General features: G+C 67.6%; 51 protein-coding genes, 1 tRNA gene and 1 pseudogene (1 of these 53 only partly in view). 30 read left to right on the top strand and 23 right to left on the bottom strand.

What is annotated here, in order from left to right; translation table 11 throughout:
- From TSH20_RS26530 to TSH20_RS26490, 9 genes are all read left to right on the top strand, one after another.
- Positions 1-199 carry the end of a DUF29 domain-containing protein gene (locus tag TSH20_RS26530; RefSeq protein WP_109155510.1) on the top strand. 275 nt of this gene lie to the left of the window's left edge, so only the last 199 of its 474 coding nucleotides appear in the window; its start codon lies off the left edge, out of view; its stop codon occupies positions 197-199.
- A 4-nt stretch (positions 200-203) separates the two neighbouring features.
- Positions 204-677 (top strand): DUF29 domain-containing protein, encoded by a 474-nt coding sequence (locus TSH20_RS26525; protein ID WP_247871098.1) that lies wholly within the window; start codon positions 204-206, stop codon positions 675-677.
- A 51-nt stretch (positions 678-728) separates the two neighbouring features.
- Positions 729-4220 carry a methionine synthase gene (gene metH, locus TSH20_RS26520; protein ID WP_109155508.1) on the top strand — a complete coding sequence of 1164 codons (3492 nt, stop codon included), beginning with the start codon at positions 729-731 and terminating at the stop codon, positions 4218-4220.
- 67 nt (positions 4221-4287) lie between these two features.
- The gene (locus TSH20_RS26515) at positions 4288-4620 is read left to right on the top strand and encodes a nucleotidyltransferase domain-containing protein (RefSeq protein WP_085088676.1); all 333 of its coding nucleotides are present in this window, start codon (positions 4288-4290) and stop codon (positions 4618-4620) included.
- Between the two features lie 207 nt (positions 4621-4827).
- A complete protein-coding gene (locus tag TSH20_RS35375; protein ID WP_199232445.1) occupies positions 4828-5010 on the top strand; it encodes a hypothetical protein in 183 nt (60 codons plus the stop codon).
- A 3-nt stretch (positions 5011-5013) separates the two neighbouring features.
- The gene (locus TSH20_RS26505; protein ID WP_109155506.1) at positions 5014-5346 is read left to right on the top strand and encodes a nucleotidyltransferase domain-containing protein; all 333 of its coding nucleotides are present in this window, start codon (positions 5014-5016) and stop codon (positions 5344-5346) included.
- A gap of 107 nt (positions 5347-5453) precedes the next feature.
- A complete protein-coding gene (locus tag TSH20_RS26500; RefSeq protein ID WP_109155505.1) occupies positions 5454-5951 on the top strand; it encodes a thioesterase family protein in 498 nt (165 codons plus the stop codon).
- Positions 5952-5997: 46 nt separating this feature from the next.
- Complete coding sequence (locus TSH20_RS26495; RefSeq protein WP_109155504.1) at positions 5998-6534, top strand: pentapeptide repeat-containing protein; 537 nt, start codon at positions 5998-6000, stop codon at positions 6532-6534.
- Between the two features lie 120 nt (positions 6535-6654).
- Positions 6655-7683 (top strand): GGDEF domain-containing protein, encoded by a 1029-nt coding sequence (locus TSH20_RS26490; RefSeq protein WP_109155525.1) that lies wholly within the window; start codon positions 6655-6657, stop codon positions 7681-7683.
- 53 nt (positions 7684-7736) lie between these two features.
- Here TSH20_RS26490 and TSH20_RS26485 read toward each other — a convergent pair whose 3' ends face one another.
- Together TSH20_RS26485 and gcvA are read right to left on the bottom strand one after the other, a co-directional pair.
- Complete coding sequence (locus tag TSH20_RS26485; RefSeq protein WP_109155503.1) at positions 7737-8828, bottom strand: nitronate monooxygenase; 1092 nt, start codon at positions 8826-8828, stop codon at positions 7737-7739.
- Between the two features lie 116 nt (positions 8829-8944).
- Complete coding sequence (gene gcvA, locus TSH20_RS26480) at positions 8945-9853, bottom strand: transcriptional regulator GcvA (RefSeq protein WP_109155502.1); 909 nt, start codon at positions 9851-9853, stop codon at positions 8945-8947.
- A 119-nt stretch (positions 9854-9972) separates the two neighbouring features.
- Here gcvA and TSH20_RS26475 point away from each other — a divergent pair, with 119 nt between their 5' ends.
- Complete coding sequence (locus tag TSH20_RS26475; protein ID WP_199231851.1) at positions 9973-10917, top strand: DMT family transporter; 945 nt, start codon at positions 9973-9975, stop codon at positions 10915-10917.
- A gap of 76 nt (positions 10918-10993) precedes the next feature.
- Here the strand turns inward: TSH20_RS26475 and TSH20_RS26470 are convergent, their stop codons facing one another.
- Entirely contained in the window at positions 10994-12616 is a 1623-nt protein-coding gene (locus tag TSH20_RS26470) for an ABC-F family ATP-binding cassette domain-containing protein (RefSeq protein ID WP_109155501.1), read from the bottom strand.
- A 321-nt stretch (positions 12617-12937) separates the two neighbouring features.
- Here TSH20_RS26470 and TSH20_RS26465 point away from each other — a divergent pair, with 321 nt between their 5' ends.
- Entirely contained in the window at positions 12938-14167 is a 1230-nt protein-coding gene (locus TSH20_RS26465) for an MFS transporter (RefSeq protein WP_109155500.1), read from the top strand.
- 61 nt (positions 14168-14228) lie between these two features.
- Here TSH20_RS26465 and cysC read toward each other — a convergent pair whose 3' ends face one another.
- From cysC to TSH20_RS26450, 3 genes are read right to left on the bottom strand one after another with little or no spacing between them, the layout of a single operon-like run.
- Complete coding sequence (gene cysC / locus TSH20_RS26460; protein WP_109155499.1) at positions 14229-16097, bottom strand: adenylyl-sulfate kinase; 1869 nt, start codon at positions 16095-16097, stop codon at positions 14229-14231.
- Between the two features lies 1 nt (position 16098).
- Positions 16099-16896, bottom strand: a complete 798-nt coding sequence (cysD, locus tag TSH20_RS26455) for a sulfate adenylyltransferase subunit CysD (RefSeq protein ID WP_085088709.1) — start codon at positions 16894-16896, stop codon at positions 16099-16101.
- Positions 16893-17600, bottom strand: a complete 708-nt coding sequence (locus TSH20_RS26450) for a phosphoadenylyl-sulfate reductase (RefSeq protein ID WP_109155523.1) — start codon at positions 17598-17600, stop codon at positions 16893-16895. The genes cysD and TSH20_RS26450 overlap by 4 nt, the downstream gene beginning before the upstream one ends.
- Positions 17601-17863: 263 nt before the next feature.
- Here TSH20_RS26450 and TSH20_RS26445 point away from each other — a divergent pair, with 263 nt between their 5' ends.
- From TSH20_RS26445 to TSH20_RS26425, 5 genes are all read left to right on the top strand, one after another.
- Entirely contained in the window at positions 17864-18421 is a 558-nt protein-coding gene (locus TSH20_RS26445) for an NAD(P)-dependent oxidoreductase (protein ID WP_109155498.1), read from the top strand.
- 129 nt (positions 18422-18550) lie between these two features.
- Positions 18551-18853 (top strand): DUF2849 domain-containing protein, encoded by a 303-nt coding sequence (locus TSH20_RS35865; protein WP_109155522.1) that lies wholly within the window; start codon positions 18551-18553, stop codon positions 18851-18853.
- A gap of 57 nt (positions 18854-18910) precedes the next feature.
- The gene (locus TSH20_RS26435; RefSeq protein WP_109155497.1) at positions 18911-20602 is read left to right on the top strand and encodes a nitrite/sulfite reductase; all 1692 of its coding nucleotides are present in this window, start codon (positions 18911-18913) and stop codon (positions 20600-20602) included.
- Positions 20589-21089, top strand: a complete 501-nt coding sequence (locus TSH20_RS26430) for a DUF934 domain-containing protein (RefSeq protein ID WP_109155496.1) — start codon at positions 20589-20591, stop codon at positions 21087-21089. Before TSH20_RS26435 ends, TSH20_RS26430 begins: the two co-directional genes overlap by 14 nt.
- Positions 21090-21340: 251 nt before the next feature.
- Complete coding sequence (locus tag TSH20_RS26425; protein WP_109155495.1) at positions 21341-22042, top strand: endonuclease/exonuclease/phosphatase family protein; 702 nt, start codon at positions 21341-21343, stop codon at positions 22040-22042.
- Between the two features lie 96 nt (positions 22043-22138).
- Here TSH20_RS26425 and TSH20_RS26420 read toward each other — a convergent pair whose 3' ends face one another.
- Entirely contained in the window at positions 22139-22789 is a 651-nt protein-coding gene (locus tag TSH20_RS26420) for a DUF882 domain-containing protein (RefSeq protein WP_247871097.1), read from the bottom strand.
- 559 nt (positions 22790-23348) lie between these two features.
- Between TSH20_RS26420 and TSH20_RS26415 the strand changes: the two genes are divergently transcribed.
- Positions 23349-24653 (top strand): pentapeptide repeat-containing protein, encoded by a 1305-nt coding sequence (locus tag TSH20_RS26415; protein WP_109153254.1) that lies wholly within the window; start codon positions 23349-23351, stop codon positions 24651-24653.
- Positions 24654-24679: 26 nt separating this feature from the next.
- Here TSH20_RS26415 and TSH20_RS26410 read toward each other — a convergent pair whose 3' ends face one another.
- The 3 genes from TSH20_RS26410 to TSH20_RS26400 form a co-directional block, all read right to left on the bottom strand.
- Positions 24680-26398, bottom strand: a complete 1719-nt coding sequence (locus tag TSH20_RS26410; protein WP_109155494.1) for a sensor histidine kinase — start codon at positions 26396-26398, stop codon at positions 24680-24682.
- A gap of 136 nt (positions 26399-26534) precedes the next feature.
- On the bottom strand, positions 26535-27131 hold the full coding sequence (locus tag TSH20_RS26405) for a response regulator (protein WP_109153252.1): 597 nt from the start codon (positions 27129-27131) through the stop codon (positions 26535-26537).
- Positions 27128-29320, bottom strand: a complete 2193-nt coding sequence (locus TSH20_RS26400; RefSeq protein WP_109155493.1) for a PAS domain S-box protein — start codon at positions 29318-29320, stop codon at positions 27128-27130. The genes TSH20_RS26405 and TSH20_RS26400 overlap by 4 nt, the downstream gene beginning before the upstream one ends.
- Before the next feature lie 177 nt (positions 29321-29497).
- Here TSH20_RS26400 and TSH20_RS26395 point away from each other — a divergent pair, with 177 nt between their 5' ends.
- The 10 genes from TSH20_RS26395 to TSH20_RS26350 all read left to right on the top strand — a co-directional run bounded on the left by TSH20_RS26395 (position 29498) and on the right by TSH20_RS26350 (position 41965).
- Entirely contained in the window at positions 29498-30520 is a 1023-nt protein-coding gene (locus TSH20_RS26395) for a TRAP transporter substrate-binding protein (RefSeq protein WP_109155492.1), read from the top strand.
- A 297-nt stretch (positions 30521-30817) separates the two neighbouring features.
- Positions 30818-31387 carry a TRAP transporter small permease gene (locus TSH20_RS26390; protein WP_199231850.1) on the top strand — a complete coding sequence of 190 codons (570 nt, stop codon included), beginning with the start codon at positions 30818-30820 and terminating at the stop codon, positions 31385-31387.
- Positions 31384-32682 (top strand): TRAP transporter large permease subunit, encoded by a 1299-nt coding sequence (locus TSH20_RS26385; protein ID WP_109155491.1) that lies wholly within the window; start codon positions 31384-31386, stop codon positions 32680-32682. The genes TSH20_RS26390 and TSH20_RS26385 overlap by 4 nt, the downstream gene beginning before the upstream one ends.
- Positions 32683-32870: 188 nt before the next feature.
- Positions 32871-34922 (top strand): molybdopterin oxidoreductase family protein, encoded by a 2052-nt coding sequence (locus tag TSH20_RS26380; RefSeq protein ID WP_109155490.1) that lies wholly within the window; start codon positions 32871-32873, stop codon positions 34920-34922.
- A 296-nt stretch (positions 34923-35218) separates the two neighbouring features.
- Positions 35219-37015 (top strand): single-stranded-DNA-specific exonuclease RecJ, encoded by a 1797-nt coding sequence (gene recJ / locus TSH20_RS26375; RefSeq protein WP_109155489.1) that lies wholly within the window; start codon positions 35219-35221, stop codon positions 37013-37015.
- A gap of 109 nt (positions 37016-37124) precedes the next feature.
- Positions 37125-37200 (top strand) — tRNA-Glu (locus tag TSH20_RS26370).
- A 143-nt stretch (positions 37201-37343) separates the two neighbouring features.
- A complete protein-coding gene (dusA, locus tag TSH20_RS26365; protein WP_109155488.1) occupies positions 37344-38360 on the top strand; it encodes a tRNA dihydrouridine(20/20a) synthase DusA in 1017 nt (338 codons plus the stop codon).
- Between the two features lie 185 nt (positions 38361-38545).
- Positions 38546-39967: a threonine synthase gene (gene thrC, locus TSH20_RS26360; RefSeq protein WP_109155487.1), complete on the top strand. Its 1422-nt coding sequence runs from the start codon at positions 38546-38548 to the stop codon at positions 39965-39967.
- The gene (locus tag TSH20_RS26355; protein ID WP_109155486.1) at positions 39964-41223 is read left to right on the top strand and encodes a pitrilysin family protein; all 1260 of its coding nucleotides are present in this window, start codon (positions 39964-39966) and stop codon (positions 41221-41223) included. Before thrC ends, TSH20_RS26355 begins: the two co-directional genes overlap by 4 nt.
- A 151-nt stretch (positions 41224-41374) precedes the next feature.
- On the top strand, positions 41375-41965 hold the full coding sequence (locus TSH20_RS26350) for a GNAT family protein (protein ID WP_109155485.1): 591 nt from the start codon (positions 41375-41377) through the stop codon (positions 41963-41965).
- Between the two features lie 37 nt (positions 41966-42002).
- Here TSH20_RS26350 and TSH20_RS26345 read toward each other — a convergent pair whose 3' ends face one another.
- The 6 genes from TSH20_RS26345 to efp all read right to left on the bottom strand — a co-directional run bounded on the left by TSH20_RS26345 (position 42003) and on the right by efp (position 47405).
- A complete protein-coding gene (locus TSH20_RS26345) occupies positions 42003-42269 on the bottom strand; it encodes a hypothetical protein (RefSeq protein ID WP_199231849.1) in 267 nt (88 codons plus the stop codon).
- Positions 42270-42337: 68 nt separating this feature from the next.
- Complete coding sequence (locus TSH20_RS26340) at positions 42338-43732, bottom strand: peptidoglycan -binding protein (RefSeq protein ID WP_109155484.1); 1395 nt, start codon at positions 43730-43732, stop codon at positions 42338-42340.
- Between the two features lie 35 nt (positions 43733-43767).
- Complete coding sequence (locus TSH20_RS26335; RefSeq protein WP_109154969.1) at positions 43768-44961, bottom strand: flagellar motor protein MotA; 1194 nt, start codon at positions 44959-44961, stop codon at positions 43768-43770.
- A 48-nt stretch (positions 44962-45009) separates the two neighbouring features.
- Entirely contained in the window at positions 45010-45828 is an 819-nt protein-coding gene (locus TSH20_RS26330; RefSeq protein WP_109155483.1) for an OmpA family protein, read from the bottom strand.
- Between the two features lie 115 nt (positions 45829-45943).
- Positions 45944-46741 (bottom strand): inositol monophosphatase family protein, encoded by a 798-nt coding sequence (locus TSH20_RS26325; RefSeq protein ID WP_109155482.1) that lies wholly within the window; start codon positions 46739-46741, stop codon positions 45944-45946.
- 97 nt (positions 46742-46838) lie between these two features.
- Positions 46839-47405, bottom strand: a complete 567-nt coding sequence (gene efp, locus TSH20_RS26320) for an elongation factor P (RefSeq protein ID WP_063634101.1) — start codon at positions 47403-47405, stop codon at positions 46839-46841.
- 347 nt (positions 47406-47752) lie between these two features.
- On the opposite strand from efp, the gene epmA reads away from it, so the two are divergent.
- On the top strand, positions 47753-48835 hold the full coding sequence (gene epmA, locus TSH20_RS26315) for an EF-P lysine aminoacylase EpmA (protein WP_109155481.1): 1083 nt from the start codon (positions 47753-47755) through the stop codon (positions 48833-48835).
- Positions 48836-49001: 166 nt separating this feature from the next.
- On the opposite strand, the gene TSH20_RS26310 is transcribed toward epmA, so the two are convergent.
- From TSH20_RS26310 to TSH20_RS26285, 6 genes are all read right to left on the bottom strand, one after another.
- Positions 49002-50336 carry an outer membrane protein transport protein gene (locus TSH20_RS26310; protein ID WP_109155480.1) on the bottom strand — a complete coding sequence of 445 codons (1335 nt, stop codon included), beginning with the start codon at positions 50334-50336 and terminating at the stop codon, positions 49002-49004.
- A gap of 246 nt (positions 50337-50582) precedes the next feature.
- Positions 50583-51389: a TSUP family transporter gene (locus tag TSH20_RS26305; RefSeq protein ID WP_109155479.1), complete on the bottom strand. Its 807-nt coding sequence runs from the start codon at positions 51387-51389 to the stop codon at positions 50583-50585.
- 31 nt (positions 51390-51420) lie between these two features.
- Complete coding sequence (gene thiE, locus TSH20_RS26300; RefSeq protein ID WP_109155478.1) at positions 51421-52086, bottom strand: thiamine phosphate synthase; 666 nt, start codon at positions 52084-52086, stop codon at positions 51421-51423.
- A 3-nt stretch (positions 52087-52089) separates the two neighbouring features.
- Positions 52090-53019 carry a class I fructose-bisphosphate aldolase gene (locus TSH20_RS26295; protein WP_109155477.1) on the bottom strand — a complete coding sequence of 310 codons (930 nt, stop codon included), beginning with the start codon at positions 53017-53019 and terminating at the stop codon, positions 52090-52092.
- Between the two features lie 166 nt (positions 53020-53185).
- Positions 53186-53422, bottom strand: coding sequence for a hypothetical protein (locus TSH20_RS26290; protein ID WP_247871096.1), 237 nt, complete (start codon positions 53420-53422; stop codon positions 53186-53188).
- 110 nt (positions 53423-53532) lie between these two features.
- Positions 53533-54006 (bottom strand): hypothetical protein, encoded by a 474-nt coding sequence (locus TSH20_RS26285; protein WP_146205323.1) that lies wholly within the window; start codon positions 54004-54006, stop codon positions 53533-53535.
- A gap of 201 nt (positions 54007-54207) precedes the next feature.
- Here TSH20_RS26285 and TSH20_RS26280 point away from each other — a divergent pair, with 201 nt between their 5' ends.
- Both TSH20_RS26280 and TSH20_RS26275 read left to right on the top strand, forming a co-directional pair.
- On the top strand, positions 54208-54552 hold the full coding sequence (locus tag TSH20_RS26280; RefSeq protein ID WP_085088791.1) for a type II toxin-antitoxin system HicB family antitoxin: 345 nt from the start codon (positions 54208-54210) through the stop codon (positions 54550-54552).
- A 162-nt stretch (positions 54553-54714) separates the two neighbouring features.
- The gene (locus TSH20_RS26275) at positions 54715-56403 is read left to right on the top strand and encodes a cache domain-containing protein (protein WP_109156759.1); all 1689 of its coding nucleotides are present in this window, start codon (positions 54715-54717) and stop codon (positions 56401-56403) included.
- A 208-nt stretch (positions 56404-56611) separates the two neighbouring features.
- On the opposite strand, the pseudogene TSH20_RS26270 reads toward TSH20_RS26275, so the two are convergent.
- Positions 56612-57105: pseudogene (locus tag TSH20_RS26270) on the bottom strand (glyceraldehyde-3-phosphate dehydrogenase); the annotation flags it as partial.

Below are 57105 nucleotides of genomic sequence, written 5' to 3'. Positions count from 1 at the left end.
GGACAAGTTGGAGGAGCATCCAAGCCTGCAGCGCTGGCCCGCCGAAATCCTGGAGAAGGCGTGGCTCGACGGCCGCGACGACGCCTGCCAGGACGACAGCATCGCCATCGACGCGCTGCCGAAGGAGTGCCCCTACGCTCTGGAGGATCTGCGCAATCCCGACTGGTGGCCGGTGAACCGGCATGGGCTGGAGGGCTGACGACATGGACAGCCGGATCGGATACGACACCGACTTCCTCGCCTGGACCGAGGAGCAGGCGCGCCTGCTTCGTGAGGCGTCGCGCGAGCGCATCAACACGCCCATCGACTGGGAGAATGTCGCGGAGGAGATCGAGAGCATGGGCCGATCGGAATTGCGCGCGGTCGAAAGCGCGCTGGTCCGTGTGATCGAACATCTGCTGAAACTGGAATACTCGCCCGCAGGCGAACCGCGTGGCAACTGGCGCCGTACCGTCCGCGAGCAGCGCGACCAGGCAATCGACGGCCTGGAGGACAGCCCCAGCCTGCGCGGCAAGATCGACCTCACCAAGGCTTATCGGCGCGGTCGCGACTATGCGGCCGAAGGGCTGGAGCAGGACAGGCTGTCTGCCGATCTGATGCCTGCCGACTGCCCCTATTCGCTGGAACAGCTTCTCGACACCGGCTGGTGGCCCACCAACCGCCACGGCCTCACCTGACCACACTGCTTCTGCTCTGAACCCGCCAAATAACGGACAAGACGCATTCCCATGGCCCACATCCTCGACACCCTGCGTGACCGCGTTCTGCTTTGTGACGGCGGGTTCGGCAGCCGCATCCAGGCGCTCGACCTCGACGTCGAGAAGGATTACTGGGGGCACGAGAACTGCACCGACATCCTGCCCCTGTCGCGCCCGGACATCGTCCGCGACATCCATCGCGGCTATTTCGAAGCCGGCGCCGACATGGTGGAGACCGACACCTTCGGCGCCTCGCCGGTGACGCTGGGTGAGTTCGGCATCTCCGAGAAGGCTTTCGAGATCAACCAGCGCGCCGTCGAACTGGCGCGCGAGGCGGCAGAAAGCTTCAAGGACGGCCAGCCGCGCTTCGTCATCGGCTCGATCGGGCCGGGCACCAAGCTGCCCAGCCTGGGGCACATCGCCTATCAGCCGGCTGAGGACAGCTTCTATGTCCAGGCCGCCGGCCTGATCGCCGGCGGGGCCGACGCCATTCTGGTGGAGACCTGCCAGGATCCCCTGCAGATCAAGGCCGCCGTCAACGGCATCAAGCGCGCGCGGGCCGAGGCCAAGTCCGACACCCCCGTCTTCGTTCAGGTCACCGTCGAGACCACCGGCACGCTGCTGGTCGGCACCGACATCGCCGCGGCGGCCACCGTCATCCAGGCGCTGGACGTGCCGCTGATGGGCCTGAACTGCGCGACCGGCCCGCTGGAGATGAGCGAGCATGTGCGCTGGCTGTCGCAGAACTGGCCGGGCCTGATCTCGGTCCAGCCGAATGCCGGCCTGCCCGAACTGGTGGACGGCAAGACGCACTACCCGCTGCGTGCCGACGACTTCGCCCACTGGCTGGAGCGCTTCGTGTCGGAGGACGGGGTCAACCTCGTCGGCGGCTGCTGCGGCACCAACGTCCCGCACATCGCCGCGGCGAACCAGATGCTGCGCAAGCTGGCCCCGGCCGGCTCGCACCGCCCGGCGCCGAAAGGCCGCACCGTCCATTGGGTGCCGGCGGTGGCCTCGCTCTACAGTCAGGTCACGCTGCGCCAGGAGAACGCGTTTTTCGCCATCGGCGAACGCTGCAATGCCAACGGCTCCAAGAAGTGGCGCGAGCTGCAGGAGAAGAACGACTGGGACGGCTGCGTCGAGATGGCGCGCGAGCAGGTGAAGGAAGGCAGCCACGCGCTCGACGTCTGCACCGCCTTCGTCGGCCGTGACGAGGTGGCGGAGATGAACGCGGTGATGTCGCGCTTCGTCGGCTCGGTCACGGCGCCGTTGGTGGTCGATTCCACCGAATACGGCGTGCTGGAGCAGGCGCTGGCGCTGTATGGCGGCAAGGCGATCCTCAACTCCATCAACTTCGAGGATGGCGAGGAGCCGGCGCGCAAGCGTCTGGCGCTGGCCAAGAAGTTCGGCGCCGCCGTCATCGCGCTGACCATCGACGAAGAGGGCATGGCGAAGACGCCGGACCGCAAGCTCGCCATCGCCAAGCGGCTCTACGATCTGGCGGTGAACGAGTATGGCCTCGCCCCGTCCGACCTGCTGTTCGACCCGCTGACCTTTACCATCGCCACCGGCAACGAGGACGACCGCAAGCTCGCCATCTGGACGCTGGAAGGCATCGAGGCGATCGCCCGCGAGATGCCCGGCTGCCAGATCATCCTGGGCCTGTCCAACGTCTCGTTCGGCCTGAACGCGGCGGCGCGCCATGTGCTGAACTCGGTCTTCCTCGACCATGCGGTCAAGAAGGGCATGACGGGCGCCATCGTCCACGTCTCCAAGATCCTGCCGCTGCACCAGATCCCGGAAAACGAGGTCAAGACCGCCGAGGACCTGATCTTCGACCGGCGGGCGGAAGGGTACGATCCGCTGCACGCCTTCATCGCCCTGTTCGAGGGCCGGAAGGCCGCCGACGCCAAGAAGAAGGCGCGGGCTGAGAATGTCGAGGACCGGCTGAAGGAGCGCATCGTCGACGGCGACCGCACCGGCCTGGAGGATGATTTGGCGGAGGCGATGAAGACCCACCCGCCGCTGGAGATCATCAACACCTACCTGCTCGACGGCATGAAGGTGGTCGGCGAACTGTTCGGCGCCGGCAAGATGCAGCTTCCCTTCGTTCTCCAGTCGGCGGAGACGATGAAGGCCGCCGTGGCGTGGCTGGAGCCGCACATGGAGAAGGTGGAGGGCCAGCAGAAGGGCACGCTGGTTCTCGCCACCGTGAAGGGCGACGTCCACGACATCGGCAAGAACCTCGTCGACATCATCCTGACCAACAACGGCTACAAGGTCGTCAACCTCGGCATCAAGCAGCCGGTCACCGCCATCATCCAGGCCGCCAAGGAGCACAAGGCGACCGCCATCGGCATGTCCGGCCTGCTGGTGAAGTCCACCGTGGTGATGCGCGAGAACCTGGAGGAGATGACCCGCGAGGGGCTGGAGGTGCCGGTCCTGCTCGGCGGTGCGGCGCTGACCCGCGCCTATGTCGAGGGCGACTGCGTGGCGTCCTACGGCTCCGGCCGCGTCGCTTACGCCGGTGACGCCTTCGACGGTCTGACCCTGATGGACAAGGTGGTGGAGGGCAGCTTCGACCAGCAGCTCGCCATCCAGCAGGCCAAGCGCGCCGGCAAGGCGACCAACCGCCGCCGCGTGCTGGGGCAGGCCACCAGCGCCGCCACCGGCCCGGTGGACAAGGACGCCGTCCGTGCCCGCCGCCATCGGCTCGCCGAGGGCGTGCCGGTGCCGACCCCGCCCTTCTGGGGGCCGAAACTGATCGACCATGTGCCGCTGAAGACGCTGGTCACCTACCTGAACGAGCGGATGCTCTATCAGCTGCAATGGGGCTACCGGAAGGACGGCAAATCCTTCGAGGAGTTCAAGGAGTGGTCGAAGAAGGAGCTGCGGCCGGTGCTCGACCGCATCCTCCAGATCGCGGCGAAGGAGGAAATCCTGCGCCCGACCGCCGTCTACGGCTATTGGAAGGCGGCGGCCGACGGCAACGACGTCATCCTGTTCGAAGAGGACGGCACGACCGAGGCCGCGCGCTTCTCGCTGCCGCGCCAGGCCAAGGAGGATGGCGAGTGCATCGCCGACTTCCTGCGCGACGTGACCGATCCGGAGCGTGACGTCATCGGCCTGCAGGTCGTCACCATGGGCCAGCATTGCGCCGAGGTGGCGCGCGAGTGGTTCGCCGAGAACCGCTATCAGGACTATCTCTACCTGCACGGCCTGTCGGTGGAGATGACCGAGGCGATGGCGGAATATGTCCACGCCCGCATCCGTGCGGAGCTGGGCTATGGCGCCGAGGACAGCCGCGACAAGGAGAAGCTGCTGCAGCAATCCTATCGCGGCAGCCGCTACAGCTTCGGATATCCGGCCTGCCCGAACCTGAAGGACCAGGAGCAGCTTCTGAAGCTGCTGGACGCCTGCCGCATCGGCATCGAGATGTCGGACGAGGACCAGCTGCATCCGGAACAGAGCACCTCCGCCATCGTCCTGCACCACCCGCGGGCCAAGTACTTCTCTGTCTGATGCCCGCTGCCTGAGGGATGATCCTCCGCCGCCCGTTCCGTGTTAGGATGGGCGGCGGAGGATTTCCATGGGCACGGTCGACGCACGGAACGACGAAAAGCTGCAACGCCTGCTGGACCGGATCGTCCCGGCCCTGGAGCCGGAAGCCGTCTACCTGTTCGGCAGCCGGGCGCGCGGCGATTTCGATGAGGACAGCGATTACGATCTGCTGGTGATCGTTCCGGACGATGCGCCGAAGGAACGGCGGTCGATGGCCACCGCTTTCGAGGCCAGCCGGCAATCCCGGGTTCCGGCTGACATCATTCCCTGCTCCCGCACCGGATTCGAACGCTACAAGGACTCGGTGGGAACGCTCTATTACGAGGCGAACCACCACGGGGTGCAGGTCTATGGTCGATAGGGTGGTCGCCGCCTGGCTGGCGGTGGTGGACGAGGACATCCGCGCGATCCGCGCCTGCCTCGTCGGCTCGGCGGTCAAATCGGCGGCCTACCATTGCCAACAGGCGGCGGAGAAGCTGGTCAAGGCGGTTCTGGTCTCGCTCGGCCGCCATCCGCGCAAGCAACACACATCGTCGCGTTGTTGGACGATGTGCCGCCGGACCACCCATTGCGTGCGACCTTGCTGCCGTTGGAGCGTTTCACCATCTTCGCCGCGGCCTTCCGTTATCCGAGCATGGATGTTTTCGACAGCCCGCCGGATGAGCCCGATCCCGCCGATGTGTCCCGTTGGCTGGCTGAAATCGAACAGGTCCGGGCAACGGTTTCCGCTTTTCTGGAAGCAAGGGCATAGACGATGGCCGCCATCGACGCAGAACATGACGAAAAGCTGCAAATCCTGTTGGACCGGATCGTGCCGGCCCTGGAGCCGGAAGCCGTCTACCTGTTCGGCAGCCGTGCCCGCGGCGATTTCGATGAGGACAGCGACTACGACCTGCTGGTGATCGTGCCGGACGACGCGCCGAAGGAGCGGCGGTCGATTCACTACGCGTATGCGTCGAAGATTGGTACTGGCATTCCGGCCGACATCATTCCCTGCACGCGCACCAATTACGAGGCGTCCAAGGACGTCGTCGGCACGTTGAGCTACAAGGCCAAGCATGAAGGAGTACGGGTCTATGGGGTCTAGAGTTGGACCGGACGCATGACTGGAAACGGTCTGTGTCTGCCTGTGCACCAGCCTGACATCTCGGTTCGTTCCCGATCCCATCCTCACGTCCGTAACGGATCTCGTCCATGACCCCCACCACCCCCCTGCCCCTGCACCGCGAGACCGTCCGCCCGGAGTGGATCGACTACAACGGGCACATGAACGTTGCCTATTACCTGCTGGCCTTCGACCATGCGACGGACGCCGTGCTCGACCGGTTCGGGATCGGCAAGGCCTATGTGGCGGCGGAGAACCGGTCGGTCTTCGTCGTCGATGCCCACCTGACCTACGCCCGCGAGGTGACGGAGGGAACGCCGCTGCGCTTCGAGTCGCTCCTGCTCGGCACCGATCCCAAGCGCCTGCACCTGTTCCACGAGATGCGGCATGCGGAGGAAGGCTGGCTGGCGGCGACGGCGGAGTTCATGCTGCTGCATGTCGACCTCGGCACCCGCAAGACCAGCCCATTCCCGCCGGCCGTCGCCGCGGCACTGACTGAACAGGCGACGGCCCACGCCGCACATCCCCGGCCACCGCAGGCCGGACGGGCGGTGGCCCGGCTGGATGGGGCTTTGACCGACCGGTAGCGTCCGGGTGGTTGAGTTGACGGTTGCTGCCCCCATCTATCGAAGAATGAAGACCGCATCCGTCCAGCCGATCCGCTCGCCTATCCGTTCCGGCATTCTCTTCGCCGCAGCCGCCGTCCTGGCCGTGCTTTCCGCCGCGCCGGCGCTGGCCGATTGCACGGAGGCGGCGCAGCCGAAGGTCAACTGGCGCCGCTGCTCGCTGGAGGGGCAGACGCTGACCGGTGTCGACCTCAGCGGCGCCATGCTGCGCGATGCGACCTTTCAGCGCGCCACGTTGGGGGAGGCGAAGCTGACCGATGCCGACGGTTATCGCGCCAAATTCATCAGCGCCACCGCCCCCGGCGCGGTATTCGACAAGGCGCGGCTGATCGAGGCGGACTTCACCCGCGCCGACCTGACCGGCGCCAGTTTCCGCGAGGCCGACCTGCGCAACGCAAAGATGGTGGGCGCATCGCTGGCGCGGGCCGATCTGACCGGAGCCAGATTGTCCGGCACCGACCTGCGCCATGCCGACCTGTCGGGCGCCCGCTGGACCGACGGCACGCACATCTGCGCGGAAAGTTCGGTCGGTCAGTGCAACTAATCGGATGAGGCGCAACCAAACCGTTCGCAGCATCTCGTCGCGCTTCCAAGAACCTTCTTGCCGTAAGGGCTTGCGCCGCGTACCGTTCGAAACCGAATGATTTTTGAACGGACGGCAGTCGTGGCAACCGCGGAGGATTTCGAGCGTTCCAGCGGCCTCGCCGCAAAGGCCATGGAGCGGATGCTGTCCGACGGGCTGGCGCCGATCCCGGAGAATTTCACGCTCTGGTACGTCTATTTCAGCGGCAACAACCCCGATCTGACCCGCGCCGTCGATCTGGCGCGGCGGGACGGGCTGGCCGTTTCGCAGACCCTGTGCGACGAGCTGTACAAGCGCTTCTTCACCACGGATGCGGAAGCGCAGGCGATCCGCGAGACCTCCGACAAGGCGCGTTTCGCGCTGGGCCGCATCCTGGAACAGCTGGGCAATGTCGGGTCGGAGACGGAGCGCTACGGCAACGCCCTGTCCGGTTTCCGGGAAGAGCTGGACCAGCCGATCAGCCTGCCGGAACTGCGCGCCATGATCGCCGCCATCGCCGCGGAAACCAGGGAGATCGTCGACCGCCAGGCCGCCCTGCAATCCCAGCTTCAGGAATCGAGCCAGCAGCTGGCGGAGATGCGGGTCAGCCTGGACAGCGCCCGGCGCGAGGCGCTGACCGACGGGCTGACCGGCATCGGCAACCGCAAGGCCTTCGACCAGATGCTGCAGGAGGCGATGGAGTCCTCGGTGCGCGACGAACAGCCGCTGTCGCTGCTGATGGTCGACATCGACCATTTCAAGGCCTTCAACGACACCCACGGCCATCTGGTCGGCGACCATGTGCTGAAGCTGGTCGCCCGCATGCTGACCGAATGCATCAAGGGCCGCGACACCGCCGCCCGCTATGGCGGCGAGGAGTTCGCGATCATCCTGCCGCGCACCAGCCTGGAAAACGCCATCAAGCTGGCGGATCAGGTGCGGACCTTCGTCGGCGGCCGCCAGATCGTGAACAAGGCGCGCAACGCCAATTACGGCACCGTCGCCCTGTCGGTCGGCGTCGCCCAGTTCCGCCCCGGCGAACAGGCCATGTCTCTGGTCCGCCGTGCCGATCAGGCGCTCTATTCCGCCAAGCGCGGCGGCCGCAACCGCGTGTCGGTCGAGGCGGGCTGAGCCGCCCCGCCCGACAGCCGCCCCACCCGACAGCCGCCCCGCCCGACAGCCGGTCAGCCGGCCAGCCTCCGCCGCACCTCCTCGGTCCCGCGCAGCAGTTCCGCCACCAACTCCCCCGCCGCGCGCCGCCGCGCCAGCCCCAGCCCCTGGCCGGCCCACAGCGACAGGAACTCCGGCCGGCCGGCCTTGCCGGCGGCGGTGCGCAGCGGCCTGGTCAGCGTGTTCTGCAAGGGGAAGGGCAGCACCGCGTCGGGCGCGTCCGGGTCCTCCACCGCCTCCATGAAGCGGTTGACGATGCCGCGCGCCGGCCGGCCGGAGAAGGCGCGGGTGATGCGGGTCTGGTCCTCCCGCGCGGCCAGGATGGCGGCCTTGTGCGCCTCCGGAATGCCGGCCTCCTCGGTGGGCAGGAAGACGGTGCCCATCTGCACCGCCGTCGCGCCCAACGCCAGCGCCGCGGCGATGCCGCGCCCGTCCATGATTCCGCCCGACGCGATCACCGGCACGCTCACCGCGTCCGCCACCTGCGGTACCAGCGCCATCGTGCCGACCAGATTGGCCCCGCGATCTTTCCAGGCATCGCCGAGGAAGCTGCCGCGATGGCCGCCGGCCTCGCCGCCCTGGGCGATCACCGCATCGACGCCGGCCTGCTCCAGAGCCACCGCTTCCGCCACCGTGGTCGCGGTGCCCAGCACCCGGATGCCGCGCGCCTTGGCCGCGGCGACGCTGTCGGCCGGCGGCAGCCCGAAGGTGACGCTGTAGAAGGCCGCTCCGCTGTCCAGCACCGCCGCCATCTGCCGGTCGAACGCATCGCCGGCGTAAGCGGGTTCCTCCGCCTCCGGCAACCCAAGCTCGGCGTGGAAACCTGCCACGCGGGCCATCGCCTCGGCCATCATCGGCGCCGGTCCGGGCGCGGGCGTCGGCGCGAACAGGTTGATGCCGAAGGGCAGGGCGGTGCGGTCGCGGATGTCGCGCGCCCGTTCGGTGATCTGCGCCGGGGTGAGGTAGGCGGCGCCGACGAAGCCCAGCCCGCCGGCTTCATTGACCGCCGCCACCAGCGCGGCGGTATCGCCGCCCCCGGCCATCGGCGCCTGGATCACCGGCGACCGCAGCCCCAGCCGTTCAAGGGATTCCGTGTGAGAGGGCATCTCCGCCTCCGTCGCTTCGACAAGTGAGGCGATGCTACGCCCTGGCGTCCTTCACGACCAATGACTTGTTCTGAAGGGGTCGTTCACTTGGAGTGAAGGGAGAGGGCGACGGTGCTTCATGCTTCGACAGCGATTTTGAACTGCTCCACTTCGTCTTTGATCCAGGCTCTGACCGCGCAGACCTTCGGGTGGTCGCGCTGCCCCATCGGGTAGACGAGGTCGTATCCGTGCTCGACGTCCAGTCGGGCTTCCGGGAAAAGGGCGACAAGGCGGCCCGCGGCAATGTCCTCCGAGACGAGAACACTTCGGCCGAGCGCCACACCTTCCCCTCGGATCGCCGCCTCGATCGACATGCTTCCATGACTGTAGCCTGGGCCCCGTGCGGCAGGGGTCGGAATCCCCATCATTCCGAACCATTGATGCCAATCGGCCCTCATCCCGTTCTCATGGATGAGGCGAGCTGACGCGATGTCTTTGGCGGTTCGAAGACCGCCCATCCGCTCACGGTACCCGGGCGAGCAGACGGGGCTGACGGTCTCGTTCATGATCCGCTCCGACTCCGCATTGGGATAGCGCCCATTCCCATACCGCATTGCCACGTCGGTCTGCGACTTCGCGAAATCAATCTCGACATCGGTCACTTCAAGCTGAACGTCATAAGTGGGGTAACGGTCCATCAACCGATGCAGACGCGGGGTTAGCCACTTGCTCGCAAACGAGACGCCGGAACTCACAACGAGCCGCGCGGTCTCGTTTCTGCGACGGATGCTTTCCGTCTCTCGGGAGAGTTCCGACAGAAGGCGTGTGACGACGGCGAAGAACGCCGCACCTTCCGCGCTGAATTCAATTCTGCGGGTCATCCGTCGGAAGAGTTGGACACCGAGATGCTCCTCCAACGCCTTGATCTGCCGGCTGACCGCACCGTGCGTAACATGCAGTTCTTCAGCCGCCAGCGTCATGCTCAATCTCCGCCCGGTCGCCTCGAAGGCACGCAGCGTTTGCAGCGGTGGAAGTCGATTCGTCATGGCGGGCCTATGTGTGCGATTTCCTCACGCATGCTGTGACGACAAATGGTTTGTCTGCAAGGCCGACAGAACTTTAGATGTGCTCAAAACAAGAGCATACCGATGGACTGCGACACGCCATGAGCCAGATCGCCAACGAAACCGCATCTCTTTCGCCGGTCGCCGTCTCACGTCCCGTCTCGCTTGGGAATTTCGGGGCGATGCTGCTCCTTGCCCTGGTGTGGGGTTTGTCGATCCCGGTCACGAAGCTCGGTCTGATTACGATGCCGCCCCTGACCCTGACGGCGATCCGGTTTGCTGTCGCGATTCCTTTCATGATGCTCCTGCTCATCGGGAAAGAGCCTCTGCCGTGGAAGGCTCTCCCAGCGGTCGCCAGTCTTGGCGTGCTTGGCATCGGTGTGGGGCAGGTGGCGCAGACATTCGGGGTGGCCGGAACTTCGGCCTCTATCGGCACGATACTGTCTGCGACCATTCCGCTGTTCATCGTGTTGTTTGCGATGATCCGGCTCAAGCAGGCGGTCTCAATTTCACAGATTGTTGGTGTGGTGGCCGCCTTCGCAGGAATCGTCGTCGTGGCTTCGGAAAACGCAGGCGATGCGGGAGTTGCCGGAACAACCGCTCTCGGGCCGATCTGGATGCTGGTATCGGCGCTGGCGGTCGCCTTCTACTATGTTTGGAGCGTCGAGCTTACGAACAGATATGGCACCGTGGTGGTGGCGACTTGGAGCACGGTTTTCGGATTCTTGGCGCTGGTGCCATGGGCGGGCTGGGAGGCCGGTCACACGTCCTTCGAACTGACAGGCCAGGCATTGGGAGCGGCTGCATACCTTGGCCTCGCTGTGACGGCGGCCGGTCTTTTCCTGTGGCTGCGTATCCTGCGTGACGTGCCCGCCTCCATTGCGGCTAGTGTGCAGTACCTCCAGCCCGTGTTCGGTATTGCCGCCTCTGCGATCATGTTCGGAGACAGGATCGGACCCCGGTTCCTGGCGGGTGTTGCTCTTATCCTGGCAGGGCTTGCGATGGCGCTTCGGGTGCGCAGCCCGAAGCAGGGCGATGCTTCGTAATGGGTCAAAAGCGGCGGGCCGGCGCGATGACCGGCCCACAGCGGGAGTGCGGCAGGGGGCGTGATGCCGCCCGCTGTCAGCTGCGCAGCCCCGGCGCCTCCTGCCCGGTGCGCTCCACATATTCGGTGTAGCCGCCGCCATACTGGTGGATCCCCTCCGGCGTCAGTTCCAGCACGCGGTTGGACAATGCTGCCAGGAAATGGCGGTCGTGCGACACGAACAGCATCGTGCCCTCATAGGCCGCCAGCGCCTGGATCAGCATCTGCTTGGTATCGAGGTCCAGGTGGTTGGTCGGCTCGTCCAGCACCAGGAAGTTGGGCGGGTTGAACAGCATGATCGCCATCACCAGACGGGCCTTCTCGCCGCCCGACAGCACGCGGCACTTCTTCTCCACATCGTCGCCGGAAAAGCCGAAACAGCCGGCCAGCGCCCGCAGCGATCCCTGGCTGGCCTGCGGGAAATGCGCCTCCAGCGCTTCGAAGATGGTCTGGTCGCCGTCCAGCAGTTCCATCGCGTGCTGCGAGAAATAGCCCATCTTGACGCTGCCGCCGACGGTGACGGTGCCGCTGTCGGGTTCGGCCGCGCCGGCGATCAGCTTCAACAGGGTCGATTTGCCGGCGCCGTTGACGCCCATCACGCACCAGCGCTCCTTGCGACGGATGGTCAGGTCCAGCCCCTCATAGATGGCGCGGCTGCCATAGCCCTTGTGGACGTTCTTCAGGACCGCCACGTCGTCGCCGGAGCGCGGGGCAGGCGGGAAGTCGAAGGTCACCACCTGGCGGCGCTTGGGCGGCTCGAAGCGTTCGATCTTGTCCAGCTTCTTCACCCGGCTCTGCACCTGTGAGGCGTGCGAGGCGCGGGCCTTGAAGCGTTCGATGAACTTCAGTTCCTTGGCCAGCATCGCCTGCTGGCGCTCGAACTGCGCCTCCTGCTGCTTTTCCTTCAGTGCCCGCTGCTTCTCATAGAAGCTGTAGTCGCCGGAATAGCTGGTCAGCGTTCCGCCATCGATCTCGATGATCTTGGTGACGATGCGGTTCATGAACTCGCGGTCGTGCGAGGTCATCAGCAGCGCGCCCTCATAGCCCTTCAGGAAGCCTTCCAGCCAGATCAGGCTTTCGATGTCCAGATGGTTGCTCGGCTCGTCGAGCAGCATGGCGTCGGGGCGCATCAGCAGGATGCGGGCCAGCGCCACGCGCATCTTCCAGCCGCCCGACAGGCCGCCGACATCGCCGTCCATCATCTCCTGGCTGAAGCTGAGGCCGGCCAGCACCTCGCGCGCCTTGCCCTCCAGCTCATAGCCGCCCAGCTCGTCGAAGCGAGCCTGCACCTCGCCGTAGCGTTCGATGATGGCGTCCATCTCGTCGGCGCGATCAGGGTCGGCCATGGCGGCTTCCAGCTCCGCCAGTTCGGCGGCGACGACGCTGACCGGCCCGGCGCCGTCCATCACCTCCGCCACGGCGGAGCGGCCGGACATCTCGCCGACATCCTGGTTGAAATAGCCGATGCTGACCTGCTTCTCGATCGCCACCTGACCGCCGTCCGGCTGTTCCTCGCCGGTGATCATGCGGAACAGGGTCGTCTTGCCGGCGCCATTCGGACCGACCAGCCCGATCTTCTCACCCCGGTTGAGCGCCGCGGAGGCCTCCAGGAACAGGATGCGGTGGCCGTTCTGCTTGCTGACGTTATCGAAGCGGATCATGGGCGACAGGGGTCCTTGGAGGCATGGTGCTTGGGGGCGTGATGGCGGCCCCTTATGCCACAGGATGCGTGCCGCGACAGAGTCCTGATCGCAGCGGTGCTCCCGCTACCGTCCCATCTCCTCTGCCGATGCCGGGAAGCCGTCGATGTGCTCCAACCCTTTCATTTCCGCGGGTGCATGAAAATCTGGCGATCGAGCATTCATGACGCCTGATCATTCGGCCCATGTGGACAAACCGTTTCCGTTCATACCGCTGCACCGCTAATCCTGGATCGACCACCGCGTCGGCCCGGTCCGCCGCCGCATCGCCCGAGGAGTCCCATGTCGCAAGCCGAAGTCACCCCCCGGAGCGAATCTGCGTCCGCGGTTTCCCAGGCGCATGAGCTTGGCAACATCGCCCGGCTGGTGATCGCGCAGGCGCTTGCCGGTGCCAACGCGATCGTCGTCTATGCGACCGGCGCCATCGTCGGCAACACGCTGGGCCCCAACCCGGCGCTGGCGACCCTGCCGATCTCCATCTTCGTGGTCGGCATGGCAATCTGCACCCTGCCGGCCGGGACCATCGCCCGCCGCTTCGGCCGGCGCGCCGCCTTCCTGGCGGGGACCGGATGCGGCGTGCTGGTCGGGCTGCTGTCGGCGCTGGCCATCCTGTTCGGATCGTTCTGGCTGTTCTGCGCGGCGATGATTCCCGGCGGGGCCTATGCCGCGGTGGTGCTCTCCTTCCGCTTCGCCGCCGCCGACTGCACCTCGGTGGAGCGCCGGCCGCGCGCCATGTCCGCCGTGATGGCCGGGGGCGTGGTCGCCGGCGTGGTCGGGCCGCAGCTGGTCACCCACACCATGAACCTGTGGCCGCCCCACCTGTTCGCTGCGACCTATGTCGCGCAGGCCGCCGTCGCCGCGCTGTCGGCGCTCGTCCTGATGGGCGTCCGCCTGCCCAAGCCGACCGCGGCGGAGGTCGCCGGCGGCCGTCCGCTGGGCGCCATCCTGCGCCAGCCCCGCTTCATCACCGCGGTGATCTGCGGCGTGGTGTCCTACCTGCTGATGAACTTCCTGATGACCGCCGCCCCGCTGGCGATGCGGCTGTGCGGCCTGCCGCAGGAGTCGGCCAACCTCGGCCTGCAATGGCACGTCATCGCCATGTACGCCCCCAGCTTCTTCACCGGGCGGCTGATCAGCCGCTTCGGCTCCCCGCGGATGGTCGCCGTCGGGCTGGCGCTGATCGCCGCCGCCTCGGCCGTCGGGCTGGCGGGGCAGGACGTGGCCCATTTCTGGATCAGCCTGATCCTGCTGGGGGTGGGGTGGAACTTCGGCTTCCTCGGCGCCTCGGCCCTGGTGCTGGACTGCCACCGACCGGAGGAGAAGACCCGGGTCCAGTCGGTGAACGATTTCCTCGTCTTCGGCACGATGGCCTTCGGCTCCTTCGCCTCGGGCAGCCTGCTGACGAGTTACGGCTGGGACACCGTCCTGCGCATCTCCTTCGTGCCGCTGGCGCTGGCGACCGCGGCACTGATCGTCACGGCGATGTATCGTCAGGAGCGGAAGACGGCCTGAAAACGGCTTCGGGCGCGGTCTTTCCCCCGCGCCCGAACCCTCACCCTATGATGGCCGACCCTCAGATCACATAGGTCAGCTCTTTCTCCGACTTCAGGCTGTTCTTGCCCAAGGTCTCATCCACATAGTCCAGCAGCTGGGCCAACGCCTCGCTGCGGCTCAGCGTGTCGGTGTCGATCACCAGTTCGGGCTGGTCCGGCGCCTCGTAGGGAGCCGAGATGCCGGTGAACTCGGCGATCTCGCCGGCGCGCGCCTTCTTGTAGAGGCCCTTGGGGTCACGCTCCTCGCAGGTGGCGAGGTCGGCCGCCACATACACCTCGTGGAAGCGTTCGCCGCCGATCACCCGCGCCCGCGCCCGATCGGACTTCAGCGGCGAGATCAGCGAGGCGATCACCACCATACCGGCATCGGCGAACAGCTTCGCCGTCTCGGCCACCCGACGGATGTTCTCCGCCCGGTCGTCGGCGGAGAAGCCCAGCCCGGCGTTCAGCCCGTTGCGGACATTATCGCCGTCCAGCACGAAGGTCTGCCAGCCGCGGTCGAACAGCGCGCGTTCCAGCGCCATCGCCAGCGTCGACTTGCCGGCGCCCGACAGGCCGGTCAGCCAGACGATGCCGCCTTGGTGGCCGTTGGCCTGGGACCGCTCCTCCAGCGAGACGGTGTGCGACACCTCGGTGATGTTGGCCGCCGCGGCGTCCTCGATCTCCACCACCAGGCAGCCGCCGACCACGTCGTTGCCGTCGATCAGCGCGCCGCGGCCGGTGCGCGGCAGGTCCGACGCCAGATCGAGCGCGATGGGCGAGCGGGAACGCAGCACCACCTCGGCCACCTCGTTGCGGCGGACCGCCTTGCCGGGGGTGCTGGACAGATCCTCCACGTCGATGACTGCCGTCACCTGCTCCACCGTCACCCGGTGCTCGCCGGTGGCGATCTTCAGCGTGTAGGTCTTGCCGACCACCAGCGGGTCCGACACCAGCCAGAACAGCCGAACGCTCAGCCGGTGCGCCAGAGTCGGGGCGTCGGCCTGATGGTGGGCGATGTGGCCGCGCTCGGCGAAGATGCGCTTGTCCAGCGTGATGCCGATGCTCTGCCCGGCCTGGGCCGACAGCACCGTCTCCGGATGGTTCCACGCCTCGATGCTGACGACCTTGGCGCTGGCACCGGTCGGCGAGAAGTGCAGGGTGTCGCCGACGCGCAGCCGCCCGCTTTCGATGCGGCCGGCCAGGATGCGGCGGTCGTCCGGCTTGTAGACATCCTGCAACGGGAACCGCAGCGGCTGGTCGGGCGAGGTCTGCTGCGGACGGAAGGCGTCCAACTGCTCGATCACCGTCGGCCCCAGATACCAGTCCGACTGCTCGCTGCGGCTGACGATGTTGTCGCCGTTCCGGGCGGAGACCGGGATCACCGCCTTGGGCTGCAGGCCCAGCTCGGCCAGATAGTCCTTGATCTCCTGTGCCACCACCTCATAGCGGCGGCTGGAGAACTCGACCTTGTCCATCTTGTTGACGACCACCGCCACCTGACGCACGCCCAGCAGGTGCAGCAGGAAGGCATGGCGGCGCGACTGCTCCAGCGCGCCCTCGTCGGCGTCGATCACCAGCAGCGCGGCGTCGGCCTGGGACGCGCCCGTCACCATGTTCTTCAGGAACTCGGTGTGGCCCGGCGCGTCGATGATGACGTAGGGGCGCTGCTTCGTCTTGAAGTGGATCTGGGTGGTGTCGATGGTGATGCCCTGGTCACGCTCGGCCTGGAGGGCGTCCATGACGAAGGCCCACTCGAACGGCATGCCGCGCTTGCGGCTCATCTCGCGGACCTGATCCACCTTGCCGTCGGGCAGGCTGCCGGTGTCGTTCAGCAGGCGGCCGATCAGCGTGGACTTGCCATGGTCGACATGACCGACGATGACGATGCGAAGTTGAGAATGCGGCATCTTACATGTACCCCACGCTGCGCAGGCGCTCGAAGCTGTCTTCGGATTCGTTGTCCATCGCGCGGCCGGCGCGTTCCGGCACGCGGGTCACCTGAAGCTCGGCGATGATCTCGTCGATGGTCGAGGCGTTGCTGTCGACCGGGAAGGTGATGTTCTTCTCGCCCAGCGAGCGATAGCGCTTGCCGTCCTTGGCGAAATACAGCGGGACGATGGGAATCCCCTCGCGCTGCGAATAGCGCCAGATGTCCAGCTCGGTCCAGGCCAGCAGCGGGTGGATGCGGACATGGACGCCTTCGGGAAAGCGGGTCTTGTAATGGTCCCAGAATTCCGCCGGCTGGTCCTTCACGTCCCAATCGCCTTCCAGCGAGCGCGGCGAGAACACGCGCTCCTTGGCGCGGGTCGCCTGCTCGTCGCGGCGGATGCCGACCATGACGCCCTGGTACGCATGGTCGCGCAGCAGGTTCTTCAGACCTTCCGTCTTGCGCGCGGCGGCGCGGGTCAGCGGCGGCAGGGTCTGGTCCATCTCCTCCTCGGGCGGGCATTGCTCCACCTTCAGGTCGAGGTCCCATTCCTTGGTGATGCGGTCGCGGAACTCGTAGACCTCCGGCAACTCCATGGCGGTGTCGAGCTGCACGACGGGGAAGGGGATGCGGCCGAAGAACGCCTTGCGGCAGAGCCAGAGCAGCGCGTTGCTGTCCTTGCCGATCGACCAGAGCATCGCCAGCTTGTCGATGCGGTTGTAGGCCTCGCGCAGAATATAGATGCTCTGGTTTTCGAGCTGGTCGAGATCGGCGCTCATCGGGCGATTCCAATCATGGTGGTGTGTATGCCGCATTCGGTCTTGGCGCTGCCGGCCCAACGGCCGGAGCGCGGGTCGGCACCGGGCGCCACTCGCTCGGTGCAGGTGTAACAGCCGATCGACAGGAACCCGTCGGCCTCCAGCGGGTGGCGCGGCAGGTCGCGCCGGGTGAACTCTTCCTCCAGCCGGTCCTTGTCCCAGTTGGCCAGCGGGTTGACCTTGACGCGGCCATTCTCCGCCTCGAACAGGGGCAGGGCGGCGCGGGTCGCCGACTGGAACCGCTTGCGCCCCGTCACCCAGGCCTCCAGCCCGGCCGTGGCGAGAGCGCGGTCCAGCGGCACCGTCTTGCGCAGGTGGCAGCAGGCGTCGTAATCGCGGTTGAACAGCAGGCCGTCCTTGTCGCCGGCGGCGAGATCGTCGGCGGTCGGCCCGATCTCGCGCACATCCGTCAGGCCCAGCCGCTTCACCAGCTGGTCGCGGTAGCGCAGCGTCTCGCCGAACAGCTTGCCGGTATTCACAAACAGAACCGGGAAATCCGGCGTCGCCTCGGCGGCGAGCGCCAGCAGCACCGCGGATTCGGCGCCGAAGGACGACAGCAGCGCGATCCGCCCGCCGAACACCTCGTGCATGGTGGCCAGCAGGGGCGCGCCTTCCAGCGTGCCGTAGCTGTCGGTCAGATGCTTCACCCGTGTTTCCGCGTCCATCATCGGCTGCCTTTCGCGGTGGCCCATAAAATCTACTTCATGAGTAGATAATCAGTTTGCGTTTGCACATTATCACCGGCGGAAAACCCGTGCAACGTAAATACATTCTCTACTTGTTTAATAGGCTTGTGCTGCGCTGCAGGTGCTTGTGTGAAATATGTTGATTGTCGTGCGGCGGCTGGGCTAAATACCGCCATGCACAGCATCACCCTTATAGGCGTCGCGATCCGCTGCTCCGTTCCGTCGAATCCGGCGGGGCTGCGATGATTCCGCTGGCGCTCGACCCGGCGCGGGTGGTGATCGCGCTGGCCGGAAACGGCCCGCTCGCGGTGCGTCGTCTGACCCAGCTGCGCGAGGGCGGGGCGGACCCGCAGGTCTTTTCACCGGAACCGGATGGGGAATTTGCCGCACTGGCGGGCGACCGTCTGGTGCGGGCTCTGCCCGTTGCCGCCGATTTGGACAAGGTCGGCGTGCTGTATGTCATGGGACTGGGGACGGAGACCGAGACGGCGCTGGCGGAACTGGCGCGACAGCGCCGGGTGCTGGTGAATGTCGAGGACGTCATCCCCTTGTGTGATTTCCACTCGCCCTCCGTGGTGCGGCGTGGCGATCTGGTGATGACCATCTCCACCGGCGGCCGCAGCCCGACTCTCGCCAGCCTGCTGCGCCAGCGGCTGGAGGCGCTGTTCCCGGAGGAGTGGGCGGAGCGTCTGCGTATCATCGCCGATTTCCGCAACCGCCGCCGGGCGGAGGGGGCGTCGATGCCCGAGGTCGCCCGCGAGACTCGCGCGCTGATCGACCGGGAGGGTTGGCTGCCATGACCGGTACGCCGGCCGCCCCGCCGAATTCACTGCCGGACCATCGTCGGTTCGGGTAAGACACCACCGCTTTAGAGAACGACCAGCCAGGAGAGCCAGATGTCGGCCAAGGATCGATCGAAGGAAGGGTCGATGAAAGCCATCACCGCCAACCGCCTGCGCGACGGGGAAGTCGTGTTCCTGGGCGAGGGCGGCCGGTGGGTCGAATCCTTCGCCGAGGCCGCGCTGTTCCCGCGCGCCGAGGCCGACGCCGTGCTGGCCCCCGCCAAGGAGAAGGCGGAGCGCGAGCAGTTCGCCGTCGACATCTACACCTTCGAGGTGGAGCAGCAGGACGGCGTTCCGGTCCCGGCGACGATGCGCGAGCGCATCCGCATCGCCGGCCCGACCGTCCGCCTGGATCTCGGCAAGCAATCTCTCGGCAAGCAGGCCGCCTGAGTTAACGCCAGATTTAATAAACGCTGGCCGTTCCGGCGGCCCTGAGGGCTTATCGACATGAACCACATCGCGCCCGGCGCCCGTGCCGGCATCTATCATTACGACGAAATCGACCGGCAGTTCGTCGCCGAGCGCGTCGAGCAGTTCCGCAAACAGGTCGACCGCCGCTTGTCGGGCGAGCTGTCGGAAGAGGAGTTCAAGCCGATCCGGCTGATGAACGGCCTCTATCTCCAGCTTCACGCCTACATGCTGCGCATCGCCGTGCCCTATGGCGTGATGTCGGCCACCCAGCTGCGCAAGCTGTCGGCCATCGGGCGCAAGTACGACCGCGGCTACGGCCATTTCACCACCCGCCAGAACCTGCAATACAACTGGATCAGGCTGGAGGACACCCCGGCGATCCTGAACGAACTGGCCGACGTGGACATGCACGCGCTGCAGACCAGCGGCAACTGCGTGCGCAACGTCACCACCGACCCCTTCGTCGGCGCTGCGCGCGACGAGGTGGTGGACGGCCGCGTCTATGCCGAGATCCTGCGGCAGTGGACGACGATGCACCCGGAGTTCACCTATCTGCCGCGCAAGTTCAAGATCGCCATCTCCGGCGCCGAGAGCGACCGCGCGGCGGTGCGCATCCACGACGTCGGTCTGGTGGCGCGCCGCAACGACAAGGGGGAGGCCGGCTTCTCCTTCTATGTCGGCGGCGGTCTCGGCCGCTCGCCCTTCGTTGGCAAGCTGGTGCGCGAGTGGGTGGCCCAGGAGGATTTCGTCGCCTACCTGGAAGCGATCCTGCGCGTCTACAACCAGTATGGCCGCCGCGACAACATCTATAAGGCCCGTATCAAGATCCTTGTCCACGAGCTGGGGCTGGAGAAGTTCACCCAGGAGGTGGAGGAGGAGTTCGCCCGTCTGCGCGGCCCCAAATACCGCCTGGACCCGGAGATCGTCGAGTCGATCCGCAAGCATTTCGCCCCGCCGCCGTTCGAGGAACTGCCCGACCACTCCGAAGCGCTGGAGCGCGCCCGTGCGGCCGACCCGGCCTTCGCCAACTGGCTGGCGGTCAATGTCGCGGAGCACAAGGCGCCCGGCTATGCCATCGCCACCATCTCGCTGAAGCCGGCCGGTGGCATCCCCGGCGACGCCACCTGCGACCAGATGGACCTCGTCGCCGATCTGGCCGAGCGTCACAGCTTCGGCGAGCTGCGCGTCACCCATGTCCAGAACCTCGTCCTGGCGCATATGAAGAAGGACGAGCTGTACGATCTGTGGAAGCAGCTGGACGCCGCCGGTCTTGGCAGCGCCAATGCCGGGCTAATCGGCGACATCATCGCCTGCCCGGGGCTGGATTACTGCGCGCTGGCCAATGCTCGCTCGATCCCGCTGGCGCAGGCGATCTCGGCCCGCTTCGCCGATCCGGTACGCCAGCGCACCATCGGTGAACTCGGCATCAAGATCAGCGGCTGCATCAACGCCTGCGGCCATCACCATGTCGGCGCCATCGGCATCCTCGGCGTCGACAAGAAGGGCACCGAGTATTACCAGATCACCGTCGGCGGCGACCCGACGCTGACCACGGCCATCGGCGACATCCTCGGCCCGGCGGTGACGGAGACCGAAGCGGTGGACGCCATCGAGGCGATCGTCGACGTCTATCTCGCCAACCGGTCGGACGAGAGCGAGCGCTTCATCGACACGCTCAAGCGCGTCGGCCATGCCCCGTTCAAGGAGAGAATCTATGCCGCTGATTGAGAATGGGCGCATCGGCGAGGATGCCTGGAGCTTCATCCCCGACGGGGAGCCGGTGCCGAACGACCGCCCGGTGATCATCAGCTTCGAGCGCTGGCAGGCGGAGCGTGACAGCTTCGAGGGCCGCAACGCCCGGCTGGGCGTGCGTCTGAAGAGCGGCACGCTGGCGGGCGCCATTGCCGCCGACCTCGACCGCTTCTCCCTGGTGGCGGTGGAGTTCCCCAAGTTCCGCGACGGCCGCGGCTTCTCGACCGCGCGCGAGCTGCGGGAGCGCTACGGCTACACCGGTGAGATCCGCGCGGTCGGCCATGTCATCCCCGACCAGTATCTCTATCTGGTCCGCACCGGCTTCACCTCGGTCGAGGCGCCGGAAGGCACCAACCCGGACAGCTGGGCCAACGCCCTGACCGAGGTCACCGTCGCCTTCCAGCCAAGCCTGGACGACACCGCGCCGCTGTCTCTGCTGCGCCGCAAGCTGAAGGTGGGGTAGGGCGGTCCGGCATAGGGCCGGCATAGGGATGCCTGCAAGGCGCCGTCTCCCGGGACGGCGCCTTTTTCATGTCCGACCGACGGCGAACGGATTTCCGCAATGCGTGAGGTCTGGTGAGGCTTGTCGCGTTTGCGTTGCTCTGATTGTGCCGATACCCTCCAACCCGTGCATGGCTCGATCGTCCGCGCCGGACCCGCAAGCGGCCGGCCGACGGCGAACGGAGCCGGGAACAGGGAAGACAGAGGGGCTTCATGGATATCGCGTTCTGGAACATTCAGCGCGCCTCGTCCTGGGGTACGTCGGACGCCGCCGCCCGCTATGGCCTGATGGCCGCCTGGGTCGACGAGATGGCGAAGCGCTTCGACCTCATCGTTCTGGCGGAGGTGACGCAGAACGGTCCGGCGCTGGTGAAGGAGATGAAATCGACCAACATGTGGTGCCAGTTCGTGCCGGTGGCCAACAAGAAGGGAGGCGTCAGCCCCTGTTCCTTCATGGTCCTGTCCAAGGGCGTGAAGGTGGAGGCCATGGCGGTCGGCGACGGCAAGCGCCCGCTGATCTTCATCGATACCGGCGACATCCTGGTCGGCGCCTGCCACACCATCGCCACGCAGGGAGAGCCGTCCAAGGAGGAGATCCTGGACATGCTGGCCCATCTCGGCGGCACCGCGTCCACCCACAAGCGCAGGGGCGCGATCCTGCTGGGCGACATGAACTATGCCGTCGACAAGTGGAGTGTGTTCGATTCGGCCTACACCAAAGGCTGGACCCTCCGCGTGCCCTGCAAGGCCTCGAACGCGGCGCAGGCGCTGTCGAAAACCCATCGGCTGGGGCGTGTGATCGATTATGCCTGGCTCGCCGGCATCGACGGCTATGCCCGCGCGGCATCGGCGACCCATGACTGGGCGGACTGGGACGTCATCGACCACACGCCGATCGGATTCCGCGTCGCCTGATCCAGGACGGGGAGCCTGAAACGTCGCCCCCGAAACGTCGAAGGCCCCGGATGGGCGTCCGGGGCCTTCGACGTGGATCTCCGTGTCGGATAGCGCTCACCAGTGGCGCAGCGGGCCGACGTCGACATGGACGAAGTTGCTGTCGGGGTAATAGCCGACACCGCCGCCGCGCAGGCTCAGCGCCGCCCGCTGCAGATGCCGGGTGGCCATGTTCGGCACCCGCAGGTCGATGGCCATGCCGCGCATGTGGAAGCTGTTCTGGGCGACGCCGCTGTGGTCGGCCTCGCGCAGCATCGCGTTGGTCTCCGGCGAGCGGTAGCCGGAGACGATCTCGATTGGGCCGCGGCGGCCGAGCTTGCGGCTCAGCGCATGGACCAGATCCAGCAGCTTCGGGTCGATGGCGTGCACCGAGTTGTTGCGGTGGTCGCGCAGCAGATGGTTGACCGCGCGCATCGCGTCGCGCACGTAGCGGCCCCTCGACCAGTATTCGGCGTTGAGCTTCTCGCCGGTGTGCAGGTTCACCAGGGACAGCACCCGCGGCGGGGCGCGCAGGGCGGCGGCCTCCGCCTCTTCGCTGCTGAACAGGGTTCCCCCGGCTGATGCCGCCGCCGCCAGCCCCAGGCCGGCGCGCAGAAGATGGCGGCGATCGAGATGGCAGCGATCAGGATGATGGCGTTCGGTGGCGTGGCTCTCGCCAGCGCTCGGGCGTGCGGTCATGATCGACCGGGCGTCCGCATCCTTCATCATTCTTCCTTCATATCCCGTTTTTCCGCTCCGGCACCCGGGATCCGTCCTCTGGAGCCCATCGTTCCGGTTACGGCCAAAGTCACACCCTGGCTAAGGTCAAGGCGCGCTGCGGTGCGTTATTCCGAAAGGTGGGACACTTTTAGGATGCCCGTGGCCTTTTCTGTCAAGAAACCATTGCTTAACCGATGCCGGTTTTTCGGTGACTCCAGGGTTTCCGCCGACTCGCCCGCCCGCCGTCCCAGCAGCCGAGTCGAAGCTGTTCGCGACTCGTTCGCAGGTGGTTCGATTACAGAACCGTAACGTGCGCGACTCGGGACCAATGCCGTATCATCACCGGCAGAAACAGGGAGGGGCCTATTGCCGCGCCTAGGCCAAGCGTCTGTTTTCCATATCCGTCCCGCCGGACCCTGACGCCGCATCGGCGAGGAGCCATAGCGGCGGGCGGCCGAAGCGCATCCCCCGAAAGGGAGTGCGCAAAAGGGGGATTCATTCAGCCTTCGGTAAGGAATGAATCGCATGATTGTCGCGATGTAACCATTTTCACGGCGACAACTTGTCCGTGCCAACCACCTCACCGACCGCCTCGACCGTGTCCTTCTTCCGGCCCGACCAACTGGCCGAGGTGCTGGATCGGCATGCCCGCTGGATCAAGGGCCAGCCGGGCGGTGCCCGTGCCAACCTCGCCATGGCCGACCTGGAGGGTGCGGACCTGTCGCAGCGTGACCTGCGCGGCGCACGTCTGGTCGGTGCGCGGTTGGCGCGCGGGCGGCTGAACGGCACCAATCTGGCCGGCGCAGACCTGTTCGGCGTCGATCTGCGCGATGCGGACATCAGCCGCGCCAACCTGATGCAGACCGATCTGCGCGGCGCGCGGCTGCGCGCGGCCGACTTCTCCAATGCCAACCTGAAGGGCGCCGACCTGCGCGCCGGCACGCTGGAACCGGGCGGCACCGCGCGGCGCGGCGCCGGCCCCGATGCGCAGGACGCCGAAAGCGCCCGCCAGATCCACAAGGCGGCCCTGGCCCGCCTGCAGAACGGCCTGACAGCGGAAGGCGGCATTCCCACCGACCTGACCGGCGCGGTGCTGCGCGGCGCCAATCTGGCGGACGCCGACCTCAGCGGCGCGGTGCTGCAGAACGCCGACCTGTCGGGGGCGGTGCTGAACGGGGCGGACCTGACGGGGGCGCGGCTGAACGGCGCCAACCTGTCGGGCGCGGCGCTGGACGGCACCCGCTTCGACAAGGCCGACATGGTCGGCACGCGGATGGCCGACTGCGACCTGTCCTCCACCCGGATCGCCACCGCGCAGATGACCCGCCCCATCGACAGCATGGGGTCGGAGATCCAGCGCGCCATCTTCGACCATGAACGCTGGATCGACAGCTTCGGCCAGCGCGGCCAGAGGGCCGACCTCGACGGCACCGACCTCAGCCGCGCCGACCTGCGCAACGTCAATCTCAGCGCCGCAAGCCTGCGCGGGGCGAACCTGTCGGCGGCGGCGCTGACCGGCGCCCGGCTGATGATGACCGACCTGTCCGGCGCCAATCTGGAGGGCGCCAACCTGATGGGCGCCGACCTGTCGGGCGCCAACCTCAGCTATGCCGTGCTGACCGGCGCCGACCTGACGCGGGTTCGGCTGGGTCCGGCGGCGATCAAGGATCCCTCGGGCCGCCCCACCGGCCGCTCCTGGGCCGCCAACCTGATGGGGGCCGACCTGCGCGGCGCCCTGATGGTCGGCACCTGTCTGGTGCAGGCCAACCTGTCCGACGCGAACCTCGACAGCGCCGACATGGACGGCGCCGACCTTGCCGGCGCCAAGCTGCAGCGCGCGATGCTTCCCGGACGCCCGCCCCGCCGGGGTTGAGGCACTCCCTCAACGGCAGCCTGTCCCTACGGCAGCCTGATCGTCACCGCGGTGCCGACGCCGGGGCTGCTGTCCAGGGTCAGGCTGCCGCCATGGGCCTCGATGAATCGGCGGGCCAGCGGCAGGCCCAGCCCGGTTCCGGCCTCCGCCTTGGTCAGGTAATTGTGGACCTGACGGAACGGCTCCATCGCGATCAGCAGCTCGTCCGCGGTCATGCCGACGCCGGTGTCGGCGATCACGATGACCGCGCCCGTGCCGTCGGAGCCGGGGGCCGCCTCCACCCGCACGGCGCCGCCCGGCGGGGTGAACTTGATGGCATTGGACAGGACGTTCAGCACCGCCTGACGCATGCGCACGCCATCCACCGTGACCCGCAGGTTCTTCGCGATGGCGCCGCCGGTCAGGGTCACGCCCTTGCGCAGGGCCAGCGCCTCCACCAGCCCCAGGCAGTCGTCCAGCAGCTCGTCCAGCGCGACGTTGGCCGGGAACAGCTCCAGCCGGCCGGCTTCGATCTTGGCCATGTCCAGCAATTCGTTGACGAGGTCCAGCAGGTGGCGGCCGGACTGGTGGATCGCGGACAGATACTCGACATGTTTGGGCGGGGCGGCGCCGAAGATGCCGGTCATCAGCGCCTCGGCGAAGCCGATGATGGCGTTCAGCGGCGTTCTCAGCTCGTGGCTCATGTTGGCCAGGAAGTCGCTCTTGGCCCGGTTGGCCGCCTCGGCATGCTCCTTTTCCGATTCCAGCCGGCGGCGCTGTTCGATCAGCACCGCCTCGCGGGCGCGGCGCACCTCCTCCTCGGCGCTGCGGCGGCGGCGAAAGGCGCGCGTCACCAGCAGGGCCAGCATCAGCGTCGCCGCGCAGGCCAGGGCGCCGCCGCCGACCACCGTCATCCGGGTGGCGTTCAGCTCCCGCTGCACGATATCCGAGGGCACGCCCAGCACCACCGACCAGCCGGTTTCCGGGGAGCGGTGGATGACGGCATGGACCTCCACCCCATCCTTGGTCCTGCCGAGGAACATGCGGTTGCTGCCGGTCCGGATTCGCGCCTCCAGCGCCGCATAGGTCTTCTGGCCCAGATAGGCGGCGGCGTTGTGGGAGCGGGCGGCGATCAGCATGGTCGGGTCGATGACCGTGACCGTCCATTCCGGCGGGGTGTCGCGGGTTCGCAATGCGCCGCTCAGCCCCTCCAGCCCGACGGCCAGCGACAGGATATACCGCACCCGGTCGGTTTGGCGCACGGGGTCGAACTGCATGATCGGCGCGCGCAGGATCAGCGACGGACGGCCCGGCGGCCCACCCGGCGGCAGCACGCCGCCGATCACCGCGCGGCGGCTTTCGATGACGTGTCGGGTGACCTCGTCCAGCCGCGGCGGCGGTAGCGGCTGGACCCCCAGCGGGTAATGGGTGTGGAAGACGAAGCGCCCGGTGTCGGCGTCGATCAGCCCCATCGCCAGCCAGCCCGGTTGGCTGTGGGTGGCGGTGGTCGTCTCCTGGTACAAGGTCCTCAGATCGTCGACATTGGGCTGAAGCAGCGATGCCAGCAGTTCCAGCGGCCGCAGCTGGCTGGCCAGTTCGCGGTCGGCCGACAGCGACAGCGACTGCGCCACCGATTGCAGCGCGTCCTCCGTCTCCGCCCGTTCGCGCATGTCCAGCTGCCAGACCAGAACGGCGCCGAACAGCAGCAGGGGCGCGACCACGGCCAGACCGATGGCGAGCAGGGAACTGGGTAACCGAAAACGCAACCGCCGATGCTCCAAACCACTGCGTAAAACCACCGGAGTGGCAGGGCAGAGTAGTACGGGATCCGCACCGACTCCAGTGACGTCCGCGTCTTCGCGGGTTTCCCCCAATCGGGCCCAGCTGTTCGGGAGGCGCCGTTCAGGACGCGCCGGTCAGCAGCCGGGTCAGTTCGACCGCCGTCTTCACCCGCATCTTCTCGAACACATGGCTGCGGTGGACCTCCACCGTCCGCATGCTGATGCCCAGTTCGTCGGCGATGACCTTGTTCAGCCGCCCGGCGACGACCAGCTCCATCACCTGCCGCTCGCGCTGGGTCAGGGTGGCCAGCCGGGCCGTCAGCCCCGCCTGTCCCGCCTCGCGCTCGCGCTGTTCGGCATCGAAGGCCAGCGCGTCGATCACCCGGTCGACCAGCTCGTTGTCGTTGAAGGGCTTCTCCACGAAATCGCGGGCTCCCTTCTTCAGGGCGCCGACGGCGATCGGCACGTCGCCGTGGCCGGTCAGGAAGATCACCGGCATGCGGCAGCCCTTGGCGAGCAGCCGGTCGAACAGCTCCAGCCCGCTCATCCCCTCCATGCGGATGTCCAGCAGCAGGCAGCCGGCGGTGTCCGGACGCCATGCCTCCAGAAAGGCTTCGGCGGACGGCCAGCCGGCCACCGGGACGTTGCGCGACTGGAACAGCCAGCCGAGCGCGTCGCGGATGGCCTCGTCGTCGTCGACGATGTGGAGCGTGGTCATTCGGCGGCCTCGGTGGTGTTGTCTTGAGAGGTGTTGTCTGGGGCGGTGCGGTCGGGAAGACGGTCCGCAGCCTGGGCGTGAACGGGCAGGGTGAACAGGAAGCGCGTTCCCGCGGGGACCGCCTCCGGGCCGTCCCCGTCCGCCATCGCCTCGAACCACAACCGGCCGCGGTGGTGCTCGACGATGGAGCGGCAGATGTTCAGGCCCATGCCCATACCTTCGCGCTTGGTGGTGAAGAAAGGGGAAAAGAGCCGGTCGGCGACATCCGGCGCGATGCCGCAGCCATGATCGCGGATCTCCGTCAGCATCACGCGGCCTTCGCCGTCGCCGGCCTGTCCGCCGTCATCGCCGCCGGCCAGACTGACGGTGACGGTCAGCCGGCGGTCGGCGCGCGGGGTGCGAGCCATCGCCTCGATCCCGTTGCGCATCAGGTTCAGCACCACCTGCTGCAGCAGGATGCGGTCGCCGGTGACCGGCGGCAGGTCGGCCGGGGCGTCCAGCTCCACCCGCACGCCCAGCCTTGCGGCGTCGCTGCCGGCCAGCCCGACGCAATCCTCCAGCACGCGGGACAGCGAGCAGGGGGCGACCTTCGGATCGCGCTTGCGCACGAAATCGTGGATGCGGCGCACCACCAGCCCGGCGCGCTTGGCCTGGGCCGCCAGCTTTTCCAGCGCCGCCGCCACCTCTTGATTGTCGCAGCGGTCGGAGCGCAGGCGGTTGAGGCAGCCGGTGCAATAGCTGGCGATGGCCGACAGCGGCTGGTTCAGCTCATGCGCCAGGGTGGAGGCCATCTCGCCCATGGTGATCAGGCGCGAGGTCTGCTGCAGCCGCTCCTGCTGCTGGCGGGCCAGCTCCTCGGCGCGCTTGCGCTCGGTGATGTCGAGGACGGAGCCCATCCAGCCGGTCTGGCGCCCGTTGGCGTCGATCAGCGGCGCCTCGTAGATCAGGGCGTCGAAGCGTTCGCCGTTGGGGCGCTGGAACCGCATCTCCAGCCCGCTCTCCGGCGCGCGGCCGGCCAGCACGTCCTGGAAGGCGGCCTCGGCCTGGTCGATCTCCTCCGGCAGCCAGTAGGGCGCCGGCGGGCCGCGTCCGATCAGATCCTCGGCCTCCAGCCCGACCATCTTGCAGAAGGCTGGATTGACGTAGGTGATGCGCCCTTCCAGATCGCGGGCGCGCATGCCCACGGTCAGGCTGTCCTCCATCGCCTTGCGGAAGGCGTGCTCCTCGCGCAGCGCCTCCTCGGCGCGCAGCCGGCCGGCGATGTGGCGGCGCAGCGACCACAGGCTCCACAGCGCCGATCCGGTCAGCGCGAAAATCGCCGCCACCAGAACCGTGCGCATGACGTTCGAATCGCTGGGATAGGCGGTGGCGACCAGCGCCAGCCCGTGGCCGGGCGGGTCGAAGGGGATGACGTGGCTGCGCGCCGGGTCCGGCGCCGGCCCCGCCATCGACCCCGGCACCGACATCCGCGACTTCGACCCCAGGACCGCCCCCCTCGCGTCGATCACCTCCAGCTGGTAGCGCTGGGCGAACCACCAGGGGACATGGTGGGTCAGCATCGCCTCGAACGAGAAGACGCCGACGAGCGCGCCGGCGAACTTGCCGTCGCGGAACAGCGGGAAGGCGGCGTCGAAGCCATGGTTGCCGGCATCGACCCGATAGGGCGCGCTGTGGGCGCGCAGGCCGGAGGAGCGGGCGATGCGCACGGCGTCGGTCCGGCTCAGCCCGCCGAGCCGGCTGTCGTCCCCATCCGCATTTTCCTTGGCCGCATTTTCCCCGGCCGCCGCGCCGTTCCCCGGCAGCGGCGGCTCGGCCAGTTGGGTGCGACCCTGGGCGTCCAGCCACAGCACCCGTTCGATCGCCGGGTTGGTGTTCACCACCAGCCGGGCCATTGCGGCGAACTGCCGCATGTCCACCTCGGTGCGCCCCAGCGTCTCCGCCAGCCTTTCCAGCTTGTCCTCGTCGGAGGCGAGTTGGAAATGCAGGTTCTGCTCGACCCACAGCGCGTCCTTGATCAGCGCCAGCGCCTCCTCGTCGCGCTCGTTGCGCTGAAGCAGCCACAGGAAGGCGCCCAGCAGCACCACGACCAGGGCCATCGCCACCACCGGCATGGCGTGCCGCACCGCCCGCCCGAAATTGCTCAAGGAGGGGCGGGCAGGGGAGGCGCCGGTGCGGAGCGGGTGCGACATTGGAACGGACACGAAAGTGTGGCTGCGGGAGATGGCGGGACCGGACGAAAGTGGGATAGGCCGACTCTGCGGATATCCACAATAGCCGCAATTCGTCCGATCATGAACAATGCGCGACAAGTACGGGGCGGAACAATCCGCACTGTCGACAATCAACACCGGAAGGGGGACGCACCCATGAAACTCGTGAAGCTCCTGTGCGCGGCTGCGGTCGGCTGCATGATGGCGGCGCCGATGGCCATTTCGACGGCCTGGGCCCAGGACCAGATCGTCATCAAGTTCAGCCACGTCGTCGCGCCGGAGACGCCGAAGGGCAAGGGTGCCGAGAAGTTCAAGGAACTGGCCGAGAAGCTGACGGCCGGCAAGGTCAAGGTCGAGGTCTATCCGAACAGCCAGCTCTACAAGGACAAGGAAGAGCTTGAGGCGCTGCAGCTGGGTGCCGTGCAGATGCTGGCCCCGTCGCTGGCCAAGTTCGGCCCGCTGGGCGCCAAGGAATTCGAGGTCTTCGACCTGCCCTACATCTTCCCCAGCAAGGAAGTCCTGCAGCGCGTCACCAAGGGCGAGATCGGCAAGAAGCTGTTCCAGAAGCTGGAATCCAAGGGCATCATCGGGCTGGCCTATTGGGACAACGGCTTCAAGATCATGAGCGCCAACAAGCCGCTCATCAAGCCGGAGGACGTGAAGGGCCTGAAGATGCGCATCCAGTCGTCCAAGGTTCTGGACGCCCAGATGCGCGCGCTCGGCGCCTTGCCGCAGGTGATGGCCTTCTCCGAAGTGTACCAGGCGCTGCAGACCGGCGTCGTCGACGGCACCGAGAACCCGCCGTCGAACATGTACACCCAGAAGATGCACGAGGTGCAGAAGTACGCCACGCTGACCGACCACGGCTATCTCGGCTATGCGGTCATCGTGAACAAGAAGTTCTGGGAAGGCCTGCCCGCCGACCTCCGCGGCAAGCTGGAAGAGGCGATGAAGGAGGCGACCGACTACGCCAACGACATCGCCCAGAACGAGAACGACGTCGCGCTGGCCCAGATGAAGGCGTCGGGCAAGACCGAGTTCCACACCCAGACCAAGGAAGAGCGCGAGGCCTGGATCAAGGCTCTGAAGCCGGTCCACAAGGAAGCCGAATCCCGCGTCGGCAAGGACCTGATCGAAGCGATCTACAAGGAAGCCGCCGCGGCCGGGTTCAAGATGTGATTTGAGGCGTCAGCTGGTCCCCTCTCCCCCCTGGGGAGAGGGTCAGGGTGAGGGGGTAGCACAGGCGTGAGCCTGTGCCAGGGGATTGCCAAGGGGCAGCATGCCCCTTGGCGGCGCGCGGATCGCGCGCCGGCCCCCTCACCCTCCCCACCGCTTCGCGGCGGGTCCCCTCCCTCTCCCCGGGGGAGAGAGGGCCATTCACCGCTGACGGAAGTGTCGCTCCCTCGCTCCCCGACAGGGAGCAGGAAGACTTAACAAACACCAGACCATCTCCGTCGACCGGGAGATCCCCCCGACATGCTCATGAAACTGCTCGACCGCCTTGAGGAGACGCTGATCGCCTCGCTCATGGCGGTGGCGACGCTCGTCATCTTCGCGGCCGTCCTTCACCGTTATCTTTCCGGCGTGCCCTACATCCAGGACTACGTCATCCACTGGAATTTGGCCTGGGCCCAGGAGCTGTGCATCTACCTGTTCGTGTGGATGGCCAAGTTCGGCGCCGCCTATGGCGTGCGCACCGGCATCCATGTCGGCGTGGACGTGGTGATCAACCGGCTGCGGCCGGATATCCGCGGCCGCTTCGTCATCTTCGGCCTGCTGGCCGGCGCCCTGTTCACCGGCGTCGTCGGCACGCTGGGCGCCACCTTCGTCTACCACATGTCGGAGACGGAGCAGGTGTCGGCCGACCTGGAATGGCCGATGTGGATCATCTATCTGGCGATCCCGCTCGGCTCCTACCTGATGTGCTTCCGCTTCCTCCAGGTCGCCTGGACCTTCATCCGGACCGGCGAGCTGCCCCACCACGATCATGCCCAGGTCGAAGGCATCGACCCGGTCGAAGCCGCCAATGAAGGAGGCCCGGCATGAACGCCGCCATCATCTTCGGGCTGCTGCTGGCCCTCATGCTCACCGGCATGCCGATCTCCATCTCGCTCGGCCTGACGGTTCTGACCTTCCTGTTCACCATGACCGACGTGCCGATCGCGGCGGTGGCGCTGAAGCTGTTCACCGGCATCGAGAAGTTCGAGATCATGGCGATCCCGTTCTTCATCCTGGCCGGCAACTTCCTGACCCACGGCGGCGTCGCCCGGCGCATGATCAACTTCGCCACCTCGATGGTCGGGCATTGGCATGGCGGCCTCGGTCTGGCCGGCGTTCTCGCCTGCGCCCTGTTCGCGGCGGTGTCGGGCTCCAGCCCGGCGACGGTGGTGGCCATCGGCTCCATCATCCTGCCGGCGATGGTCAATCAGGGCTTCCCGAAGAATTTCGGCGCCGGCATCGTCACCACCTCGGGCGCTCTCGGCATCCTGATCCCGCCGTCGATCGTGATGGTGATGTACTGTGTCGCCACCACCGGCCACCCGCAGGCACCGTCCATCGGCCAGATGTTCCTGGCCGGCGTGGTGCCGGGCCTGATGCTGGCCGCCTTCCTCGGCTTCACCACCTGGTACCGCGCCCGCAAGTACGGCTATCCCCGCCTGCCCAAGGCGTCGGCCGGCCAGCGCTGGCGCTCCTTCCGTGAAAGCTTCTGGGGCCTGCTGCTGATCGTCGTCGTCATGGGCGGCATCTACACCGGCGTCTTCACCCCGACGGAAGCGGCGGCGATGGCCGCGGTCTATGCCTTCATCGTGGCGGTGTTCGTCTACCGCGACATGCCGCTCAGCCGGGTGCCGAAGGTGCTGCTGGACAGCGCCAGCATGTCGGCGATGCTGCTCTACATCATCACCAACGCGGTCCTCTTCTCCTTCGTCATGACGTCGGAGCAGATCCCGCAGACGATGGCCGCCTGGATCCAGAGCCAGCATCTGGGCGTCTGGGTCTTCCTGCTGGTGGTGAACATCGTGCTGCTGGCCGCCGGCAACTTCATGGAGCCGTCGTCCATCGTCCTCATCATGGCGCCGATCCTGTTCCCGGTGGCGATGTCGCTGGGCATCGACCCGGTCCATTTCGGCATCCTGATCATCGTGAACATGGAGGTCGGCATGTGCCACCCGCCGGTGGGCCTGAACCTCTACGTCGCGTCGGGCATCACCAAGATGGGCATCACCGAACTGACGGTGGCGGTGTGGCCGTGGCTGCTGACGATGCTGATCTTCCTCGGCCTCGTCACCTATGTGCCGGCGATCTCGCTGTGGTTCCCGCGCCTGATCGGGGCCATGTGAACCGATAAGGGTAGAACCACAAGTCGTCAGGGGATTTTCTCGTCGAAACGGCAGGGGCCGCGAAGTCCGGAATTGGGCTTCGCGGCCCTTCATTATTGTACCCATACATTGTTGTGCATTGAAGCGGACGCGCGGCCGGGCCTAAACTTGCGGTCTTCTCCCGCCGCCAGCCAGACCAGAGGTTAGCCTTGCCGGCCCAGTTCCTCCCCACCGCCTGTCCGCACGACTGCCCCAGCACCTGCGCGCTGGAGGTGGAGCGCCTCGCCCCCGACCGCATCGGCAAGGTGCGCGGCGCGGCGGAGAACAGCTACACCGCCGGCGTCATCTGCGCGAAAGTCAGCCGCTATGCCGAGCGGGTGCATTCCCCCGACCGGCTGAAGACGCCCCTGTTGCGCAGCGGCCCCAAGGGCTCCGGCCAGTGGAAGGAGATCGGCTGGGACGAGGCGCTCGACCGCATCGCCGATGCCTTCCTGACCGCCGAGCGCACCTACGGCCCCGAGGCCGTCTGGCCCTATTTCTACGCCGGCACCATGGGTCTGGTGCAGCGCGGCGCCATCCAGCGCCTGCGCCATGCCAAGGGCTATTCGCGCCAGACCAGCACGGTGTGCGACACGCCGGCCAACATGGGCTGGCTCGCCGGCTATGGCGACATCCGCGGCGCCGACCCACGCGAAATGGCGGAGAGCGACCTGATCGTCAACTGGGGCGGCAACCCGGTGGCGACCCAGGTCAACGTCATGACCCATGTCAGCCGCGCCCGGAAGGGCCGCGGCGCCAAGCTGGTCACCATCGACCCCTACCGCACCGGCACGGCCGAGGTCTCCGACCTGCACCTGATGCTGCGGCCGGGCACCGACGGGGCGCTGGCCTGTGCGGTGATGCATGTGCTGTTCCGCGACGGCTACGCCGACCGCGCCTATCTGGCCCGCCTCGCCGCCGGCACCGATCGGCTGGAGGCGCATCTCGCCACCCGCACTCCCGAATGGGCGGCGTCCATCACCGGCCTGACGGTGGCGGAGATCGAGGAGTTCGCCCGCCTCTACGGCACCACCAAGCGGTCCTACCTGCGCATCGGCTACGGCCTGTCGCGCGCCCACAACGGCGCCGCCCAGGTCCATGCCGTGTCCTGCCTGCCGGTCGTCACCGGTTCCTGGCAGCACAAGGGCGGCGGCGCGCTCTACTGCTCGTCCGGCATCTACAAGCTCGACAAGACGCTGTCGGAGGGGTTGGACCGCCTCGACACCGGCGTCCGCAGCTTCGACCAGTCGCGCATCGGCGCCGTCCTGACCGGCGACCCGCGTGACCTGACCAGCGGCCCGCCGGTGACGGCGATGCTGATCCAGAACACCAACCCGGCGACGATCTGCCCGGACTCGACCCGCGTCCGCCAGGGCTTCCTGCGCGAGGATCTGTTTGTCGCGGTGCATGAGCAGTTCATGACCGACACGGCCAAGCTGGCCGATCTGGTGATCCCCGCCACCACCTTCCTGGAGCATGACGACATCTACCGCGGCGGCGGCCAGATGCACATCCTGATCGGCCGCAAGGTGATCGAGCCGCAATTCGAGGCGCGCGAGAACCACTGGGTGATCTCCGAGATCGCCCGCCGCGTCGGTGCCGAACATCCCGGCTTCGGCATGACCGCGCTGGAGATCATCGACGCCATGCTGAAGGCGTCCGACCTCGGCGATGCGGCGACGCTGACCGAGAACCGCTGGATCGACGCCCAGCCCGATTTCGAGACCTCGCATTTCCTCAACGGCTTCGCCCATCCCGACGACAAGTTCCGCTTCGCGCCCGATTGGGCGGCGCTCGGCCCCTATGGCGGCATGCCGGAACTGCCCGACCACATGCCCCCCGGCCGCGACGCCGACGCCGAGCACCCGTTCCGTCTGGTCACCGCCCCGGCCCGCCAGTTCCTCAACACCTCCTTCACCGAGACGCTGACCGCCCAGCGCCGCGAAGGCCGTCCCACCGCGCTGATCCACCCGGACGACGCGGCCGGGCTGGGGCTGGCCGACGGCGACGCGGTGCGGTTGGGCAACCCGCAGGGCAGCGTGCTGGTCCATGCCAAGTCCTTCGCCGGCGTGCCGCGCGGCGTCGTGATCGTCGAAGGCATCTGGCCCAACAGCGCCTTCGTCGAGGGCATCGGCATCAACAGCCTGACCTCGCCGGAGCCGGTCCCGCCGGCGGGTGGCGCGGCGTTCCATGACACGGCGGTGTGGATGCGGGCGGCGTAGGTGGCGCGGGTGCGGGTGCTTTAGACCCCCACCCCAACCCTCCCCCGCTGGGCGGGGGAGGGGGCAAGTGCTTGTGATCGGTAAGGCAGCGGCAGTCCCTCCCCCGCACAGCTCTCGCACAAAGCTTTGCTTTGTGCTGACGCGGCAGGCGGACCGCAGGTCCGCTGAGAGCGGGGGAGGTTAGGTGGGGGCAATCGAAGCCGACGACATCCCACCCCTGCCCACACCCACCCGTGCGCCGCACGCCTATGTCTGCTATGGCTGTGGACCCATCCCAGCGACCGTGCAGCACCGCCATGACCGAAGCCGCCGCCTTCCTCAACGTCGCCAACTCCCTGTCCGGCAAGCGCTGGCAGGCGCGGCCCTGCGACGAGCGGCAGGCGCAGGCGCTCACCCAGGGCCGTGGCTTGCCGGAGATCGTCGGCCGGGTGCTTGCCGCCCGCGGCGTCACCGACGACACCTGCGACACCTTCCTCAACCCGACGCTGAAGGCGCTGCTGCCCGACCCCTCGCGTTTCCGCGACATGGATCCGGCGGCCGAGCGCATCGCCCGCGCCATCCGCGACGGCGAGTCGGTGGCGGTCTTCGGCGACTACGATGTCGACGGCGCCACCTCCGCCGCGCTGCTGCGCCGTTTCTTCCGCTCGCTCGGCGCCGACATCCGCGTCTATGTCCCCGACCGCATCACCGAAGGATACGGCCCGAATGCCGCGGCGCTGCTGCGGCTGAAAGGGGAGGGGGTGCGGCTGGTGGTGACCGTGGATTGCGGCATCTCCGCCTTCGCCGCCCTGGAAGCGGCGGCCGAGGCCGGGCTGGAGGTCGTCGTCCTCGACCACCACGCCGCCGAACCGCGCCTGCCCCCCGCTGTCGCCCTGGTCAACCCCAACCGGCTGGACGAGGACGGCGCCTATCGCACGCTCTGCGCCGCCGGCGTCACCTTCATCACCATCGTCGCCGTCAACCGTGCGCTGCGCCAGTCCGGCTTCTACCGCGACCGGGCCGAGCCCAACCTGATGGAATGGCTCGACCTCGTCGCTCTCGGCACGGTGTGTGACGTGGTTCCGCTGACCGGCCTCAACCGTGCGCTGGTGGCGCAGGGGCTGAAGGTGATGGCCCGCCGCGCCAACCCCGGCCTCGCCGCGCTGTCCGACGTGGCCGGCGTGAAGGAGAAGCCCGACGCTTACCATGCCGGCTATCTCCTCGGCCCCCGCGTGAATGCGGGCGGCCGGGTGGGCGCATCCGACCTCGGGGCCCGCCTGCTCTCCACCGACGACCCCATCGAGGCGATGGAACTCGCCCAGCGTCTGGAAGGCCACAACGCCGAACGCCGCACCATCGAGCAGGCGGTGCTGGACGAAGCGCTGGAGCGCGTCGCCGCCGAGGCCGGACGCGAGACCGATCTGGTCTTCGTCACCGGCGTCGGCTGGCATCCCGGCGTCATCGGCATCGTCGCCGCCCGCCTCAAGGAGCGCTACAGCCGCCCCGCCTGTGTCGTCGCCCTGGAGGAAACCGCCGACGGCACCGTCATCGGCAAAGCGTCCGGCCGCTCGGTTCGCGGCGTCGATCTGGGCTCCGCGGTGATCGCAGCCCGGCAGGAGGGGCTGCTGCTGGCCGGCGGCGGCCACCGCATGGCGGCCGGCTTCACCGTGGCAGGCGACAAGATCGACGCTCTGCGCGACTTCCTGCACAGCCGCATCTCCGAACAGGTGGCATCCGCCCCGCTGGTGCCGACGCTGGAACTGGACGGCGCCCTCTCGGTCGGCGGCGCCAGCGTCGGCTTGGTGACCATGCTCGACAAGCTCGGCCCCTACGGCACCGGCAACTCCGAACCGCGGTTCGCCATCGCCGATGCCCGCGTCGTGCGCGCCGACGTGGTGGGCGCCAACCATGTCCGCTGCATCCTGCAGGGCAATGACGGCGCCCGGCTGAAGGCCATCGCCTTCCGTGCGCTCGACAGCGATATGGGGCAGGCGCTGCTGACCGGCCGAGGCACGCCCTTCCACCTCGCCGGCGTGCTGCGCATCGACCGCTGGAATGGATCGGAGGGCGTGCAGTTGTTGATCGACGATGCCGCCCCGGCGCGCTCCGCCTGAGCGCTCGCAGGACGCCGGGCGGGCAGGGCGCAAAAAAGTATCGGAGAATGCGAAAAAGCGCTTGCGCTCATCGCCTCCGATCTTTAGAAAGCGCGTCACCGCGAACGACGTCCCCGTCGTCTAGAGGCCTAGGACACCGCCCTTTCACGGCGGCGACACGGGTTCGACTCCCGTCGGGGACGCCACCTTCTCCAAGGTGCGCGACAAGCTTAGAAGGCCCGGCTGCATAGCCGGGCCTTTTGCGTTTGGCGATTTTTGTGCCGGGCGGTTGCCCGCCGATCCGGTCTCGCCCATCCTGATTTTTCCGGCCGCAGCAGAGCTGACCGCTATGACCGCCCCGAACCTCGTTACCCCCGCCATCCCCCTCAGCGTCGCTCCGATGATGGACTGGACCGACCGGCATTGCCGGTACTTCCACCGTCTGCTGTCGCGCTCGACCCTGCTCTATACCGAGATGGTGACCACCGGCGCCGTGCTGCATGGCGACCGCGAGCGGCTGCTGGGCTTCGACGCGGCGGAGCATCCGGTGGCGCTCCAGCTCGGCGGGTCGGATCCGGCCGATCTCGCCGCCTGCGCCCGCATCGCGGAGGAGTGGGGCTATGACGAGGTGAACCTCAACGTCGGCTGCCCCAGCGACCGGGTGCAGTCCGGCCGCTTCGGCGCCTGCCTGATGGCGGAGCCCGATCTGGTGGCCCGGCTGGTCGGCGCCATGCGCGACGCCGTGTCGATCCCCGTCACCGTCAAGTCGCGCATCGCCATCGACGAGATGGAGGAGTGGCCGACGCTGGACCATTTCATCCGCACCGTCTCCGCCGCCGGCTGCACCCACTTCATCGTCCATGCCCGCAAGGCGTGGCTGAAGGGCCTCAGCCCCAAGGAGAACCGGGACATACCGCCGCTGCGCTACGATCTCGTCCACCGACTGAAGGCGGAAAACCCGCATCTGACCATCGCCATCAACGGCGGCATCAAGACGCTGGACGAGGCCGAGGAACATCTGGGCAAGGTCGACAGCGTGATGATCGGCCGCGCCGCCTACGAGACCCCCTATCTGCTGGCCGACGCCGACCGCCGCCTGATGAGCGGGGAGGCCGGTCCCGACCGCCATGCGGTGATTGACGCCATGCTGCCCTACATCGAGGCGCGCATGGCGCGGGGAACGCCGCTGTCCAGCATCACCCGCCACATGCTGGGCCTGTTCCAGGGTCTGCCCGGCGCCCGAGCCTACCGCCGCCACATCGCCGAAAACGCCCACCGCCCCGGTGCCGGCCCGGAAGTGCTTGAACGCGCCGCCTCTCTGGTGCGCCGACGGGCGGACGACGAGGCAGTGGTGGAGGCCGCGTGAAAGGCTCCGGCCCGGATGGAACACTGAACACCCCCCGGAAAACTGTTTCACTGCGTTTCAAACGTTCCATCCTCGGCCACCGGGCGGCCCCCACCGGCGGGAATATGCGCCGTGCGTCCCGCACCGCTTGCGTGCGGGCGGCGTCCTCGCTAACTATGCCCACTTCATCGGACGGAGTGTAAGCGGTGCGGTACGTCAGCACGCGGGGCGCGGCCCCGGTCTTGGGTTTCGAGGACGTCCTTCTTGCCGGGCTGGCGCGCGACGGCGGCCTCTATGTGCCGGAGACCTGGCCGCAGTTCACGGCCGACGACATCCGCGCTATGCGCGGGCTGCCCTATAGCGAGATCGCCGTCCGCGTGATGCTGCCCTTCCTGGGCGGCGCCATCGCGGAGGACGAGTTCCGCGCCATCGTCCGTGACGCCTATGCCAGCTTCGACCATGCCGCGGTGACCCCGCTGGTGCAGGTCGACCCGACCACCTGGGTGCTGGAGCTGTTCCACGGCCCGACGCTCGCCTTCAAGGATGTGGCGCTGCAGCTGCTCGGCCGCCTGTTCGACCATGTGCTGGCCAAGCGCGGGCAGCGGGTGACCATCGTCGGCGCCACCTCCGGTGACACCGGCTCGGCGGCCATCGAAGCCTGCCGCGACCGCCAGAACGTCGACATCTTCATCCTGCACCCCAAGGGCCGCACGTCGGAGGTGCAGCGCCGGCAGATGACCAGCGTGCTGTCGTCCAACGTCCACAACATCGCGCTGGACGGCACCTTCGACGATTGCCAGGACCTCGTGAAGGCGATGTTCAACGACGGCGCCTTCCGCGACCGGATGGGGCTGTCGGCGGTGAACTCGATCAACTGGGCGCGCATCATGGCCCAGATCGTCTATTACTTCACCGCCGCCGTGGCGCTGGGCGCCCCCGACCGCAAGCTGGCCTTCACCGTGCCGACCGGCAATTTCGGCAACGTCTATGCCGCCTATGGCGCCCGCGCCATGGGGCTGCCGGTGGAGACGCTGGTGGTGGGGTCCAACAGCAACGACATCCTGGCGCGCTTTTTCGCCAGTGGGAACATGGTCGCGGCGCCCGTCGTGCCTACCTTGTCTCCCAGCATGGACATCCAGATCTCTTCCAACTTCGAACGGCTGCTTTTCGACCTGCTCGACCGCGACGGCACCGCGGTGACGGAGGCGCTGAACCGCTTCCGCACCGAGGGCAAGTTCGCGGTGACCGACGCGCAGCTCGCCCGCGCGCTGGCCATCTTCTCCGGCCACCGGGTGGACGAGGCCGCCACCATGGCGACCATCGCCGATGTCTGGAAGGGCAGCCTCTATCTGCTCGACCCGCACACCGCGGTCGGCATCGGGGCGGCCAAGGCCGCGGTCGCGGCCGGCCGGGTCGAACCGTCCGTTCCCATGGTGGTTCTCGCCACCGCCCATCCCGCCAAGTTCCCCGACGCGGTGGAAAAGGCGACCGGCCGCCGGCCGGAGCTGCCGCCGCGCCTGTCCGATCTTTATGTGCGCGAGGAGCGCCTGTCCGAACTGCCGAACGATCTGGCGGCGGTCCAGGACTTCGTCACCGCGCGCGCCCGCGCCGCCCAGGAGGCCGCATGAGTTCCATTCGTGTGACGACGTTGCCCAATGGGCTTCGCGTCGCGACCGACACCATGCCCGACGTGCAGTCCGTTTCGCTCGGCTGCTGGGTCGGGGTTGGCACCCGCAACGAGGCGGCGAGCGTCAACGGTGTCGCCCACCTCGTCGAGCATATGCTGTTCAAGGGCACCCGCCGCCGCTCCGCCTTCCGCATCTCCGAGGAGATCGAGAATGTCGGCGGGCAACTGAACGCTTACACCACCCGCGAGCAGACCGCCTACTACGCCAAGGTCCTGCACGAGGATGCGCCGCTGGCGCTCGACATCCTGTCCGACATGATCCAGCACTCCACGCTGGACGCCGAGGAACTGGTGCGCGAGCGCACGGTGGTTCTGCAGGAGATCGGCCAGAGCGCCGACACGCCGGACGACATCATCTTCGACCATTTCCAGTCCACCGCCTATCCGGGGCAGGCCATCGGCCGTCCGGTGCTGGGCTCGGCCGAGATCGTCGGCGCCCTGCCGCGCGAGGCTCTGGTCGACTACATCGCCGGCCATTACGGCGCGCCGGGAATGGTGCTGACCGCTGCCGGCCGCATCGAGCATGACCGCATGGTCGATCTGGCGATGAAGGCCTTCGGCGATCTGCCGAGCGGTGCGCCGCCCAAGCCGGAGTCGGCCCGCTATGCCGGCGGCGACTTCCGCGAGGACCGCGATCTGGAGCAGATGCACCTCGTGCTCGGCTTCGACGGGGTGGGGGTCCATGATCCGGACTTCTACGCCCATTCGGTGCTGTCCACCCTGCTGGGCGGCGGCATGTCGTCCCGCCTGTTCCAGGAGGTGCGGGAGAAGCGCGGGCTGGTCTATTCCATCTACACCTTCACCGGCGGCTACCATGACGGCGGTCTGTTCGGCGTCTATGCCGGCACCGGCGAGGATGAGGTGGCGGAACTGGTCCCTGTCGTCTGCGACGAGATCGCCAAGGTCGGCGCCGACGTCACCGAGGACGAGGTCGCCCGCGCCCGCGCCCAGTTGAAGGCCGGGACGCTCATGGCGCTGGAAAGCACCATGTCGCGCTGCGAGCAGTTGGGCCAGCAGATCCTGATCTACGACCGGCCGGTTCCGGTGGAGGAGATCGTGGCGAAGATCGACGGTGTCGACCGCGATGCCGTGGTCAAGGCCGCCGCCCGCCTGCGTGCCAGCCGCCCGACCGTCGCTGCCCTCGGGCCGATCGCCAAGCTGGAAAGCTACGACCGCATCGCGGAGCGTCTCGCCTGACGATGAAGACGGTGGCAGCCACCTCTCTCCCCCTGCGCTTTTCTCCCTCTCCCTTCCGGGGAGAGGGTCGGGGTGAGGGGGAGGCATCGCGTGGATCATCCGGCCGGCGGAGCCCCTTCTTACGGGGAGCGGTGGGAAGGGTGATCGCTCAATGATCCGCCTCCTCGGCAGCGGCCTCATCAGCCCGCCCGCGGTCCGTCTCGACGGCCCTCACTGCTACATCCGGCCGCCGCTCCCGCGCGACTGGCGGGAATGGGCCGACCTCCGCGCCGCATCCCGCGCTTTCCTGACGCCCTGGGAACCCACCTGGCCGGCCGACGCCCTGACCCGGACGGCCTTTTCCCGGCGGCTGCGGCGTCAGGCGCAGGAATGGCGCGACGATCTTGGCTACAGCTTCCTGATCTTCGACCGCGCGACCGACGCGCTGGTCGGCGGACTCGGCCTGACCAACATCCGCCGCGGCGTTGCCCAGATGGGGACGCTCGGCTACTGGGCCGGCCAGCCCTATGCCCGGAACGGCTATGTGTCGGGCGGCACCCGGCTGGTCCTGGAATTCGCCTTCGGGCAACTCGGCCTGCATCGGGTCGAAGCCGCCTGCCTGCCGACCAACCTGCCGAGCCGCGGCCTGCTGGAAAAGGTCGGCTTCACCCACGAGGGCTATGCCCGCGGTTACCTGCGCATCGACGGCGCATGGCGCGACCACGTCCTCTACGCCATCCTGCGGGAGGAGTGGAAGGGCTGATCGAAGCACCCTGCCACTCCATCCCGTTCGGCAGCGGTTACTTCGACGTCTGGTTGTTGCCGTGGGAATCCTGCTGCTGGTCGGTCTGCTTCTTGGCCTCGTCCTTCTTCTTGGCTTCATGGTGGCCGACTGCGCAGCCGACCGCGGCACCGGCAGCCCCGTGGCCAGACCCGACCATATGGCCCGCAACGCCACCGACGGCGGCGCCTTTCACGCATCCCTTGGCCTCGGCCGGGTGGGGGAGGGCTGCGAGGCCGCCGGCCAGGACCGCGACCGACAAGGCGGCGATGACTGTCTTCATCATGGATGATCCTTCGTTTCGACAAGAGCGTCGATGCGAAAGAAACAGCCACCCAGGCGCCGCGGTTCCGATCAGCGTTGGTCCAGCTTGATTTCGATGCGGCGGTTCTTCGCCAGCGCCTCGTCCGATGTGCCGGGGTCGATGGGCTGGAACTCGCCGAAAGCTGCGGCGGCCAGCCGTTCGGGCGGAATGCCCTGGTCGATCAGGAACTTGACCACCGAGATGGCGCGGGCGGACGACAGTTCCCAGTTGGAGGCGAACTGGAAGCGCACCGGCTTGATGTCGGTGTGGCCATCCACCCGCAGAACCCAATTGATGTCGGATGGGATCGCCTTGCCGATCTCGAGCAGGGTGCGGGCGAGGTCGGCCAGCCGTTGCTTGCCGGCCTCCTCCAGCGTCGCCGAGCCGGACGGGAACAGCAGTTCCGACTGGAAGACGAAGCGGTCGCCGACGATCTTCACATCCGGCCGGTTGCCCAGCGCCTCGCGGACGCGGCCGAAGAACTCCGACTTGTAGCGCGCGAGGTCCTGAACCTTGGCGGCGAGCGCCTGATTGAGCCGGGCGCCAAGCTCCGCGATCTGCACCTTCTGCTCGGCCGAGGACTTTTCCGACGCTTCCAACGCCGCGCCGATGCGGGCGAGCTGTTCACGCAGGGCCAGAAGCTGCTGGTTCAGCAGGTCGATCTGCTGCTTGCTCTTGGTCCCCTCCGCCTTCTCGCCGGTGAGGGAAGCCATCAGGTCGCGGATGCGCAGGTCGCGCTGGTCGATATCCTTCTGGGCTTGGCTGCGGCTATCGGCCAGCTGCGATTCCAGCGCCTTCAGCCGGATGTCGCGCTGGTCGATCTCCTTCTGCGCCAGCATCGTCTTCTCGGTGGCGGAGGTCAGTTCCGACTCCAGCGCCTTGGCGCGGTCGCGGGTGGTGCCGAGTTCGGCCAACAGGGCTTGGCGTTGCTGTTCGGTCAGCTTGGCGGCGGCGACGGCGGCGGCAAACTCGCCCTCCAGCTTCTGCCGGGCCTCACGCAACGCCTTGATGTCGTTCTGAAGGCTGAGGATTTCCTTCAGCTTCAGGTCGAGCGTCTCGCGGTCGACGCGGACGGTGCGCTGCAGCTCCTCCAGCGTGCGGGCGGTGCGGTCGCGGTCCTCCTGAAGCTGGCTCAGCGACAGGGTCATGTCGTCACGGGCGGCGACGGAGGTCTGCAATTCGGTCGACAGTTGGGTGATGTTGACGCGCAGGTCGGCGTTGGCATCCCGCTCCATCGCCAGCAGGTCGTTCATCTCCGCGATCTTACGGTTCAGCGCGGTCAGCTGCTCGTCCCGGCCGGTCAGGGCGGTGGCGAGGTAGAACTGCGCCACGACGAAGACCATCAGCAGGAAGATGACGACCATCACCAGCGACGACAGGGCGTCGACCCAGCCGGGCCAGGCGCTGGCGTCGCGGTGGCCGTTGCGGCGGCTGATGCTGGCCATGGGAACTCCCGGCGTTGGCCTACGGTGTCAGAGTGTCAGCGCTGCTGCTGGTCGGCTTCTTCGGCCAACGCGGCGATGGTGCGGGCCAGCAGCTTGATCTCGCTGCGGATCTCCTGCACCGCCTGGACGCGGCCGTTGGAGGATTCCTCGACGATGCGGGCGAGATAGATGTCCATGTTGCGCAGATGCTGGCGCGAGGCATCGTCGAAGCCGCCACCCGCGTTCTCCGCCAACCGGTCGAGCAGGCCCTTCACTTCCAGCTGGTTCTCGCCCAGCCGCAGGAGGAGCTGCTGCTCGGCGCGCATGTGGTCGGTCAGGCTCGACAGCCGTTCGGTCAGCGCCATCAGGTTGGCGTTGGCGGCGCGTCGGCCCTCCTCGGCGGTGGCGACGGTGCGCTGCAGGGAGTCCAGGTTCTCGGCGGTCTGTTCCAGCAGGGCGGTCAGATAGGCGGAGGCGGCGTGGTCGCCCGATTCGAGCCCGCCGGCGGCGCCGCTCGACAGGCGGGTGGCGCTGGACAGCCAATCCTCAAGGTCCTGGAAGAACCGGTTGTGGGCCTGGCTGGCCTGGAGTTCCAGGAAGCCCAGCACCAGTGAACCGGCAAGGCCGAACAGCGAGGAGGAGAAGGCGGTGCCCATGCCGACCAGCGGCGCTTCCAGCCCCTGCTGGAGGTGGGAGAACATGGTGCCGACGTCGCCGCCCTGGACCGACAGGCTGCCGATGACGCCACCCACCGACTGGACCGTGTGGAGCAGGCCCCAGAAGGTGCCGAGCAGACCGAGGAAGATCAGCAGGCCGATCAGGTAGCGCGACAGCTCCCTCGATTCGTCGAGGCGTGAGGCGATGCCGTCGAGCAGCGAGCGCATCGACAGCGCCGACAGCGTCAGCCGGCCGCGCCGTTCGCCCAGCATGCGCGCCATCGGCGCCAGCAGCACCGGCTCCTGCAAGGAGGCGGGGGCGACCCCGCTCTGGTACTGCTCCAGCCAAGCCACTTCGGGGCGGAGCATCAGGACTTGCCGGAAGATGAAGGCGATGCCGGCGAGCAGAGTCGCCAGGATGACGCCGTTCAGCGGCGCGTTGTTGAGGAAGGCCGAGCGCAGGGCGGGGAACAGCAGGCCAGTCACCGCGCCGACCACCACCAGGAACAGGATCATCCGGGTCAGGAACCGCTCCGGGCGTGTCATGAGGGCGGATACCTCCAGCGGTCGGGTCGTCGGGGTTGTGGCGGTCATGATGCTCCGAAGGGGTGTTCCGATCAGACCTCGCGCACGGGTTGGGCGCTATTCATTCAGAAAGACTGCATCGATCCGGTCGGGCGGCCCACCTCCGTCGTCCAGGCCCAATGCGCGGACATCGACGCGGGTGCTGCGGATCCCGAAGGCCGTCAGCCGCTCGCGCAACGCCAACGCCCGGGCCAGTGCCAGCTGCCGCGCCTCGCGCGCCGTGTCGGCGGTGCCGCTGGCGTAGGAGCGCAGCTGGAGCCTCGCGGTGTCGCTGGCGCGCAGCCGTTCGACGATCCGGTCGACCACGGCGTCTGCCGCATCCGGCAGATTGGTGGCGCCGACAGGGAACACAAGGCTCAAAACGCTCGAAGGTGGCAGGTTAGCCGCAGGGGGTGCCGCTTCCGGGGGAGGGGGCAGCGCGGCGGTGTTGGTTCGCGGTGCGGTCGGCGGCTGACCGGGCGCCGGGGCAACGGGTGTTTGGGCGGCAGGTGCCTGGACAGCGGGTTGCTGCGGCTGGGCCGCCGTCGGCGCCGTCGTCGGAGCAGTCGTCGGAGCAGTCGTCGGAGCCGGCTCGGTCCGGGCGGTGGCGCGGGGCGCCGGCTGGGCCGGGCCTTCCGTCAGGACGGGCGGAGGCGGGGCCTCCAGCGGCTGCGGCAGGACGAGTCGCGGCGGCGCCTTGACCGGTGGCGGGGTGCGCAGATTGGGGCGGGGCGGCACGGACAGCGGAACTGCGTTTTCCAACGTCAGTCCGGCGGAAGACTGTGCCGGGCCGTTGGCCGGAGCCGCCGCCGACAGGACAGCCGGAAAGAGCGTCCAGACCGCGCACAGCGCGGCGGCGGCAAGGTGCTTGCGGTCGGCGTGTCCCCAGCGGCCCAAAACGATGTGTCCCGTTAAACCTTTGTCCTGCAAACCATAGCCTATCGATCGCTCCAGCCACAACCACCCATCCGCCTGTCCCGTACGGGAAGGCGGAGGATGGGCAGGGCAGGGGTCAGCCCTTGGCGGACTTCAACAGGCGGGCAACCGGGACCTGGAGATGGCTGTTGGCGGCGAGCACGTTGCCGGTGAAGACCGGGTTGCGGCCGCCCTCGATCTCACCGACGAAACCGCCGGCTTCGGTGACCATCAGCACGCCGGCGGCGCAGTCCCAGGGGGCCAGGCCGCGTTCCCAATAGGCGTCGAACCGGCCGGCGGCGGTGTAGGCGAGGTCGAGCGAGGCGGCGCCGAAGCGGCGGATGCCCGCGACCTCCTTCATCACCGCTTCCTGTTCCTTCAGGAAGGTGGCGTGGTCGCCGCGGCCCTTGAAGGGAATGCCGGTGGCGATCACGCAATCCTCCAGCTTGCGGCGTTCGGAAACGCGCAGGCGGGTGTGATTGACGTAGGCGCCCACCCCCTTCTCGGCCCAGAACAGCTGGTCGCCGATGGGGGCGTAGATCACGCCGGCGACGATCTCGCCATTGCGCTCGGCGGCGATGGAGATCGCCCAGTGCGGCAGGCCGTGCAGGAAGTTGGTGGTGCCGTCGAGCGGATCGACGATCCAGCGCGCCTCGGCATCGCTGCCCTTGGACGCGCCGCTCTCCTCCATCAGGAAACCGAATTCGGGCCGCGCCTTCTGCAGTTCCTCGCGCAGGGTGCGTTCGGCCTTCAGATCGGCGGCGGACACGAAGTCCGCAGGCCCCTTGCGCGACACCTGGAGGTGTTCGACCTCGCCGAAGTCGCGGACGAGACCGCGGGCTGCCTTTTCGGCGGCGCGGACCATGACGTTGATGAGAGCGGAGCGGGTGGCCATGGGTGTTGGTGTACCGTTTCGTGCAGGAACCAGAAAACAATACACCGGCCTCCGCGCATGGCGAAGACCGGTGATGGCAGAACCGACCTGGGAAGGATCAGTCCTTCGCGCGCTCGACGTATTCGCCGGTGGCGGTATCGACGACGACGCGGGTCCCGGCCTCGATGTGCGGCGGAACCAGGATCGACACGCCGTTCTCCAGCTTGGCCGGCTTGTAGGAGGAAGAGGCCGTCTGGCCCTTCACCACCGGGTCGGATTCGGTGATCAGCAGCGTGACCTTGCCGGGGATCTCGACGCCCAGCGGCGAGCCTTCGTGGCTCTGCACCGTGACTTCCATGCCGTCCTGCAGGAAGACGGCCGGCTCGCCGATGATGTCGCGGGGGATGGCGACCTGTTCGAAGCTTTCCTTATCCATGAAGGTGAAGCTGTCACCTTCTGCGAAGAGGAAGGTCATCTCATGCTCGTCCAGGCGAGCGCGCTCAACGGTCTCCTGGGTGCGGAACCGCTCGATCGACTTGTTGCCGGTGCGAACGTCCTTCATTTCCAGCTGGATGAAGGCGCCGCCCTTGCCAGGCTGCACGATGGCGGTTTTGGTGATGACCCAGAGCTTACCGTTGTGCTCCAGCACATGGCCGGGGCGCATCGTGTTGGCATTGACCTTCATGGCGTACTCGTGAATTCCAGAATCAGGGCGGCGCGGACCCTACCAGCTTGACCGCCCATAGGCAACGGCGCGGAACGCTAATGGCGGGTGATCCGGGCGATTGGCGGGCGATTCTTCGCCAAAGCGGGGCCGGTGGTTTAGAATAGCTCCAACAATGAGACGTTTGGAACGTTTTTGCCGACCCTGTTCAGTGTTCCATCCGTCCCATCCGCGCCGTTCGGCGGCGATTGGGCGAGTTTACCACGGGAGGCCGCTGTGACCAATGCCAAGCCGACTTGAGTACGCCGCCCGTGGGTGCTCTGATGCGCCTGCACCCCTTTCGACCGTCCATCAAGAGCGCGCCCTTCATGTCCGCCCCGATCCGATCCACCTCGATTCCTTCCGGCGACCTTCCCCCCTGGCATCCCGAGGCGCTGGCCCGCCGCCGTCCCTATCTGGCGGTGCGCGGCCGGGTGCTGAACGCCGTCCGTCGCGTGTTCGAGGAGTTGGCCTTCGTCGAGGTCGACACGCCGGCCCTGCAGGTCTCGCCGGGGATGGAGCCGCATCTCCAGGCCTTCGCCACCGAGCTGCAGGGGCCGCATCCGGACGACCGCCGGCGGCTGTACCTGCACACCAGTCCCGAATTCGCCATGAAGAAGCTGCTGGTCGCGGGCGTGCCGCGGCTTTGGCAACTGGCGCATGTCTACCGCAACGGCGAGCGGTCGGGGACCCATGCGCCGGAATTCTCGATGCTGGAATGGTATCGCGCCGGAGACGGCTATCGCACGCTGATCGACGATTGCCGGGAGCTGCTGTGCGCCGGCGCCGACGCGGGCGGGCGGCGGACGTTCGGCTTCCGTGGCATGACCTGCGATCCCTTCGCGCCATGGCGGGTGCTGACCGTGCCGGAGGCGTTCCGGGAGTATGCCGGCATCGACTTGATGGCGACCTATGACGGCAGCCACGATCCCGACCCGGCGGCGCTGGCGGCGGAGGCGGCGCGCATCGGCATCGCCCCCCATCACGGCGACCGCTGGGAGGACATCGTCTTCCGCATCATGTTCGACCGCATCGAGCCGCATCTGGGCGAGGGCGTGCCCTGCGTGCTGACCGACTATCCGCTGTGCATGGCGGCGCTGTCGCGGCCGAAGCCGGAAGACCCCCGGCTGGCCGAACGGTTCGAGCTGTATGCCTGCGGGCTGGAACTGGCGAACGCCTTCGGCGAACTGACCGATCCGGCGGTGCAGCGCGCCCGCTTCGAGGCGGACATGGCGTTGAAGGAGCGGCTTTACGGTGAGCGCTTCCCGGTGGACGAGGATTTCCTCGCCGCGCTCGAGCACGGCATGCCGCAGAGCAGTGGCATCGCCATGGGCTTCGACCGGCTGGCGATGCTGTGCAGCGGCGCCGAGAGCATCGAGCAGGTGCTTTGGCTGCCGGTGGCGGGGGTTTAGGGGGAGCAGGTTCCCTCTCCCGTCCCGGGAGAGGGAAGGGGCCCAAGCGTAGCTTGGGAAGGGTGAGGGGTGATCCGAGGATATGAATCCATGTCCGGATCACCCCTCACCCTCCCGCCTTCGGCGGGTCCCTCCCTCTCCCGGGGCGGGAGAGGGCGAGGTTCCCTTAGAACGTGAACTTCGCCTGCAGGCCGATCAGGTCGATGCTGCTCTTGTAGTCCACATTCAGGTTGCCGCGCCCGGCTTCGGCGCCGGTCAGGTCGTCGGTGAGGGCGACCGACGTCTTCGGGATGAAGACGTGCGAATAGGCGGCGTCGACGCGCAGATTGTCGGTGACCTGATAGCCGGCACCGGCCGAGAGCCAGTAGCGGTTCTGTTCTGGAATGCGCGGCGTGCGGTATTCGACACCGACCGTGCCCTTGTCGAAGGCGATACCACCGCGCAGCGTCAGCTTGTCGGTCACCTTGTAGGAGGTGCCGAGCGCGTAATACCAGCTGTCCTTCCAATGCTCTTCCGTGACGGAGCTGAGCGCCGGGTTGGCGATGTTGACGCGCAGTTCCTTGAAGCGCGACCAGTTGGTCCACTGAACGTCGGCCATCACCGCCCAGCGGTCGTTGACCTCGTGGTACAGGCCGATGGAGGCGATGTCCGGCGTGGTCAGGTCGGCGCTGGCGCTCTGGGCGGGCAGGGCGCCGGCGAGCGGGGCCGGCAGGCCGGTGAAGGAGATGCTGCCGGTCAGCGTGTGCTTGACCGCGGAGCGGTAGGCGAGGCCGACGCGGGTGCCCTTCACCGGTTCGATCAGGGCGCCAAGTGTGAAGCCCCAGCCCCAATCGTCACCGGTCACATCGCTCTTGACGTCGAGCGCGCCGGGACGGCCGAGGCGGCTTGCACCGAAGTCGGAGGCCTGCGACAGCTTGGCCTTGGCGTACTGCACCTGGACGCCGCCGCCGATGGTGATCATCGGGTTGATGCGGTAGGACACCGACGGCGCGAAATTGTAGGTGCGCAGGTCGGACCGAATGCCGTGATAGCGGCCGATCCAGCTGTCGCCATAGTCGGTCACCAGACCCCAGGGGCCGTTGGCCGACAGGCCGACCTTCAGGTCGTCGCTGATCGAATAGACGAAGTAACCGGCGGGAACCAGGGCATCCTGCGCGATGTCGCCAGGCGAGGCATTGCCGCTGATCGCAGTGCCGCCCAGGCGCCGGGCGCGGGTGGCGCTGGCGCCGTCGACCTTCGACTTCACAATGACGCCGGTGGCGGTCTGCACCAACTCGGTTCCGGTCACCAGACCCATGGTGGCCGGATTGTAGAACATCGAGCTGGCATCGCCGTTGCCGCCGGCGGTCACGCCGGCATAGGAGGTGCCCTGACCCGATACGCTCTGCTCCTTCAACGCGAAACCGGCGGCAAGCGCGGTCGAGGCGGTCACGAACGGTGCGGTCACCGCGATGGCGGCAGCGGCGGTCAGCAGGCGTGTCTTGAGCGTCGTCGGAGACATGGTTCCTTCCCCAAATTGTGTTATTGACGCAATGATACACAAACTGACGCTTACGTAAAGGGGCGCGCACCACTTTTTGTTGGCTCGGTAAACAATTTTCCGAACTCGGCAGGCAAGCGGCAGGGGGAAAAGTTGCGCACGTACAGGAGAATGCCGCCCGCCGGCCGGGGGTAATCCGGCCGGGGCGCGATGGTGCGGCGAATTGTCGTGGGGGATAACCTAAAGAGGGCCGCCGGGTGACGGCCGTCAGGCGATCCAGGCGGCGGCAGCGGCGAACAGCTCGCGCAGAATGTTGTGCTCGTCGGTCCACACCAGCTTGGCGGTGATGACGATGGAGGCGACCACCAGCATCGGACGCACGACTCGGGCGCCATTGCGGATCACCATGTGGGCGCCGACCTGGGCGCCGATATACTGCCCGACCCCCATCAGCAGCCCGACCGTCCACAACACGTGGCCGCCGACGATGAAGAACAGCAACGAGGCTACATTGCTGGTCAAGTTCAGCACCTTGGTGTGGGCGGTCGCCTTGCGCAGGTTGTGGCCCAGCAGCGAGACGAAGGCGATGGCGAAGAAGGTGCCGGTGCCCGGCCCGAAGAAGCCGTCGTAGAAACCGATGCCGGTGCCGATGCTGAGAGCGAAGGCATGTTCGCCGATGCGCTGGTGGGCGTCGACGTCGCCGGCCTTGGGCGACAGCAGCAGATAGAGGGCGATGCCGATCAGCAGGATCGGGATGACGTCGCGCAGGAATCCGGCGTCCAGCATCTGCACCAGTGTGGCGCCGATGGCGGCGCCGATGAAGGTGCAGAGGATCATTGTGCGCATGGCGCCGGGATGGACCTCGCCGCGGCGGACGAACTTGATGGTGGCGGACAGCGAGCCGAAGCTGGACTGCAGCTTGTTGGTGGCCAGCGCCTCGGCCGGGGACATGCCCGCGGCCAGCAGGGCCGGAATGGTCAGCAGACCGCCGCCCCCGGCGATCGCATCGACGAAGCCGGCCAGCAGGCCGACGGCGAACAGGATGCCCAGCGACTCGGGCGTCAGAAGGTCCATGATCTTGGGGACGTCCAGGTAATCGGCCGGCCTAGCCGGCGAGTGCGGCCTCGATGGCGGCGTTCAGCGCCCGGACTCCGGCGCCGGGACCCTGGGGATGGCCCCAGACGGCGTTGACCACGGCCAGGAAATCGGCGCCCGCGGTGACCAGCGGCGCGCAATTCTCGGCGGTGATGCCGCCGATGGCGACACAGGGGACCTCCATCAGCTCCGACCACCAGCTCAGCAGTTCCGGCTCGGCCTTGTATTCGGCCGTCTTGGTGCTGGTGGGGAAGAATGCGCCGAAAGCGACGTAGTCCGCCCCTTCCTCGCCGGCGATCATGGCGAGATGGCGGCTGTCGTGGCAGGTGACGCCGACGATGGCGTCGTTGCCGACGATCTTGCGGGCATCGCGATAGGGCGTGTCGCTTTGTCCGACATGGACGCCGTCGCAGCCGGCCTCCCGCGCAAGGCGCGGATGGTCATTCAGGATGAAGGCGACCTCACGCTCCTGCGCGATCGGGCGCAGGATGTCGCAGGCGCGGCGGATGTCGTCCTCTGAGCAGTCCTTGAGGCGGAGCTGCACGCAGGCGACGTCGCCGGCATCCAGCGCTTCCTCCAGAAGCGGCGCGAACGCCGCCGGCTCCAGGGCCGGCGGCGTCACGAGGTACAGTCGGCAGGCGGCAGGTTCCGCCTGCGTCGGCTTTCCCTTGGCCAAGTGTTACTCCCGGCCCTGGTAGATCTTCATGATCCGGTCGAGCAGCTTGAGGGCATCCTCGCGCGGGCGCTGGAAGGCGTTGCGGCCGATGATCGAGCCGTTGCCGCCGCCGTCACGGATGGCGCGGGCGTCCTCGAACACCGCGTCCTCGCCCTTGGTGGCGCCGCCGGAGAAGACCACGATGCGGCGGCCGTTGAAGGCGCACTGCATGATGTGCTTCACGCGCTCGGCCTGGGTGCCGATGGCGATCTGCTTCGACTCGTAGACCTTCTTGGCTTCCGGCTGCTCCAGATGGGCCGACGGCAGCTTCACCTTGATGATGTGGGCGCCCAGCAGAGCGGCCATGTGGGCGGCGTAGCCGATCACGTCGATGGCCAGCTCGCCGTCCTTGGTGACGGCGCCGCCGCGCGGGTAGGACCACAGCACGGTGGCGAGGCCGTAGGACTTGGCCTCCTTCGACAGCTCACGGAACTCCTCGTACTGGGAGTACATGGCGTCGGAGCCGGGATAGATGGTGAAGCCGATGGCCGATGCGCCGATGCGCAGCGCGTCCTGGACCGAGGCGGTCACGGCTTGGTCGGCGGCTTCCTTCTGGGTGGACAGCGAGTTGGCGCTGTTCATCTTCAGGATCAGCGGGATCGACCCGGCGAAGGTGCCGGCGCCGGCCTCCAGCGAGCCCAGGGGAGCGGCGTAGGCGTTGCAGCCGGCGTCGATGGCCAGCTGGTAGTGGTAGTGCGGGTCATAGCCCGGCTCGTTCGGGCCGAAGCTGCGGGCCGGACCATGCTCGAAGCCCTGGTCGACCGGCAGGATCACCAGCTTGCCGGTGCCGCCGAGCTTGCCTTCCATCAGGATGCGGGCGAGGTTCGCCTTGGTGCCGGGATTGTCGCTCTCGTAGTTGGCGAGAATGTCTTTGACGCGGCGCGTGAGCTTCATTGTGGCTCTTCCCCTGGGGCATTCTTGGAAATGGCGCCGTCTTAGCCCGGATTGGCCCGCTTTGCAACGGCGGGAGGGGCATAAAGCGGCCATTTGCCACGCCTGAACGGCCTAGGGCCTGCGGCGGGGGAAGCCCGCGGGGGGTGGAACGGCTCGGCCGGAGGGGTTACGGCAGAAGAGAACTGACCACGGTATAGAGGCCGTATCCGGCACCGCCCAGCACCGCCCAGGAGCCGGCGGTCAGCCCGACCCAGACGGCGACCAGCCGCAGGCCGCGCATCTTCTCCGGCCGGGGAGCCGGACTGTTCCCCATCCGGTCGCCCGCCCGGCCGTTTGCGGCCTGCCCCGGATGGTGCGGTTGCGCGATGGTCTGATCCGGCGTGGTCAGGGAGGTGATGCTCATGGGTGGCTCTTCCGGCATCGGAGGGAGGGTGCTGTGTCACAAAAATATCCTAAGGTGACGTTACACCACCTTTGCGCGGTGAGGCTGTGCGAAAAAGCGGTAGTCCGGACCTATCCCCCGGCACGACTTTCGGCCCAACCTTTGGCCTGTGCCAGCCAGTCGCGGCATAGCGCCTCCAGCAGGGCCGGCCGGATGGAGCCATGACCTTCGGCGGCGAGGTCGAGCAGGGGCGGGCAGGCGGTCAGCAGCACGGCGCCGTGGGCTGCGGCGATGGCCGCCAGACGGTCCGCCGCCGCCGTGCCGCCGGTGAACAGCAGGGCCGGCACCCCGGCTGCCAGCGCCCCCTGTGCCTCGCCGGCGCGGTCGCCGCAGTCGAGCAGGCCGGTCACCCCCAGGCCGGGGTGGGCCCGGCGCACCCGTCCGATCAGGCCGAGCAGCCACGGCGCCCCGCCCGCCGGCGGCGCCATCAGGGCGAGGGCGGCACCGGCCGAGTCGGCGGCGGCGGCGGCGGCCAACGCGTCGGCGAGGCCGCGGACAAGGATGGGGCGGAGGAGGGACGGGGGGATTTGCGGGGCGGCGGGCATGGGCGGCGGGGCGGGGCAGGGTGGCGGCTGGGCGGACACTCTAGCGGTGGGGGCGATGGGGCTCCAGCCTTCAGCCGGTTGAGAGAATTGAGGCAGGTCAAACCCTGCGATCGCGGTCCCGGAGTATGGTCAGTCACAACGGACAGCAGGCCGGGGCACCGGCGTCCGTTTCATTGGAATACCTCCCCCGGGAATGCCGCGATGATGGAATACAAGGGTTACAAGGCCCAGATCGACTTCGACAACGACGCGGGCGTCTTTGTCGGCGAGGTCATCAACACCCACGACGGCATCACCTTTTCCGGCCGCTCTGTGGACGAATTGCGCGACTCCTTCCGGCGGGCGGTCGACGATTACCTCGATCTGTCCTGCGATATGGGGGGCGAGGGCGAACAACCCTTCTCCGGACGGCTGGCCATCCGCATCAACCCGATCCTGCACCGCGCCGTCGCCGACTGCGCCGCGCGGGAGGGCAAGAGCGTGTCGGCCTGGATCGCCGAGTGTCTGGGCCGTGCCGCCGGCGTGACCAATGTGAAGGCCGGTTGAGTTTCGCAAAATGCGAAGCAGCTTGCGTGCGAGGGGGCGTGAGTTTGGCGAAACGCTCGGATAGTACGTTCGGCTAATCATAGCGGAGCAATCGCTCCATCCCGTTTTGCGATTGGCATCGTCCTTGCTGTGAAGTCTCCGATCTAAAGGGGGGACTTCCTCATGAGCGGACTGAAACTGACTCTGCGAACGAAGCTGTGGACACTGGTCGCGCTGGCCGGGGCCGTCAGTGTCGCGCTTGCCGCCGCTGCGCTGTGGTTGAACCAGCGCAGCACGCTGGAGGATCGGAAGGAAGCCCTGCGCTCCGTCGTGCAGACCGCTCATGGTCTCGCGACCGGCTATGAGGCCGAGGTCAAGGCCGGCCGGCTGACCCACGATCAGGCGTTCGAGCGCTTCAAGGCCAACATCAACACGATGTTCTACAACGGCAAGGACTATATCTTCGTCCTTGATACCGGCTACCACAGCGTCATCCATCCCGTCCGCCCCGACGTGATCGGCAAGGATCAGCGCGACCAGAAGGACGCCAACGGCGTCTTCTTCACACGCGAGATGGTCGACACCGCCAAGGCCAAGGGCGAGGGCTTCGTCGCCTACAGCTATCCCAAGGCCGGCGGCGACCAGCCCTTCCCCAAGCTCAGCTACGTGAAGATGTTCGAGCCTTGGCAACTGGCCATCGGGACCGGCGTCTATATCGACGATCTGGATGCCCGCTTCTCCCGCAGCCTGTGGACCATGGTGGCCATCGTCGGCGGGCTGGCCCTGCCGGTGGTGGTATTGATCGCGCTGGTCGGCAACTCGATCAGCCGGCGCATCCGCCGCCTGTCCGACGCCATGCGCTCGCTCGCCGACGGCAACCTGTCGGTCACCATCCCGGAGACCGGCAGCGGCGACGAGTTGGGCGACATGGGCCGGGCGGTCCAGGTCTTCCGGGTCAACGCCGAGGCCAGCCGCCGGCTGGAGGCCGAACAGGCAGAGGCCGCGCGCCGGGCGGTGGAGGAGAAGCGGCAGGCGATGGACCGGTTGGCCGCGCAATTCGAGGGGACGGTGGGCGGCATGATCCGCTCGGTCTCCACCACGACCGACGCGCTGGGGCAGAAGGTTCGGGCGATGTCGCACGCCGCGGAGCAGACCAGCCATCTTGCCGGAATCGTGGCGAGCGCCAGCGACGGCACCGCCCTCAATGTGCAGACGGTAGCCGCCGCGTCGGAACAGCTGTCCTGCTCCATCGTCGAGATCGGCCGGCAGGTGTCGGAAGCCAGCCGCGTCGCCGGCGAGGCGGTGGGCATGGCGCAGGAGGCGACCGGCCGCATCGGCAGCCTCGCCGAGGCGGTCGAGCGGATCGGCGCGGTCGTCGGGCTGATCAACTCCATTGCCGGCCAGACCAATCTGCTGGCGCTCAACGCCACCATCGAGGCGGCGCGTGCGGGCGAGGCCGGCAAGGGCTTCGCCGTGGTGGCGAGCGAGGTGAAGGCGCTGGCCAACCAGACGGCCAAGGCCACCGACGAGATCGGCGGCCAGATGAGCGGCATCCAGGCGGTGACCGGTCAGGCGGTGACGGAAATCCAGAAGGTGTCGGCGGTGATCGAGCGGCTGAGCACCATCGCAACGACGATCTCCGCTGCGGTCGACCAGCAGAATGCCGCCACGGCGGAGATCTCCCGCTCGGTCCAGCAGGCGGCATCCGGTACCGGCGAGGTGTCGTCCAGCATCTCCGGCGTCACCGCCGCCTCGGACGAGAGTGGCCGCACCGCCCGCGAACTGGTCGAGGCGCTGGGCAAGCTGACCAGCGAGGCGGCCGGGCTGAACGCGCAGGTCGGCGACTTCCTGGCGACGGTGCGGGCGGCGTGAGGGGAGGCATCGGCTTGCGAATGCCCCCTCCCTACCCCTCCCCCGCTCACGCGGGAGAGGGAACTGCCGCTGAACCCTTGCAAGGCTCCTACCCCCTCTCCCGCGGAACGCGGGGGAGGGATGGGGAGGGGGCCTCGAACCCTGAACTCCGGACAACAAAAAAGGCGCCTCCCTTACGGAAGGCGCCATTTTCTTGCCGAAGCGAGGTTTACTTGGCGTTCGCCATGGCGACGGCGGTGTCGCTCATGCGGTTGGAGAAGCCCCACTCGTTGTCGTACCAGGTCATGATGCGGACGAAGTTGCCGTCGATGACCTTGGTCTCGTTCAGCGCGAAGATCGAGCTGTTCGGGTCATGGTTGAAGTCGGTCGAAACCAGATCTTCGGTGTAGGCGGCCAGCACACCCTTCAGCGGGCCGTTGGCGGCATCGGAGATCGCCTTGGTGATCTCTTCGACCGAGGTGGCGCGCTTGGCGGTGAACTTGAAGTCGACGACCGACACGTTCGGGGTCGGAACGCGCATCGCGGTGCCATCCAGCTTGCCCTTCAACTCCGGCAGCACCTTGCCGACGGCCTTGGCGGCGCCGGTGGAGGTCGGGATCATGTTCAGGGCGGCAGCGCGGGCGCGGTGCAGGTCCTTGTGGTTGGTGTCGACGATCCGCTGGTCACCCGTGTAGGAGTGGATCGTGGTCATGAAGCCCTTCT

The organism is Azospirillum sp. TSH20 (genome assembly GCF_003115935.1).
Lineage (GTDB): Bacteria > Pseudomonadota > Alphaproteobacteria > Azospirillales > Azospirillaceae > Azospirillum.
The sequence above is the reverse complement of the archived record's forward strand: the minus strand, read 5'-3'. Positions and strand labels throughout refer to the sequence as shown.

What these genes read in the sequence shown, in the direction of transcription:
- TSH20_RS26525 (WP_247871098.1), top strand. Translation starts at nt 204, where the DNA reads ATGGACAGCCGGATCGGATACGACACCGACTTCCTCGCCTGGACCGAG.
- metH (WP_109155508.1), top strand. Translation starts at nt 729, where the DNA reads ATGGCCCACATCCTCGACACCCTGCGTGACCGCGTTCTGCTTTGTGAC.
- TSH20_RS26515 (WP_085088676.1), top strand. Translation starts at nt 4,288, where the DNA reads ATGGGCACGGTCGACGCACGGAACGACGAAAAGCTGCAACGCCTGCTG.
- TSH20_RS26505 (WP_109155506.1), top strand. Translation starts at nt 5,014, where the DNA reads ATGGCCGCCATCGACGCAGAACATGACGAAAAGCTGCAAATCCTGTTG.
- TSH20_RS26500 (WP_109155505.1), top strand. Translation starts at nt 5,454, where the DNA reads ATGACCCCCACCACCCCCCTGCCCCTGCACCGCGAGACCGTCCGCCCG.
- TSH20_RS26495 (WP_109155504.1), top strand. Translation starts at nt 5,998, where the DNA reads ATGAAGACCGCATCCGTCCAGCCGATCCGCTCGCCTATCCGTTCCGGC.
- TSH20_RS26485 (WP_109155503.1), bottom strand. Translation starts at nt 8,828, where the DNA reads ATGCCCTCTCACACGGAATCCCTTGAACGGCTGGGGCTGCGGTCGCCG.
- gcvA (WP_109155502.1), bottom strand. Translation starts at nt 9,853, where the DNA reads ATGACGAATCGACTTCCACCGCTGCAAACGCTGCGTGCCTTCGAGGCG.
- TSH20_RS26475 (WP_199231851.1), top strand. Translation starts at nt 9,973, where the DNA reads ATGAGCCAGATCGCCAACGAAACCGCATCTCTTTCGCCGGTCGCCGTC.
- TSH20_RS26470 (WP_109155501.1), bottom strand. Translation starts at nt 12,616, where the DNA reads ATGATCCGCTTCGATAACGTCAGCAAGCAGAACGGCCACCGCATCCTG.
- TSH20_RS26465 (WP_109155500.1), top strand. Translation starts at nt 12,938, where the DNA reads ATGTCGCAAGCCGAAGTCACCCCCCGGAGCGAATCTGCGTCCGCGGTT.
- cysC (WP_109155499.1), bottom strand. Translation starts at nt 16,097, where the DNA reads ATGCCGCATTCTCAACTTCGCATCGTCATCGTCGGTCATGTCGACCAT.
- cysD (WP_085088709.1), bottom strand. Translation starts at nt 16,896, where the DNA reads ATGAGCGCCGATCTCGACCAGCTCGAAAACCAGAGCATCTATATTCTG.
- TSH20_RS26450 (WP_109155523.1), bottom strand. Translation starts at nt 17,600, where the DNA reads ATGGACGCGGAAACACGGGTGAAGCATCTGACCGACAGCTACGGCACG.
- TSH20_RS26445 (WP_109155498.1), top strand. Translation starts at nt 17,864, where the DNA reads ATGATTCCGCTGGCGCTCGACCCGGCGCGGGTGGTGATCGCGCTGGCC.
- TSH20_RS35865 (WP_109155522.1), top strand. Translation starts at nt 18,551, where the DNA reads ATGAAAGCCATCACCGCCAACCGCCTGCGCGACGGGGAAGTCGTGTTC.
- TSH20_RS26435 (WP_109155497.1), top strand. Translation starts at nt 18,911, where the DNA reads ATGAACCACATCGCGCCCGGCGCCCGTGCCGGCATCTATCATTACGAC.
- TSH20_RS26430 (WP_109155496.1), top strand. Translation starts at nt 20,589, where the DNA reads ATGCCGCTGATTGAGAATGGGCGCATCGGCGAGGATGCCTGGAGCTTC.
- TSH20_RS26425 (WP_109155495.1), top strand. Translation starts at nt 21,341, where the DNA reads ATGGATATCGCGTTCTGGAACATTCAGCGCGCCTCGTCCTGGGGTACG.
- TSH20_RS26420 (WP_247871097.1), bottom strand. Translation starts at nt 22,789, where the DNA reads ATGATGAAGGATGCGGACGCCCGGTCGATCATGACCGCACGCCCGAGC.
- TSH20_RS26405 (WP_109153252.1), bottom strand. Translation starts at nt 27,131, where the DNA reads ATGACCACGCTCCACATCGTCGACGACGACGAGGCCATCCGCGACGCG.
- TSH20_RS26400 (WP_109155493.1), bottom strand. Translation starts at nt 29,320, where the DNA reads ATGTCGCACCCGCTCCGCACCGGCGCCTCCCCTGCCCGCCCCTCCTTG.
- TSH20_RS26395 (WP_109155492.1), top strand. Translation starts at nt 29,498, where the DNA reads ATGAAACTCGTGAAGCTCCTGTGCGCGGCTGCGGTCGGCTGCATGATG.
- TSH20_RS26390 (WP_199231850.1), top strand. Translation starts at nt 30,818, where the DNA reads ATGCTCATGAAACTGCTCGACCGCCTTGAGGAGACGCTGATCGCCTCG.
- TSH20_RS26385 (WP_109155491.1), top strand. Translation starts at nt 31,384, where the DNA reads ATGAACGCCGCCATCATCTTCGGGCTGCTGCTGGCCCTCATGCTCACC.
- recJ (WP_109155489.1), top strand. Translation starts at nt 35,219, where the DNA reads ATGACCGAAGCCGCCGCCTTCCTCAACGTCGCCAACTCCCTGTCCGGC.
- dusA (WP_109155488.1), top strand. Translation starts at nt 37,344, where the DNA reads ATGACCGCCCCGAACCTCGTTACCCCCGCCATCCCCCTCAGCGTCGCT.
- TSH20_RS26355 (WP_109155486.1), top strand. Translation starts at nt 39,964, where the DNA reads ATGAGTTCCATTCGTGTGACGACGTTGCCCAATGGGCTTCGCGTCGCG.
- TSH20_RS26350 (WP_109155485.1), top strand. Translation starts at nt 41,375, where the DNA reads ATGATCCGCCTCCTCGGCAGCGGCCTCATCAGCCCGCCCGCGGTCCGT.
- TSH20_RS26345 (WP_199231849.1), bottom strand. Translation starts at nt 42,269, where the DNA reads ATGATGAAGACAGTCATCGCCGCCTTGTCGGTCGCGGTCCTGGCCGGC.
- TSH20_RS26340 (WP_109155484.1), bottom strand. Translation starts at nt 43,732, where the DNA reads ATGGCCAGCATCAGCCGCCGCAACGGCCACCGCGACGCCAGCGCCTGG.
- TSH20_RS26335 (WP_109154969.1), bottom strand. Translation starts at nt 44,961, where the DNA reads ATGACCGCCACAACCCCGACGACCCGACCGCTGGAGGTATCCGCCCTC.
- TSH20_RS26325 (WP_109155482.1), bottom strand. Translation starts at nt 46,741, where the DNA reads ATGGCCACCCGCTCCGCTCTCATCAACGTCATGGTCCGCGCCGCCGAA.
- efp (WP_063634101.1), bottom strand. Translation starts at nt 47,405, where the DNA reads ATGAAGGTCAATGCCAACACGATGCGCCCCGGCCATGTGCTGGAGCAC.
- epmA (WP_109155481.1), top strand. Translation starts at nt 47,753, where the DNA reads ATGTCCGCCCCGATCCGATCCACCTCGATTCCTTCCGGCGACCTTCCC.
- TSH20_RS26310 (WP_109155480.1), bottom strand. Translation starts at nt 50,336, where the DNA reads ATGTCTCCGACGACGCTCAAGACACGCCTGCTGACCGCCGCTGCCGCC.
- TSH20_RS26305 (WP_109155479.1), bottom strand. Translation starts at nt 51,389, where the DNA reads ATGGACCTTCTGACGCCCGAGTCGCTGGGCATCCTGTTCGCCGTCGGC.
- TSH20_RS26295 (WP_109155477.1), bottom strand. Translation starts at nt 53,019, where the DNA reads ATGAAGCTCACGCGCCGCGTCAAAGACATTCTCGCCAACTACGAGAGC.
- TSH20_RS26290 (WP_247871096.1), bottom strand. Translation starts at nt 53,422, where the DNA reads ATGAGCATCACCTCCCTGACCACGCCGGATCAGACCATCGCGCAACCG.
- TSH20_RS26285 (WP_146205323.1), bottom strand. Translation starts at nt 54,006, where the DNA reads ATGCCCGCCGCCCCGCAAATCCCCCCGTCCCTCCTCCGCCCCATCCTT.
- TSH20_RS26280 (WP_085088791.1), top strand. Translation starts at nt 54,208, where the DNA reads ATGATGGAATACAAGGGTTACAAGGCCCAGATCGACTTCGACAACGAC.
- TSH20_RS26275 (WP_109156759.1), top strand. Translation starts at nt 54,715, where the DNA reads ATGAGCGGACTGAAACTGACTCTGCGAACGAAGCTGTGGACACTGGTC.